General features: G+C 38.6%; 32 protein-coding genes. 10 read left to right on the top strand and 22 right to left on the bottom strand.

All coding sequences use genetic code 11. From position 1 onward, the window contains the following. From AACV33_RS06860 to AACV33_RS06875, 4 genes are all read left to right on the top strand, one after another. Window positions 1-177, top strand: a complete 177-nt coding sequence (locus AACV33_RS06860) for a M23 family metallopeptidase (RefSeq protein WP_339379719.1) — start codon at window positions 1-3, stop codon at window positions 175-177. 393 nt (window positions 178-570) lie between these two features. Next, the gene (locus AACV33_RS06865) at window positions 571-1,857 is read left to right on the top strand and encodes a type VI secretion system ImpA family N-terminal domain-containing protein (protein WP_182699999.1); all 1,287 of its coding nucleotides are present in this window, start codon (window positions 571-573) and stop codon (window positions 1,855-1,857) included. 53 nt (window positions 1,858-1,910) lie between these two features. Continuing rightward, window positions 1,911-5,300 carry a type VI secretion system membrane subunit TssM gene (gene tssM / locus AACV33_RS06870; protein WP_182700000.1) on the top strand — a complete coding sequence of 1,130 codons (3,390 nt, stop codon included), beginning with the start codon at window positions 1,911-1,913 and terminating at the stop codon, window positions 5,298-5,300. Between the two features lie 39 nt (window positions 5,301-5,339). Next, the gene (locus AACV33_RS06875; RefSeq protein WP_017020852.1) at window positions 5,340-5,789 is read left to right on the top strand and encodes an Lrp/AsnC family transcriptional regulator; all 450 of its coding nucleotides are present in this window, start codon (window positions 5,340-5,342) and stop codon (window positions 5,787-5,789) included. Window positions 5,790-5,869: 80 nt separating this feature from the next. On the opposite strand, the gene tssG is transcribed toward AACV33_RS06875, so the two are convergent. The 13 genes from tssG to AACV33_RS06940 form a co-directional block, all read right to left on the bottom strand. Then, the gene (gene tssG / locus AACV33_RS06880; protein WP_017020853.1) at window positions 5,870-6,868 is read right to left on the bottom strand and encodes a type VI secretion system baseplate subunit TssG; all 999 of its coding nucleotides are present in this window, start codon (window positions 6,866-6,868) and stop codon (window positions 5,870-5,872) included. Beyond that, window positions 6,865-8,613 (bottom strand): type VI secretion system baseplate subunit TssF, encoded by a 1,749-nt coding sequence (gene tssF / locus AACV33_RS06885; protein ID WP_017020854.1) that lies wholly within the window; start codon window positions 8,611-8,613, stop codon window positions 6,865-6,867. Before tssF ends, tssG begins: the two co-directional genes overlap by 4 nt. A 12-nt stretch (window positions 8,614-8,625) precedes the next feature. After that, on the bottom strand, window positions 8,626-9,036 hold the full coding sequence (tssE, locus tag AACV33_RS06890) for a type VI secretion system baseplate subunit TssE (RefSeq protein ID WP_017020855.1): 411 nt from the start codon (window positions 9,034-9,036) through the stop codon (window positions 8,626-8,628). Between the two features lie 59 nt (window positions 9,037-9,095). After that, on the bottom strand, window positions 9,096-10,577 hold the full coding sequence (tssC, locus tag AACV33_RS06895) for a type VI secretion system contractile sheath large subunit (protein ID WP_017020856.1): 1,482 nt from the start codon (window positions 10,575-10,577) through the stop codon (window positions 9,096-9,098). A gap of 8 nt (window positions 10,578-10,585) precedes the next feature. Then, window positions 10,586-11,092: a type VI secretion system contractile sheath small subunit gene (tssB, locus tag AACV33_RS06900; protein ID WP_017020857.1), complete on the bottom strand. Its 507-nt coding sequence runs from the start codon at window positions 11,090-11,092 to the stop codon at window positions 10,586-10,588. A 24-nt stretch (window positions 11,093-11,116) separates the two neighbouring features. Then, window positions 11,117-12,670, bottom strand: coding sequence for a type VI secretion system protein TssA (gene tssA / locus AACV33_RS06905; protein WP_182700022.1), 1,554 nt, complete (start codon window positions 12,668-12,670; stop codon window positions 11,117-11,119). Continuing rightward, window positions 12,670-14,640 carry a protein kinase domain-containing protein gene (locus AACV33_RS06910; RefSeq protein ID WP_182700001.1) on the bottom strand — a complete coding sequence of 657 codons (1,971 nt, stop codon included), beginning with the start codon at window positions 14,638-14,640 and terminating at the stop codon, window positions 12,670-12,672. Before AACV33_RS06910 ends, tssA begins: the two co-directional genes overlap by 1 nt. Window positions 14,641-14,794: 154 nt before the next feature. Then, on the bottom strand, window positions 14,795-15,736 hold the full coding sequence (locus AACV33_RS06915) for a hypothetical protein (protein ID WP_182700002.1): 942 nt from the start codon (window positions 15,734-15,736) through the stop codon (window positions 14,795-14,797). Further along, a complete protein-coding gene (locus AACV33_RS06920) occupies window positions 15,733-16,713 on the bottom strand; it encodes a DUF2169 family type VI secretion system accessory protein (protein WP_182700003.1) in 981 nt (326 codons plus the stop codon). The genes AACV33_RS06915 and AACV33_RS06920 overlap by 4 nt, the downstream gene beginning before the upstream one ends. Continuing rightward, window positions 16,694-18,013: a hypothetical protein gene (locus AACV33_RS06925; protein WP_182700004.1), complete on the bottom strand. Its 1,320-nt coding sequence runs from the start codon at window positions 18,011-18,013 to the stop codon at window positions 16,694-16,696. Before AACV33_RS06925 ends, AACV33_RS06920 begins: the two co-directional genes overlap by 20 nt. An 8-nt stretch (window positions 18,014-18,021) precedes the next feature. Beyond that, a complete protein-coding gene (locus AACV33_RS06930) occupies window positions 18,022-18,516 on the bottom strand; it encodes a hypothetical protein (protein WP_017020863.1) in 495 nt (164 codons plus the stop codon). Continuing rightward, entirely contained in the window at window positions 18,503-20,581 is a 2,079-nt protein-coding gene (locus tag AACV33_RS06935; protein ID WP_182700005.1) for a type VI secretion system Vgr family protein, read from the bottom strand. Before AACV33_RS06935 ends, AACV33_RS06930 begins: the two co-directional genes overlap by 14 nt. A 71-nt stretch (window positions 20,582-20,652) precedes the next feature. Next, entirely contained in the window at window positions 20,653-21,171 is a 519-nt protein-coding gene (locus AACV33_RS06940; protein ID WP_017020865.1) for an Hcp family type VI secretion system effector, read from the bottom strand. Window positions 21,172-21,636: 465 nt separating this feature from the next. Here AACV33_RS06940 and tssH point away from each other — a divergent pair, with 465 nt between their 5' ends. The 3 genes from tssH to AACV33_RS06955 are packed head-to-tail and all read left to right on the top strand — an operon-like array spanning window position 21,637 to window position 26,404. Continuing rightward, window positions 21,637-24,309 carry a type VI secretion system ATPase TssH gene (gene tssH / locus AACV33_RS06945; protein ID WP_017020866.1) on the top strand — a complete coding sequence of 891 codons (2,673 nt, stop codon included), beginning with the start codon at window positions 21,637-21,639 and terminating at the stop codon, window positions 24,307-24,309. Next, the gene (locus AACV33_RS06950) at window positions 24,296-25,903 is read left to right on the top strand and encodes a sigma-54-dependent Fis family transcriptional regulator (RefSeq protein WP_017020867.1); all 1,608 of its coding nucleotides are present in this window, start codon (window positions 24,296-24,298) and stop codon (window positions 25,901-25,903) included. The genes tssH and AACV33_RS06950 overlap by 14 nt, the downstream gene beginning before the upstream one ends. Next, the gene (locus AACV33_RS06955) at window positions 25,904-26,404 is read left to right on the top strand and encodes a hypothetical protein (protein ID WP_182700006.1); all 501 of its coding nucleotides are present in this window, start codon (window positions 25,904-25,906) and stop codon (window positions 26,402-26,404) included. A 68-nt stretch (window positions 26,405-26,472) separates the two neighbouring features. Here AACV33_RS06955 and AACV33_RS06960 read toward each other — a convergent pair whose 3' ends face one another. From AACV33_RS06960 to AACV33_RS06975, 4 genes are all read right to left on the bottom strand, one after another. Beyond that, a complete protein-coding gene (locus AACV33_RS06960; protein WP_182700007.1) occupies window positions 26,473-31,293 on the bottom strand; it encodes an OmpA family protein in 4,821 nt (1,606 codons plus the stop codon). Further along, the gene (locus AACV33_RS06965) at window positions 31,293-32,384 is read right to left on the bottom strand and encodes a TolB family protein (protein WP_105064020.1); all 1,092 of its coding nucleotides are present in this window, start codon (window positions 32,382-32,384) and stop codon (window positions 31,293-31,295) included. The genes AACV33_RS06960 and AACV33_RS06965 overlap by 1 nt, the downstream gene beginning before the upstream one ends. Window positions 32,385-32,388: 4 nt before the next feature. Then, entirely contained in the window at window positions 32,389-34,086 is a 1,698-nt protein-coding gene (locus AACV33_RS06970) for a hypothetical protein (RefSeq protein ID WP_220488622.1), read from the bottom strand. Between the two features lie 344 nt (window positions 34,087-34,430). Next, window positions 34,431-36,917, bottom strand: a complete 2,487-nt coding sequence (locus AACV33_RS06975) for a LysM peptidoglycan-binding domain-containing protein (RefSeq protein WP_182700008.1) — start codon at window positions 36,915-36,917, stop codon at window positions 34,431-34,433. A gap of 612 nt (window positions 36,918-37,529) precedes the next feature. Here AACV33_RS06975 and AACV33_RS06980 point away from each other — a divergent pair. From AACV33_RS06980 to AACV33_RS06990, 3 genes are read left to right on the top strand one after another with little or no spacing between them, the layout of a single operon-like run. After that, entirely contained in the window at window positions 37,530-38,099 is a 570-nt protein-coding gene (locus tag AACV33_RS06980; protein WP_182700009.1) for a hypothetical protein, read from the top strand. After that, window positions 38,086-40,317: a hypothetical protein gene (locus tag AACV33_RS06985; RefSeq protein WP_182700010.1), complete on the top strand. Its 2,232-nt coding sequence runs from the start codon at window positions 38,086-38,088 to the stop codon at window positions 40,315-40,317. Before AACV33_RS06980 ends, AACV33_RS06985 begins: the two co-directional genes overlap by 14 nt. Next, the gene (locus AACV33_RS06990; protein WP_182700011.1) at window positions 40,310-43,369 is read left to right on the top strand and encodes a site-specific integrase; all 3,060 of its coding nucleotides are present in this window, start codon (window positions 40,310-40,312) and stop codon (window positions 43,367-43,369) included. Before AACV33_RS06985 ends, AACV33_RS06990 begins: the two co-directional genes overlap by 8 nt. Here the strand turns inward: AACV33_RS06990 and AACV33_RS06995 are convergent. From AACV33_RS06995 to AACV33_RS07015, 5 genes are all read right to left on the bottom strand, one after another. Continuing rightward, complete coding sequence (locus AACV33_RS06995; RefSeq protein ID WP_182700012.1) at window positions 43,347-44,114, bottom strand: hypothetical protein; 768 nt, start codon at window positions 44,112-44,114, stop codon at window positions 43,347-43,349. The genes AACV33_RS06990 and AACV33_RS06995 overlap by 23 nt on opposite strands. 508 nt (window positions 44,115-44,622) lie before the next feature. Further along, a complete protein-coding gene (locus tag AACV33_RS07000) occupies window positions 44,623-50,949 on the bottom strand; it encodes a DEAD/DEAH box helicase (protein WP_255458551.1) in 6,327 nt (2,108 codons plus the stop codon). A 124-nt stretch (window positions 50,950-51,073) separates the two neighbouring features. Further along, window positions 51,074-54,577, bottom strand: a complete 3,504-nt coding sequence (locus AACV33_RS07005) for an STY4851/ECs_5259 family protein (RefSeq protein WP_182700013.1) — start codon at window positions 54,575-54,577, stop codon at window positions 51,074-51,076. Between the two features lie 202 nt (window positions 54,578-54,779). Continuing rightward, complete coding sequence (locus tag AACV33_RS07010; RefSeq protein ID WP_182700014.1) at window positions 54,780-56,096, bottom strand: McrC family protein; 1,317 nt, start codon at window positions 56,094-56,096, stop codon at window positions 54,780-54,782. 2 nt (window positions 56,097-56,098) lie between these two features. Continuing rightward, window positions 56,099-57,667 carry an McrB family protein gene (locus AACV33_RS07015; protein WP_182700015.1) on the bottom strand — a complete coding sequence of 523 codons (1,569 nt, stop codon included), beginning with the start codon at window positions 57,665-57,667 and terminating at the stop codon, window positions 56,099-56,101. Window positions 57,668-57,671 lie beyond the last annotated feature (4 nt).

Here is a 57,671-nt window from a genome sequence, read left to right on the forward strand (position 1 = left end):
ATTAAAACAAGATACCTCCACCTTAATAACAGAATAATCAATAAAGGTGATGTAGTATATAAAGGTCAAGAAATTGGATTTACAGGAAACACAGGTCGCACCACCGGCCCTCACTTACATTTTGAATATTTAAAAAATGATATTCCTATCAATTTCGAACATATTATTAAAAACTGAATTTGACATAAACATGATAAAAGAGAATATAATCATATAGAAACCAAATACCACTACAAAAAATGAGTCTTCAGTATCAAATTCAATAAAGACATACCCAGAATGAATGAATAGCAATCACACATTCAACCTAAGCATGAAAATAAAACAAAAAATCTCAAATAAGAAACGAAAGTATAATTAACCTAAATATTAATAAGGATTACCATTTTTTTGACAAGGACATTTTGTGAACCTAGATCACATTTAGACAATATGCATACGAAAACATGCTTTTTTTATATTCATTTTATATTTTAGTAGTACAATCCGTCGCATTATATAAGAAGCTCATAAAAACATAATAATACATGAACACATGTAGATGATCATATTCGCTAGGTTGGAAAACTCATGAATCTTCCCGATTTTGCACGGCGCCCTATTAGCCAAAATTTGCCTTGTGGGGTTAACCCGAATGTACTTGACGATTTTTCTGAAATTAAACGTCAAGTAAATAAACTAAGTACAGTTACGTCTAAAATTTCATGGAAAAAAGTCCATTCGTTATCGAAAAACATTTTATTGAATGAAAGCAAAGACATTCGCTGTGCTTGTTACTATACCGTTTCTGCAACTCATATTGATGGGTTAAAGGGTCTTGTTGGTGGTTTGAACGCGTTGCTCGACGTCTGCGTCATTTACTGGCATTCCGCTTATCCAGAAGAAAATAAGTCAACCGCAAGAATAGGATCTATTGAATGGTTAACTGAGCATGCGGTACGTAAACAAAAAACACTTAAGATTACCCCTAGCGATTTACCTCTAATTGAAGCAGGACATGAACTAACCTTAAAGATTGAAGAAGAATTACGTTCTCATTACGGCATTAAAACGCCTTCTTTAGGTGGGATCCGCCGTATTTTCTCTCAATGGATAGAAGAAATTCAAATTCAAGAAGAAAAAGCACATCAAGTCAAAAATAAACAAAAACCAAAACCCGTTGAACCACAAGGGATCAGCGTCAATGTATCAATGCCACCACGAAATAAGCCACCAATAAAAATCGATACGGCTGTCGCGCCTGAAGGCAATTCAAAAGCCTTGATTACTATTCTCATTATACTTGGGTTTTTTCTTTGCTTATTATTTGCTCATTTTTTCTATAGCGATAATCAAAAACGTACGTTACGTGAACAAATTGAGACCGCAGACATTCACGATATTGTCCAAATTTTGCCCGCGTTAGAACATAAAGACGAATCAATAAAGCAATCCATTAAATCAGAAGTCATTCAGCGAACTCAATGGTTAATCTCCGACTGGGAATTAGACCCTATTAAAGTAAACCAATTAAACACATTGAATTTAGCCGTACAGCAGTTGCAAGAAATTTACCCTGATTCTGCCGCTGCGACCAATATGAAAGAGAAACTCACCTTACAAACAGAAGAATTTGATCGCGAATACAAACGTATTAATCGTCAATTTTTAAAATCAAGAACGGTGTTTGCCAATGCTAAATCCCAAGAGAAAGACAGTGCAATTATAAAAGCGTACGACTACAGCAACTCACTCTTCCCCTTACTGGGTCGAATTGAGTATGCAGAAAAACAAACAACATCGGCAGAGATCGATAGAACACAGCGTTTACTCAATATTTATCAACATAAGATAAATACACTAAAAGAAAAATTTTAGGTTTGTAACTCACTGTATTACATAACGTCAGGCATAACATAAAAGTAAAAACTATGAAAAACACTTTGGTCCGAAATCCGCTATTACTTTCTACACTCATCACCATTTTTATACTGGTTGTATTGTGTGGTGCTTATTTACTTTGGTTCCCAGAAGCCGATATTGTACTGCTGTGGGGAACCGTTGCTGTCATTGGTGTTTTGTATCTTCTCTTTAACCTCACATTATATATCAAAAAACGAAAAGGAAAGAAAAGCCAAGATATTGAAACAGAAGAAGAAACGCTGTCAATGGTACTAAAACCGTTGCTTCATAAAGCCAAACAAAAACCAATCTACTTAATCATTGGTAACAAAGGATCAGGAAAAAACCAATTTCTTCAAGTTTCTAATGCCATAAAGCCAATGGATAAAGTGAAGAGTGTAAAAAATGACTTTTTTGAATGGTCTGAATCAGACTCTGCCGTTTATATAAAGCCTAACCATCGACTCGTTTTTCAAGAAATTTCAAGTGCAGACAGCCTATTGTGGCAAGCATTAATTAATGAAGTCATCAATCATAAGCCAAGAAAGCCCTTCGCTGGTTGCTTATTACTCATCGATTTTGAGTTTTTAGTCGTTCATGATGACGAGCAAACTGATTATACGTTAAACATTCTTTTGCAACGCTTAGAATCAATCAAAGAAAGCACAGGAGCTACCCTACCTCTGTATTTCGTTATGACTAAATTAGACAAATTAGAAGGGTTTAAAGAATACATTCATTTCAGTCCGTTAAAGTCGAGTATTGAGTTTCTTTCTATTCCTTTAAAAGACGCAAAAGGGGCAATCTTAGATTATTTCCGTGACAGCTATAAAAATATCGTAAAAGTCATGGAAGCAAGTGCCCTTGATTCATCATCATACACAAACAATGTTGATGAAAAACAGACCATACTGGCTTTTCCTAAACAATTTGAGTTATGTCAGGTCGAAATAAGCCGTATTGTTGAACGACTTAATGATTTAAACCAAGGCACCTATGCGATTGATATTAGAGAAGTCTTCTTTAGCTCTAGCCTTCAAGGTGGCCGAAAATATAATTTATTGGCTAAGAGTTGTAGCAATTATTTCAACTTACCGATCATTGCTTCTGAACACGGACAATTAACCGAAACCCCTTACTTCACCCGCTTTTTGGTTGATTCAAAAGTGTTACCTGAAGCCGATTTCTCCAACGAGAACCAAAACTACTTACGTCGTATTCAACAACGCAGTCGTTTGGCATTTTTAGTGTCTGTCGTTGTGCTCACAAGCGGAAGCTACTTTTTATTCCAAGCCTTAGAAAGTAATCTACAAGTCATTAATCAGCTCATTGATGTGAAAGGAAAAGATCATGAGCAATATGCATCAGAGGTTTTCCACTCAAAACTGACCAATGCTCAGGAAGAGATTGAACCTACTTATAGCGCTTGGCTTAATGGTAATAAAGCCTTGGATGACGAGCTATTGACGATGAAAGTCAGCCGCTTAGAGCCAACCACAAAAATTGCATACCATGCATTAATCGAGCAAATCACCAAACAACTTATGCCAGTAATTGCTGAGGCTTATCAAATACAACTGACAAAAAATCAAAATGATATTTCAATGTCTTTGCCTTTATTGAAAAGTTATTTGATGCTGAAAGATCCAAGTAAGAGAGACATCCCTTATTTAAAACAGCACACATTTGATGTGTTAACTCGACTCGATTCTAACTCCGAGACCGTGAAAAAAACCATGTCTTATTTGGATGCGTATTTCCGTACAAAGTTTGCTCCTATCGACATTAATATGGATTTAGTTCGTGCAACTCGCCGTAACCTATTGGCGAAATCAAACGTTGATTTGGTCTACCTTCAAATCGTAGAGCAAGCGAAAAGTGCCGAGATCGATACGCTCAATCTACAAAGAGCCGTTGGGTTTGATTTTAATAATATCTTTAAAAATCCGATTAATAATGAAAGTTTAAACATCAACAAACTCTATACCTCAACAGGATTTAGCTCGTTTTATCGTCCACACGTTGATTTGTTGTCTAAACGAGTGATCTCAGATAACTGGGTACTTGGGCTATCAAATAACATTATTCCAAGTGATGCAGAGCAAGAGGAATTCAAAGATGATGTTCGTAAAAAATACACCGATGATTACATCAATTATTGGCGTAATGCATTAAGTGAACTCAAAATAAAATCGTATGACAACATTTATGATTTAACCAATGCGATTGATCTGATCTCTGGCCCATCATCGCCAATGACAACCATCTTGAAACAACTGTACGCCAACACCCATTATTCACCAACAGGTGACATAAGTGCATTATTGGATTCAAAAAATAATTTAAAAGATGCTTTAGAAACGGCCACAGATGCCGTAACAGAGATAGTAGAACCTGATTACATTTTAATGGCTCGTGTAGAACAAGCGTTTTCTCTTTTGAATCAGTTACAGATTAATGAAACGAAAAACTCCCCTACGCCTTGGGAAGATATCGTGACATCACTCAATTCATTGAGAACCTATATTAAAGATATTTCAGATTCACCAAACGTACATCAAGCCGCACTGGATGCCGCACGAGCAAGAATGGTGAGAGCAGAGGCTGATCCATTAATTCGACTAAAACAAATCGCTCAGAAGTCACCAGAACCTGTACGCAGCTGGTTGTTAGACATAGTAAATCAAACTTGGTCAGTGATGATCACTGAAGCCACTAAAGGCATTCAAACGAAATGGTACAGTGAGGTTTACAGTGTGTTCCGTCAAACTGGGCTAAACAAATACCCATTTGATACCAATGCAAAAGAAGACATTTCATTGGAAGATTTTGAGCAACTATTTGCAACCGGTGGCATATTGAATGTCTTTATAAAAGACAACCTAGCGCCGTTTTATGACACGAATCTATGGACATCAAAGCGCGAAGATGGACAAGTCATGTACTTATCTCCTGAATTATTAGTTCAATTACGAAATTACAATGTAATACGCAACACCATGATCAACAAAAGCACCAATAAAGTACAAATACCATTTAGCACTAAAGTTGTGGATCTCGACTCAAGTGCAATTAGAGCAAACATCAATGTGGGCAGCCATATGATGAGCTATTACCATGGTCCAAGTAAGGTTCAAGAGCTGCAATGGCCACCACAAAGCGGAGACTTTGAGGTCAAAATAACATTACAAGACGTAACCGATGAGGGCAAGCAGCATACTCTCTCGGAGAATGGTCAATGGGCAATCTACCGATTATTAGGAGACTCTATACTCTCCGATGTCACTAATAGTAGTTTCGTTAGCCATATAAAAGTCAGCGGTCGTGATATCAGTATGAAGTTCACACCATTGACTCAGAACAACCCATTTACTTTCTCTGAGCTATCGAACTTTAAGCTCCCAGAAGTAATTAACTAAGAAAATAACAATAAAATAGAAATTAAGGCAGGGATTAACATGTCAAACATGAATCTACAGGGCTTAGATAAATTAGATCGTAGAATAATCTCCAATCTTTTATCCAATGGTAGAGAATCTATTGCGAATTTATCGCGTAATGTAGGGCTGTCTCGTACTGCTGTTGCAGAGCGAATTAATCGCTTGGAAAAAACGGGGATCATCAAAGGGTATACCGCACAAATCCGCATGAATAACGGGAACAATACCGCTTCTTGTTATTTGTTGATTTCGTGCGCTATGGGGCAAAAAGACGCCGTATCAGAGGCGTTAAAAGAGATACCTGAAGTCAAAATGACCAGCATTGTTGGTGGGACTTATGACATCATTTCTCTTATTGAAGCGCCCGATTTACATCGTATTCATTTCCTCTCAAATGAAATTGAATCGATATCGGGCATCAAAGAAGTGAAGAGTACTATCGTTTTGCATCAACCAGTTTGCCGATAAGTATTTCTGATTCACTTTTAATAATGATAGAAGACGAATAATAAGCGCCAACTTGTTGTTCGTTTTCTATGCATTTTAGACTAGTTACTGCCTACAATTTTAATCACTGTATCCTCCTTATCAATATTTCCTAGCCAACATGTTTGACCTAATTCGTTACCAATTCCGTCACCTAGTTCATTCTTAGGGATGGTGTCATTTTTTACGGTTAACTTAAGATCCCATGCCATAGGATCAGACAGAATAAACTTCATTAATCCTATTAACGTCTTATGTAACCGTCCTCCAGGTAAAAAGTTGGTATACGTATCAAAATCAATATCATCAATACATAGATTAAACTTACCTGTCAGGTCTGCCATGCTCTTACCTAGGTGTAAATCATTCCCTAATTGGCAGTTCTTTTGATTCAATTTATTACGTTGAGAATCGGCAATCGTCACTCGACGATATACCCACTCTTCGATGTATACATTAGGCAGCGAAAAGTAATGGGAAACGATGCCAGAAACAAGCTTTGGTGAACGCGTACGCGTCGATAACTGGTTAACATAAGAAAGTAATTTCGCCCTATCAAGATCCGCGTTATTGTTCTCTTGAATAACACTTGATAACCCGACTAAATGCAATAATCGTCCTGAGAAAGGATCCGTCGCATCACTTTGATATTGAATATGGTAACGATACTTTTTCCACACTCGATAAAGCATACTGATGTAACGATGATGAAAGAAATCGAAGAAATCTTTTACCGGATTATCGTCACTGTCTCGTCCTGCTAACTTCTCTGTATAGGATGCAGGTAACGGAGAACTCGAGCCATGCAAACCAAGAAAAGTTACTTCAATTTTCGTATACACCTGATCATTACGATCAATCTGTGCGATGTACTCAATGTCACTTTTAGGAAAGCTTAGCTTTGGTGAGACCCCGAATTGTATGTACTCATTCTTTACGTATTGATTTTCACCAATCGCTTTAAATTCAATACCAGGCAAGTTCTGATAATGCTTTTCAAGTAAAGATACCGCTTGGAAAAAACTGTATTCACAAGGTTTATTAACAATATACTCAATCATAGTATCGTCTGTTGCCCTGTTAAACTCGGCCACTCATAGTTTTCACCCGTATCTTCATCAAACACTTCAAGTTCAGTAAACGAATTAATACTCGAATACAATCGGATAAATTCATTCAAAATACTGGCAAGTAGGTACATATCCCCTTCATTGACGAAGTAAGTAGAATCCATGTCGACCTTAAACTTTACGCCACGAATAGCAACACCACGGAAGACTCTGTCAGTAGGAGTCATACTCGCTGATTTAATGCCATCAAGACGATGTATAGACGCTCTGTGCGCTTGTCTATCAACACGAGAATGGAAGTCATAAGTCGACAGTAATACTTTTAACACATCAATGTTGGCTAACGATAAGTAGTTAAGTGACATATTCGCAATCAACTGCCATTGCAGCTCGCCATTCACTTGTGGGCTAACCGATTGAGTTGGTTTAGTGATATTCGTAAATGTCGCGTACGTTGGCGATTTGTGCGTGGTATAGATGATGTCACCCACGGACAATCGCTCGGCCAAATCCGCATTACTGCATATCAGCTTCATTAATACCGTTTCAGAACTTAAATCAGACACTTGATTATTGTGCGAATGAAACGAGATATAACGCTCTAAACCACGACCGTTGATTCTTTCACTGACTTTAGTTTTATAAAAATCTCTTTTATCTCTTTGATTAATTTGATGTTCAAAGGATTCAAATTCAATTAATTTCTTTCTACGACGTTCTGCTTTACTCCAGCTCTCAACCTCTTCAACCGAATACACTTCATAATGCTCTTGGTTTGAACTTTGAGGGCGAACTTTATAATCATTACGCTGGTGATCAAGACGGATAGGATCCCCATCTTGATCGAACAAATTCACAACTGGCGTGCAATGAAGTTTTAAATGCTTATCTTTTAACATCACTTCCGAAGGCAAAGCTCGTGAGAAAACGAACGACATTTTAACGGTGCTGCGTTGTGGTATGCCGTTTAACCATTCCAATCCTTTCACATCAAAGAACATGAATTTTTCAGGTAACGAAAAGTATTCTTGCAATAAACGATAGCCAGAAAATGAATTCTTGCTGTATGGCAAAATGGCTTCATCATCATCAAACCCCACAGGAACGACTTGGTCAGCACGAATACGGTGCTTATACCCTCCTCCAACGTCCAGTTCGACATAATCTAAATAGCGGAATAACCAAAGATACAGACTGCGTGTAATGTGCTGCTCGCCATTCAAATGAAAGCGTAATGTATCTAATTTTATACGAGACAACTCTAGGCCATTATTCGCAGCCAAAGTGACGTGTACCGAAGAGTTAGTGCGACTGTTATTTTGTTCAATCTGTTGAATGCTCAGCGGATACAAGGCAACGTCATAACAGGTTCTAAATAAACATTGAGTGCCTTCTACTTGCTCACTCGCCATTTCTGCACCACGCTCAACCACGGTTTTCTCTGTCACACTCCCCGAGTGAGGCGTTAACTCACTGATGCACATTGAAGGCACTGAGCGCATGTAATGAGGCCATAATAATGAAATTAATGACTGTGTTAATTCCGGCAGTTCATCGTCTATTTTTTCACGAACACGACCCGTTAAAAAGGCAAAGCCTTCAAGCAAACGCTCAACATCAGGATCAAATGTTCCTTCAGACAAGAAGTTAGTCAGCTTAGGGTGATATTTTGCAAATTCACTGCCTGCTTCTTTTAAATAGGCTAGCTCATCTTGAAAATATTTACTGTTACTCACTCTTTTCTCCTACTAAACGTTAAACTGTCCATCGACGCCCATGAATATATTAATAGACATTGGAACCTTACCGCCGTTATGCATCACTTCACCACCAATACCAAAACCTAACTGCAATGGGTTGTGATTATCTTGACGATAATGAACCTCAACGTTCTTTAGTCTTGGTTCAAACTTCTCAATTGATGTACGAATGTTCTGTTGAATGTTACGAACTAAATTGGTGTTATTGGATAACACATCATTAAAATCAGGCAGTCCGTATTCATTATCTATCATGGCGTTCCCTGCATGTGTATTCAGTAAATCTGCAAGGTGAAGGTGAATTGATTCAATAAGATGTTTGTGCGATACCACTTTTTCGTAGCAGTTTTTAGGCTCACCTAATTCAATTCGTTCTAAAAGCCGGTAACCTTTTTCCATAATGACTTCTTAAAAAATAAGCGACCAGTTCAACCTAGTCGCTTATATGGGGAGACAAATTAGTTTTGGTCTAATTTACCAACCAGTGACAAGTCAAAACTTGCACCCATGTACTTAAAGTGTGGACGTACCGACATTGATACTTTGTACCAACCTGGATCGCCTTCTACTTCAGATACTTCCAATTTTGCAGCACGTAATGGACGACGGCCACGTACTTCTGCTGGTGGGTTCTCTTGATCAGAAACGTATTGACGGATCCATTTGTTTAGTTCGATCTCTAAATCAGAACGCTCTTTCCATGAACCGATTTGTTCACGTTGCAGCACTTTGATGTAGTGAGCCAAACGGTTGATAATGAACATGTATGGTAATTGAATACCTAACTTGTAGTTCATTTCCGCTTGCTTGCCTTCAGGCGTATTCGGGAATACTTTTGCTTTTTGTACTGAGTTTGCAGAGAAGAACGCTGCATTGTCAGATCCTTTACGCATAGTAAGAGCAATAAAGCCTTCTTCAGCTAGCTCATATTCACGACGGTCTGAAATCAAGATCTCTGTTGGGATCTTAGTTTCGATTTGACCCATAGATTCATAATTATAAACCGGAAGATCAGAAACCGTACCACCACTTTGTGGACCGATAATATTCGGACACCAGCGATATTTTGCAAATGATTCACTGATTTTAGACGCCATCGCGTACGCAGAGTTACCCCAAAGGTAGTTATCATGACCATCTTTAACATGTTCATTATAATCAAACGCTTTGATTGGGTTATCTTCTACAGAATACGGAGTACGTAACATCATACGTGAAGTACAAAGACCCACATAACGAGCATCTTCATGCTCACGGAAACCGCGCCATTTAGTATACTGAGGACCTTCAAATACAGACTTCAGATCTTTCAGGTTTGGCAGATCTTCATAGCTATCTAAACCAAAGAACTGAGCCGATGCTGATGTAATGAATGGTGCGTGAGACATTGCCCCTACATTTGCCATGTATTCCATCAGTTTCACATCAGGTGATGATGCAGACATTTGGAAATCACAAATAACAGCGCCGACTGGTTTACCACCAAATTGACCGTATTCACGCGTATAGATTTGCTTGTAAAGACCAGACTTAACGACTTCTGGTGCATCTTCAAAGTCGTCCAATACTTCGTCTTTTTTCGCTGAAATCAATTCAATTTGAATGTTTTCACGGAAATCAGTGTGATCAACCAAGTATTTCAAACCGCGCCATGTTGATTCAATCGCTTGAACCTCTTCGTTATGAAGAATAGCATCAACTTGCTTAGACAATTTTTGGTCGATTTCAGAAATCATTAAATCAACTAATGACTGCTCAACTTTACTGCCCGTATTGTTGCTGCTTAGCAATTCACCAATAAATGCTTCTACGCCACGTTTTGCAACGTCAAAGCCTTCATCACTTGGTTTTAAACGCGTTTCATTTAGAATGCTGTCTAGTAATGAGCCAGACTCAACCAGTGTTGCTTCTTGTTCCGGAGCTTGTGCTTCTGTTGTCATAATACCCTCTACTCAGCCTTTGCTTCTTTATCAGCGCTCAGATTTAACTCTTCAAGTAATTTTTGACGAGCGTCTTCATCTTGAAGCACTGCCGCAATTTTCTTACGAAATGCTGGTACGTTTCCTAATGGGCCTTTCAGCGCAACAAGTGCTTCACGCAATTCAAGTAAGCCACTTAGTTCAGGAACACTTTTAGCGATAGCTTCTGGTGAAAAATCTTTCATGCTATTGAACGTTAGATCAACACCAAGTTGAGCGCCTTCTTCGCCGCTCAATTTATTGTCTACATTCACTTTTACGTTTGGAGAGTAGCCTTCCAATACATCATTGAAGTTATCTTTATCAATGTTGATTGGAGTACGATCTTCAATTGGAGTCTCATCAGCACGCGCTGTAAAGTCACCAACAACCATCATACTTAGTGGTAATTCAACGTCTTCTTGTACATCACCTGTCGCAGGTACATAACGTATATTAATTCGCTCTTTAGGAGCAACCGAGCCATCGCGGGACATAATTCTTCCTTATTTTCGTTTTGTTTACTTATTATTAATAGATAACCATTGTTGGTACTTTTCAGGAATCAAATCCTTGGATGGATACATTTCCGTCATTGTTTTTTCAACCAACATATCAAGCTGATTACATAAATGAGGCTCCCAACTCATTAAATTTATTTCTTCTCTTACGACCCATATTTTTTCAATATAAGGTAAGCACAAAGGAAGCAAGCCTACGAGGTGGTACGCTTTTATTAATTTCAATTGCAACATCAGTTGCCCACGCCCAGAAGTATCGGCCGCTAAACCTTGGGAAATGGTGGAGACATAATCACCTAGAGTTGCTAATGTGATTTCACCTTCAGACAAGGTTGTATCATCTGAAAATTCGAGTGGCATAGGCATCAACGCCGCGGGGGTAATCGCTGTGCGTGATGCTAGCCATTTTAGGGTTGCTTCGTCAGCAAAAGGCACTGAGTTCGCAAACGTTAACGCTTCAACACCGTTCAATTCTTGAATAAACAACGCTGTCTCTTGTTTTACGGCTTCCGCCGCGGATTCGTGATTCAGGTTCATCAACATCTGATACATAAGATGGTGACCGCTCAACCAAAAAGGCGCGTCCGTCAGGGTTTTTTCAAGACGTTTTATCACTTCAGGATCCGTCTCGTGCTTTGCTTTTTCTTTGTATTCAGAAAGCTGATCTTGTGATACCGCCAAACTTATCGGTGTTTTTTTATCGTTATCATACGGAGGCAATTCATCAACATCACACCAGGTAGAATAACGATGCAGGCGATAAGCCAAAGAAGCGCCTATATTAGAATGCAGCATAAATTCGGCGATTTTTTTCAACGTTTTCTTCGAGGCACTTGGGCTTGAGAAATCCGTATCAATATCCACTTCTTTTCTAACAGATTCCGCTTTTCTTTGTACTGGTGCTATGGTTTGTGCTGTCACTACCGAAGGCGTAGCTTCTATCGATTCTTGAGCTAGATCGGCTTGCTCGTTTTCTTGATGAGTAACGCTGGCCGTTTCATTCATACCCACTTGTGGCAAACGATCCATAATGGCATTAACCGCCGAACGAACCGCAAAAAACGCTACGTCAGAATCAGAAAATGACTCTTGATATTTCTCATCGATCTCTGCAATTAAAGTCAAACATGAGGACGCTTGATCCCACGATAATTGCTGTGAATCCAACTTTGGCAATACGCTCTCTAGCTGAGAAATAAACCACTCAACGGCGCCATCTCTTGCTCGCTTGCGACGTGGGTACAATGAATCACTAAACAAGGTTAAGCTTTGAGAAAATAACGAGAGTCCCGTTTCAAAACCATTAAAGCCTTCTCGTTCAATCCATGCTCGAGTTAAGTAACAAATCGCTTTTAAATCTTTACTGTGAGACGTTAATACCTCAGTACCATTCGTCTCTACCGCTTTCCAATCTACCGTTTCACCAAACAGCGATCCGAATTTTTTAATCTCAAATTCCATGAGCTCATAACAGAACTCATATTTAGCATCTTCACCCGCAGGCGACATTTCATTAATCGGTTTAAGTAATACGTCAATATCAACCGTCTTCATCATGAGATCGTTACCTGTTTTTGATAGGTATTTAATGCTTTCTCTATTGCCAATGCGCCATCTGCAGGAACATCTTGTTGAAAACTTTGTTCAAGAGATTCTCTCGCCAGTTTCTTTAGTAGAACAGACACTTCTTTAAAGCGAGAAGGCGCGTTTTGATGCAAATCTGATAATGCGGTATTGAGCTTGTCACTCTCAAAAATCAACTCTCCGGTTACGGTTCCAAATAAAACATACTCACTGCGTTGAATGATCAATTCTGTTTTTTTCGATGTCAGTTCAACCGTGTCACCAAAAAGGGTAATGGCGTGTTCTATTTCATCAATTGCTTTTGAATAAAAATGGTTTTGAGCGTGTGTATTGACCGAATCGATCACTTTACCTAAGACTTCTTTAGGCAATACATACGCATAGAAATAAGATTCAGCCTGAGTTTTCATCCACTCAGTACGCAGATACTTCTCTGCGTCTTTTGAATCGCCAGACATAATAATATTCGCTAACGCTTGATCTTCTGGACCAATCGGATATGAGAATTTCTGACGCTCTAACATTAAATTATTAAGACCTTTCATCAACTTAGTAATTCGTCGGTTAACGGAAGACGACATGACGGCATTTCGATTTAGGTGCTCATTAAGTGCAACCATGTCTTTACGTATCGTTGTTAGTTCTTTTCTTTGACGTTCTTCACTGTCACGTCGTTTCATCAAGTTGTCTTTTTCTTCGTTATACCAACGTTCAATTTGATTATTTTTAACGTTAACCGCTTCTCTATAAGGGGCTAATGCCAATAAATCTACTTCACTGTTGTCGAGTGCTGTCGTGATTTCCCATGGCGGTTTAGTTAAGAATGCCGCCGTTTGTGCGGGTTTAATTTTAGACACTCCAATCACAGGAACAGGAGATGGAACAAAGTAACTGGAGAGTATGGCACCGGTAATTACGATCACGCTCGCGATCAGCGCGACTTCTAAATACTTAAACATACCCAGACGTAAGGGATCAAAACTGTTCTCTTTTCGTAAGACCAGATCGGCATTACGCAATCGTGTAAATATTGGCGCATGGTTATTGGTACGCATTGCGTCAATATCAATTTTTGCCAGCGCTTGAGCAAACGCGATCGGTGTTAATTTATGGCCACGCGGTTTTTTGATAATTAAGCGCAATAATACCCAAACCGATTTAGGGATTTGATTTGGTCTTTTACGTTGCTGTAACGTTGCCTTCCAATCCGAATGCTCTGAATAGCCTAAGAATAAACAACACGTTAACAACGCCATTGAATACACATCGTCTTGCGGATCGGACTTTCCGGTTTCTAGAAATAATGGCGAGGCATAAGATAAGCTGGCTTCAGAATACTCTTTACCCTCACCTGAATATTGAGCAGCACCGAAATCAATAAGCTTAATACCATCGTCTTCACACACGATAATATTGGACGGTTTAATGTCTAAATGGCACACACCTTTCGTGTGCATATATTCTAATGCACCCGCTAATTGATATATTAACCAAGCAACGTGATCATGACGAAACCCTTTATTGCTGTGTCTGGTTAGTTTTTCTGATAATGATTCGCCTTTAATCCATTTATACATAAAATAAGGACGATCAAACTCATTTCCAAGTTTAATAAATTCAGCAATACTAGGATGTTGTGATATTTCGAGGTGTGTTGCTTCTGCTATAAACATCGAACGTGCGTAATCAGGCGCATTGTCATTCAATACTTTACAACAAATTTGCTTGTCGGCATCTCCCTTTTTCGCTAGGTGATACAACGTAGTTTTGGTATTTTTAGATTCTATTGTCTCTACTACATCGAATTGCGAAAATAATACGTGCTCTAGCCTTGGCTTATTTTTTTCAGCCAATGCTTGCTCATATTTTTTCTTTTTTTCGATTGCTTTTACAACCAACTGATTAATAAATTCGTTAGCTGATCCCTGCTGTTTAGACACTTATATACTCTTTATACCAAACCGAATTAATGAGGCCTGATTTTAATGAGTTACTGTGTGGTTTTTCAATGCTGTAAAACAAAACGAACACTATCTCTAGCCATTTAGTTAAAGTGACTAGAAATATAGAAAAAACGCAACCAAGGTAATTACCTTACTTTGTCGCCTTGAATATTAATAATGAACGAGTGTTGGATTTATCAAATAAAAATACGCTGGCAAGCGCCTCAGTATCGTGCAGGTAATTCATTGTCGCTATTGTCGAAATACCTGATGCACCTCCCATTGTTCCCCAATACTCATTCGTTAACGTGACATTTTGCGCATTCGGTAACGCTTCACTTCTGGCACCAATAGCAAAACCATAATCTTCAACATGAGAGCGTTGATTTGTCATATCACTGTACACAATGCCTAGATCAGAATGCGATTTACACGCTTGCCTTATCAACCGAGAGCACCCTCGGCGATCGCTCGATGCCCAATCAAACCCCATAAAAATCAGTTGCGATTGTGGGGTTATTTTTAATGTTTCTAATACATTCCGTTTCGTTAATATCATGCCTGCCGCCCCTTCACTCGGGATCACTCCCCACGGGTTTTTGGCATACATCACTTGTTGATTTTCAATCAAGTTGTCAATGTCATCCAGTAAGCTATCCACGGCAATGCACAATACCGCGTCTGGCTCATCTAAGCTTTGTAAGCATTCCGCCATAAACGCATTACCTTGGTGTTTACTGACCGTAATATTAGACAAATATGCGCTGTATTCACTCTCACTTAACCAATCACGAATCTCGTGGCGAGAAAGCGACGAAGGAATAGAAAGGAGTAATGGCAAGGGTTTTAAGGAAATGTGCAACCTGTCTAATAAAGGAACCAGTACTTCAATAAGTAATTGCTTTGTTTTTTCCAGTGGATCCGCTGCATTTATGTATTCAAGTTCAGCAATCGTGTATTTTTTACCATTACTTTCATAAGATGAAAAGCGGTCAATGTCGGCTTTCGCCACCGCCACCGCAAGCTCCACGTTCATTCCTGTCGGAGTGGCAATTTCACTGTCTAACACAAACTGTCCATAAAACTGACTCATGATGACATAACCTCTATGCGTGACGACGTCAGTAAATGTTCACGATCTTGACAATGAAAAGACGCGGTATAAAGCATTTCGATGCGTTTTTTATTAGCATCAATCCAGATGGTATATAACGGCATTACCGCCCTTTCTTCTTTTTCTTGAAACGTGGTTATCGCTTGATATTTTTCTGTCGGAATGCGAAATGACAATGCATCGTTATGACAAAAACCACTGACCATTAAGCGCTCTCCGCCAGTAAGGTAGCCTTTACACTGCTGATCTTTCGGGGCGGATTGATAAAAACGATCATCAAAATCAATGGGCCATAAAGGACGACGTTCTTCCTGCCACTTATCATCAAAGGTTCCTGCCCATCGGCTTCGTTCAGAGAAAAAAGGGGGCAGAGGCCCAAAACCCGCCACTTGCACTTTATTGCTATTGGCTTGCCAATTTTGTCCTGCATAAAACACGGAAGGTACTTTTGTTTTCAACAATTCATCACTTGATTCTGCAATGCCTGATCCTAATCGATTTCGCTCATCCCCGCCAATCGCATTGGTGTAATCGATCTCGCGTTCAATAAAGGGCTGCGCTGCTGATACCGCAATACTGCCACTGTGATCAATCCACTGACGCTCACCAATGACAATTAACGATTTATCGATATGTTCGTCAACCAATAGACGGCAAGAGTGACTAGAGACGGGTTTCTTAGCGTATGTTTTGGCTTTACCATAAATTAATATATCGGTGTTTTTTTTGTATATTGGAAAATCATGATCTGAAATCATCGCTGAAAACCCAGCGTCGCCAGCGTAAATGGGATCATCATTGATCACCACGGGGGTCTCTTCTTGTACCCAGCGACCTTCACTCCAAAGCCATGCTTTTTTCATGCTCAATACCCAGACTTCATGGCCTTGACGATCTCGCTGAAAACGTCCTTTTAGCGTATATGAATCTGATTCCTCAATATCCCAAAGCTGCATGTTTTCCTCTCAAATTAAAACGTTCACGAACGAGATCAATATGGCTGATGTTATGCAATAAACGTGATTGCTGCTGAATGCTCAATTGGGGATGCCAATGAAAATGAACCCGACTTAATACACACAGTTCTCGCCATAACCAAAGACGAAAGGTTGCGTTAATTTCTGCACTTTGTAATGCCTTGATTGAAGAATCAAAAGACAACGATTCACCAAAGCGGATCACTGACGACCGTTGATGTTCTTTATCATTAACCCATTGGCTTAATACCGACAAAGCGTAATCCCAATCTATGTCGATTCCTATCTGTGAAGGTATTAAAGGCAAGTCCTTTCCATAAACCCCCCATAGTGCTTCACACCAAACGGTTCTTTCTGCGTCATCAAGATCGCTCATATAAGACACGACATCAGGGGTTAAGCTGCTGTCTCCACTCAACATGAAATGAATAGGCGCATGACGGTGTTTCACATCAAACCCATTGAATTCTTTTAGGTTCAGTAGCTTTGCATACGTAGCAACGTCATCAGATGGCAGTGAATCAGGAGAATACTGCTGACGAAACCACGTTGCCCGATCTTCTTTTAGCACTAGTTGTTCAAATAAAATCGCATCATACGAGTGGGATTCATCTAACCATTCAATACTGCTGCCGACATTCAATAAGGCTAACTGAGAGTGTAAATACGACTCAGATAAAAATGACATCGCGATCCAATGCTTCATTAAAGACACACTGACGCGCTGTCGTAATATTAGACAACGAACATACAATTCACTGTTTTTTGATTTTCCTTCCACCAATCTGGCCATGATTTTATCAAGACCACCCGCATTCGAACGAAGCAGTAAGCCCATCGTCAATGAGTTATCAATATCATCAACAATTGAAAGCCCTATCATGATGATTTTTTTATCTTCTAGTGCAAAGACTTCGTTGAGGCATAACCACGCTAATACGTCTGGAAATTCATCATGAATACTATATAGAAACGCAGGATGGACGCGATATAAGGCGACAAAGACATCTAAAAAGGCCGCTAACTGTCTTTCCAATAGCACGAGATAATTGATCTCAAGTGATGGGTAGCCTTGTTGATGAAAACGGTATTGCTGCTTGATGTAAAACGACATCGTTTCGGCTGCTAAAGTCGCTTTATTCTGTAGAAATTGACGCTTAGCCGCTGAGAAATCATTCAATGCCTCTTGAGACTGTTGAATAATGGCGTGCGCCTCCGCTTTGTCTGCATCGGATAGAAACGTTTTTACATCTTCAACTAAATAACGGTATTGATTCATAAATCACTCTAATTAATGGCGATCGTTGATCCCTGAATTTTCTGTGCTTTTTCGGCTTGAGAGGTAATGTATTTCGCATTTGTGGTCACTCGACCATCTCTGCCACTGTATTTTGTTTGTGTCTCACCGCTTTTTAATATCAGCTCGTCTTCAGTTTCAATAACTAGCGACTTCGCTCTTAATACTAACGGCTTATCATCATCCAACAGGGAGAAAAAGATATCAGTTAACATGGGAAGCGTGATGTCTCCGTTCAGAAACTCAATCCGGCAGGTTAATTCACTTTCAATCGCCAATTCCAATTCAGATTTTCTAAATTGTCGACCAATTTTTGCAAGAACAGACGAGCCTTGCGCTAAACCATCAAATTCAACATAAAGGCGATCACCCAAACTTGGGTGCAAAGAAACCACTTTACCAAAACGAGGAACGCAAGCTGAAATATCAGCTTGCGGAGTGTCTTGAAGCAATGTGGTTACAGCAACTGAATTAGTTAATTGCAACCTTACCCCCTTTCACTGTTACGGCACTTGAGCCTTCAATGGTAATCGCAGTGCCTGACAACTTAATCGTGCCATCGCTGCTCATCACCAAGGATGAACTGCCCGTTTGTAATACAATCTTACTGCCACTGATGATCTGTGTTGACCCATCTGATTTGTAAGACGTATTGCCTTGAACAGAAACCGTTAAGTTGCCACCGACAGTTTGGTTATCATCCGCAGAAACATCGCTAGTACGTGACGCCCCTACTGATAAGTTACTGTTCTCTGTGACACTTAAATCGTCATTTTTGCCAACCGTCGTTGTGCGGTTATCACCAATATCTAACGTTGAGTTATTGACTACCGATTGTTGTTCATTCGCGTTGTATTTTACCGTGACATCTTGTTCAACCGTCTCAGTAAACGTACTGTTTACTTGTGTGGTTTTGTGCCCTTCAATCGTTTCTTTATGATCGCCTTTAACCTCGTTGGTTTGATGGCGATCTACCGTTAAGAATTCATCTTGTCCGATGGTTCTAAAGCGGTTATTCAGCACTTTTGTCGACATGTCTTTTTGTGCGTGAATGTACACTTCTTCTTGGTTTGCTTCATCTTCAAAACTTAACTCATTGTAGCCAGTGCCTTTATGAGTTTGCGTTCTAAAGGTGGTTCGTGTTTTATTCTCTGGTAAAGAGTACGGAGGAAAATGCAATCCATTGTAAACCGCACCCGTCACTAACGGACGATCCGGATCCCCTTCTAAAAACGCCACCACAACTTCGTGACCAATACGTGGCAAGTAAACCGCTCCCCACGTTGGCGCGGCCATCGATTGGCTCACACGGATCCAACAGCCTGAGTTTTCATCGCTGCTGCCATAACGATCCCAATGAAATTGCACCTTAATACGACCCAATTTGTCCGTATAAATCTCTTCACCATTAGGCCCAACCACCACGGCCGTTTGAGGACCATCGACAATAGGCGCAGGTAATTTAGGCGCTTTAAATTCAACGTCACGAGGCAAGCAACTAAATTGGTTTTGGTAAGTTGTTGGCATTCCACTGGCTTCATCTTCATGCACCTGCGGATCATAACCACTGTGCGTTACCGATAAAATGGTGTAATCACGATTTAACGCTGATCTTGGGTGCTTATTCAGGATGAAACTGTATCCAGGCGTTAAGCGCATTACACTGCTCACCGCCTCAATTTGATGATTATCCACCACGCTTTCAGCCATTAATTCATCAGAACGAATTTGACCTTGGCTTGGTTCAACATAACGACCAGGAAAATCAAAATAAGCCAGATCGTTATCAATCGATCCTGTTGTTCCCATTTTTTGAGGAATACGAGGCTGTTCATAATTGTAATCGGTGTAGGTTACTTGCCCGGTACGAACGCGATTAACCGACTCTAACTCAAAGATATGCTCTCTATCGGCATTTCCCCCACCCTCGGCTTGATAAATAATAGGGCCAACGTAAGAAGAGTTTAAAGGCGTATTAATCAGCTCAGCAATCGCATCATTTTTATCAACAATAACCATCGTGTGGTTAGTACTAGTATGCTCGAAGTAATACCATAATCCGTGTTCAGCCAATAAGCGCTGAACAAATTGGCAATCACTTTCTCTGTATTGAAGTACGTATTCTTTGGTTGAATAAACCCCAGAGGTATCAAAACGGTAATCCGTAACTGCCGCCTCATCAAGCACTTCAGTAACAATATTAACGACCGATTTATCTTGGAAAATACGACAATCTTGACGTTGCGTTAAGAACCATAATTGCGGAACCAACACGATCTGATAACGAGAGAAGCGACGTCCTTCACCAAGGTAACGAACTTCATTAACCACCCCATGAAATTGACGAGCAACACCCACCCCTTGTCCAAACACGTTAAGTAAGGCCGGTTTTCGGATTAACTCATCAAACGTAATATCTGCATCAAGTGAAAGTAATGATAGGTTGATGTGAAAAGGTTTAGACAACTCCTCAACTACATTAAAGCTTTCGACACGAAATTCATGCTCTGTTCCAAGGATTTCAAACTTAAATTCTATCTCACTAACCATATCTTTTACCTGATACTAATATGAAAAAGAGGGCCAACAATGTGGCCCTATAATCGTTAACGCAAAAGCAATTAAGCTTCGCGTGGAGCACGCCAGTCATCATTACCAGCAGTACCACATGTTTCGTGAGTTACTTCAATTGCACGGTAAGTGAACTTAAGAACTTCTTCAGTAACACGATCAGAAGTAGCAGCATCTTGGCAATGAGCCATACGAGTTTGCATATCAACCAATAGTGCATCAATTAGTTTGATTGTGTAGTAATGCTCTTGCTTACCAGAAGTAGAAGTGCGGTAGAAGTTGATGTTACATTCAGGCAGTTTCTCGCCAGATACTAAAGAGTTAAATAGTAGTGGAGAACAACGGTCTTGTTGTTTAGTTACAATAACTGGACGGTGAACACGTTGACCAGTAGGTTGACCACTTTGTGGATCACGTGGAACCGTTAATACATGATCAAGTTCTTGAACTAGGAACTCATCAATATGAGCTTCCTGCCATGTATTACCAACTGAATCTGCTGAGTATGCATCTTTAGTAATATCACCTTGAGTTTGGCCTTTAATTGACATATAAGCTGGAGTTGGCATTCTATTATCCTTTAATTATTTATAGTTAAGATTATTTGTTTTTACCAAATCGTTTATCACTACGATTGTAATTTACATATTGCAACTGCCATGCCAACTTTAATTTAATTAAAAATCAATAACTTAATAAAACCAAGTTATTTCAACTCAATTTTTAAAAACAATTTATTGTTTAATTCCACAATAAATTGGATGACGAGAAATAGTGTATCTTCATATACCAAGAATGATAGTTAATATAAAACCAAAATAAGAAAAAAGTCATAATGACATGCACTTTAGTTAATCTGACTACAATAAAAATCAAAACAACTAAAACTGTTAATTAATAACGATAATAATAAAGTCAAATACCTATATTTCATCTAAAACACAGTGCTATAAATAGCATTCTAAAAAAAAGATATTTTTATATTTAGTATACTCAGCACAATTTTTCACATTGGCTAAAGATAGATACTACTCATGATAAATATAAATCTCTCCTCTTTAATACAACGCCTACACCCTATTACTAAAGTTGCTTTAGAAGACGCTGCCGCGCTTGCTGTTTCTGAGCGCGCATCAGAAATCCAAATCGAACACTTTCTACTTAGCTTGTTAGAGCGCCCAAACAGCGACTTTGATCAACTGCTTTCTCATTTTGATTGTTCAGAAAATCTTTTACGACAAAGTATCAAATCAAGTCTAGAGAACAACCATCAAAATCATGGGGGTAAGCCCGTCTTTTCTGCAATGCTGATTGAATGGCTACAAGAGGCATGGCTTGTCTCTTCGCTTGATCTATCAGAAACCCAAATTCGCTCAGGCGCATTATTACTGACTCTTGTTAGCAACCCACTGCGATACGGTCAACACGGTTACTCTTCTTTATTAGAAAGCATTAACCCTGAAACCTTAAAACGAAACTTTGTTGAATTAACATCGCGTTCTATTGAATCTCAAGTGGCCACATCAGAACAAACCCATGCGCGTGAAGATGGCTCGGCACTAAGCAAATTTACGACCGACTTTACGGGTAAAGCACGCAAGGGTGAGATTGACCCTGTGTTTTGTCGTGATCAAGAAATCCGTCAAATTATTGATATTTTAGCCCGTCGCCGAAAGAACAATCCAATAGCCGTGGGTGAGCCCGGTGTAGGTAAAACAGCCGTAGTCGAAGGTCTTGCCCTTAAAATAGTACAAGGTGAAGTACCAGACTGTTTAAAAGGTGTTGAGCTTTACGGTTTAGACATGGGCTTGCTACAGGCAGGAGCGAGTGTAAAAGGTGAGTTTGAAAAACGCTTAAACGCCGTCCTTGATGAAGTTAAAAACTCGCCAACGCCAATTATTCTTTTTATTGATGAAGCACACACACTTGTTGGCGGTGGTAACCAAGCCGGTGGCAGTGACGCGGCAAACCTATTAAAGCCTGCGCTTGCTCGTGGTGAAGTAAAAACCATTGCAGCGACAACGTGGTCTGAGTACAAAAAATACTTTGAAAAAGACCCCGCCTTAGCTCGTCGATTCCAACTAGTTAAACTGGATGAGCCATCAACAGAACAAGCAGCACTGATTATTCGTGGCTTACGCACTGTTTATGAAAAATCACACAATGTGTACGTTCGTGACGATGCAATTACCGCAGCGGCAACCTTATCTGATCGTTATATTTCTGGGCGTCAACTGCCAGATAAAGCCATCGATGTGCTTGATACGGCCTGTGCCCGAGTCAATATCAGCTTAAACGCCATTCCTGCACCAATAGAAACACTGCAACAAGAAATTGCTGCATTAGAACGTGAATTAGAAGCCCTTGAACGTGATAAATTACAACAAACAGGTGATAAGCACGCTTTGGCCCTCATTCCAGAATTACAAGAAAGAATGGATCAAGCCCTAGAAGAACAGTCTGTTTTACAGCATCAATGGAAAAAAGAACAAGCGTTAATCCATGAAATGATTGAGTTACGCACCCACCTTCATGACCTAACATTAGGGTCAGGGACTCAATCAGAAAACGACGAAGAGACAGAAGAAGATGATAACGCGCCTAGCTGTCGTTCTTTTACTGAAGAAGAAACTCGTCAAGCGATTCACACATGTAACGAGCAATTAGACAATGTTCGAGGCTCGCATCCTCTTGTTCATTTTGAAGTTGGCCCAGATGAAATAAGCCAAGTGATTTCAGATTGGACAGGCATTCCGATGGGGAAAATGCTGCAAGATGAAGCGCAAACGACGCTTAACCTGCAATCTGCATTAACAGAAAGCATCAAGGGTCAACCTTTTGCTATTCAAGCGCTGACCGAAGGTCTACAAACAGCGAAAGCCGGATTAGTAAACCCAGATGCACCAACCGGTGTTTTCTTGTTGGTTGGTCCAAGTGGTGTCGGTAAAACAGAAACAGCTCGTGCCATTGCTGATCAAATGTTCGGTGGCGAACGTTTCATGACAACAATCAACATGTCTGAGTTCCAAGAAAAACACACGGTATCTCGCTTAATTGGTTCTCCTCCAGGTTATGTTGGCTACGGTGAAGGCGGCATGTTAACGGAAGCAGTACGTCAGCGTCCTTACTCTGTTGTTCTGTTAGATGAAGTAGAAAAAGCCGATCCAGAAGTGCTGAATTTGTTCTACCAAGTCTTTGATAAAGGGACATTAAATGATGGTGAAGGTCGTACTATCGACTTTAAAAACACATTAATCATTATGACCAGTAACTTGGCGACGCATGAGATTGAATCCCTTGTCCAGCAATCTAAAGACATTGATGCCAATATCGTTGCTGAAGCCATTCGTCCAACACTCAATAATCACTTCAAACCTGCGTTATTAGCACGTATGAACGTATTGCCATTCCTTCCTCTAAACGATGAAGCCATGACAGAAATTATTGTTCATAAACTAAATAAAGTGTCTGCACGCTTAAATAAACACCATAAGCTGACACTGAGTTATAACGATGAATTGGTCTCGTTCATTCTTGCTAATTGTCGCTTGGCGGAAACCGGGGCTCGTAATATTGATGCGGTGATCAACCGTCAACTATTGCCTCAACTTTCAACTCAGCTTTTAGCTCATGATAAAGATGAAGCACACACACAAATTGTCATTTCTATTGATGACCAAGGAACCTTAGGTTATGTCTTTAGCTAAGCCAGACAACCTAAATAATGCCCTACTTGCGATCAGCCAATCTCTGGCTGATCGCAGCCAATTAGCGTTAACACTTGACGCTATTTTGGCCGCAGCACGTCAACTTACCTTTGCTGACCATGGCATTATTTATGTATTAGACCAGACAGGACAAGCACTGATCCCCAGTGTTGTGCATCATAACGAACGTATATTGGCCGATCACCCTTGGTTACCACTCACATTAGACTCAACCAATGAGACCGACCCTTTTAACTATGCGATTCGTAATGGTGAAGTGGTACTGATTAACGATCTCTATCAATACAATGGCTATCACTGTGATGAAATTTATCAATCTGAGACCATTTTAACTCGTAAAAGCCAAAACTTATTAGCGTGGCCTTTAATTGATAACGAACAAAAAACAGTCGGTTTATTGGTTTTATTCAATTTAAATGCCATTGATGATGAGGCAAGTTTGACTGGTTTTTGTCAAATGGCAGCGACGAATATTCGCCAAGCCGTTTGGCTTGAAACCTATGGCTATATGATCAAAGAACTATCAAAAGACAATGCCAGCCTTGTTTTAGAGAACAACCAACTTAAGCAAAGAAAACAAAGCCAATACAACGGCCCAATCGCTGACAGTGAAGTCATGATCAATGCCTTAAATCGGTTAAACAAAGTATTAACCTTGCCAGTAGATGTACTCATTCGTGGTGAAACGGGCGTGGGTAAAGAAGTGATCGCTCAATATATTCATGATAATTCTGATCGCTCACAACAAGCATTAATCGTTCAAAACTGTGCTGCGATCCCTGAACAACTATTAGAATCCGAACTTTTTGGGCATAAAAAAGGCGCGTTTACAGGCGCAGATAAAGACAAAGTAGGACTCTTTGAAGCCGCCAACGGCGGAACCCTTTTCTTAGATGAAATTGGGGACATGCCTTTATTGCTACAAGCCAAATTGTTGCGTGTATTGCAAGAACGTAAATTTAGGCCTTTGGGCGGAAATAAAGAAATAACCGTGAATGTTCGCGTCTTAGCCGCCACTCACGCAAACCTAATGGATAAGATCAAAAAGAATGAGTTTAGAGCGGATTTATTCTATCGCTTAAATGTATTTCCAATCACTATCCCACCACTAAGAGAGCGACAAGCGGATGTGATTCCTCTTGCTGAACACTTTATTAAGCACATCAGCGAAAGCATGAATATAGAGCCTCCGGTGCTAAATAAACAAGTTAGAAAACAACTAATTGAGTACTCATACCCGGGTAACGTTAGAGAGTTAAAAAATATTGTTGAACGGTCTGTTTTCTTATCTGACTTTGAAACCATTTCATCGATTGAATTCGGTGATAACGAACAAATTCAAACAGAAGACGCTCCCACTCAAGTACGAGCAACGTCATCCCCAGAAGACGATCTCGATGGCATTAATTCACTTAAAAATATCGTCGGTAACTATGAAAAGAACATTCTGATTGAGTGTTTAAATACGTATAACTGGCAAACAAAACGTGTGGCTGAGTATCTTGCTCTTCCATTAAGTACCCTTAACCACAAAATGAAAAAACACAACATTTCATCCGAGCATACACACTAAATGAAACCATACCTCTTATTTATTCCAACAACATTATTTATTGCTGGCTGCTCTAATAACACACAAACCTTCGATCCACTGGCTCCGTATAAAAACGTACATATTATCGGCAGAAAGAATCAAAGCATTGGTTCATTTAATTATCTAACAAAAGACGCTGAAGGCTACATAGATAAAGAAGTGATCGTTTATTTTGATAAAATACCGTTCACCAAAACCTTTAATTTATGTGCCGATCAAGGGGTATACATTGCGAACTGCCAAAGTAAAATAATGGTATCCCCGACTCAAAATAATGGGGTTATTTTTAGCTACGATTTAAATTTCTATAATGGCAACTACCCTGCCAGAGTCGGCAGCATGAACATTTTATTACCGAGCACAACAGCAAGAAGAATGGATAATTTGACTCAATATACCTCTGCAGAGTTTAGTGAAGATCAATTCTTAACAACAGATAAATTAGAGGAAGCTACGTTTATTTCAATGAAGCCTTCTTAATATAAGTAATTAGCTTATTTTTCTGTAGACAATAAAAAACCGCCTGATGGCGGTTTTTTATTCTGAAATTAGCTTATACCTTGATCTGATGGCGCCGATCGAGTTTCAGCCTTATCTTCTATCCAATCTTTCAACCATTTTTTCTGCTTTTCTTTGTCTTTGTCTTCATCTAGCTTTTTCCATTTAGCTTGTGCTGATATGTCTAAGCTAGCTGATTTATCCCCCTCTTGAGTCCAAGGTAAATCACTGCCATAAAAACGCTCACTGTCTGGTAGTTCGATCGCTAATGGAGAACCTGAAACATATTTACTCTCTCCCTTATCAATACCTTCTTGGTATAATCCAAAAAGACGTAATTCAGAAGAATAAATTTCACCAGTGTCGTCATCTAGTATCGGTCCAAACGGTCTTAATCCTTTGACCTTTCTTCCTGTTGGAGACATATAATCCAAATCAAATTTCATGATATAGACTTTTCTCGTTCGTGTTCCTACATGCAGCATTGACTGTGGTTCACCTTTAACTCTTTCGAATACTTGAGAGGCAAAGTCGACAAAGGCTTGCTTATCTTCAGTCTGAACATCCAATTCAACATAAGTAGAGTCTATATTTTTATAGGTATTGCCTTTCGAATATTTCTCTATATTTTCAGGCTCATAATTAATATCCATAACATGATAAACAGAACTAAAGTAACTTGGTCCTTTTGCATTATCTTTAAACAGAGAAGTAGAGTGTTGCTCTTCAATACTTAACTTTAGTTGCATTGTGATCTTATCAAGATTGAAACCAATACTCTTGTAATCTTCACGGTTATCTTTATCTGCTAAGAAGGCCACATAAATCGAGGTTGGTTGCTCTTTACTCCAATCAAACTGTCGAGAATTTATTGGCTTTTGTTTATCAAACCATTCAAATTCATTTCCTATGTTTAATGCAGCAAGCGAAGTAATATTTCCTTCTATATAGGGCTTTTTACCTGTTCCTTTACTGGCTTCATTAGCCTTAACGAAACTCTCAACAAGTAAATCAGCTTCATTAATTACCGCACTTTGATTACCTAATCCATCAAAGAGATATAACGGTTTAGTTGATGTATCAACTCTTCCATAGGTATTGTTGTCATCAATGCCATAGTGAATATTGCTCATATCGTAAAGCACGCCACCAACGTCCAGTTTTTCTATCGAAACTTTATGCTGATTAAGCTTAAAGAAATACGACAGAGCTTTGTATTTACCATCTTGTTTCCACGTATCAAAATTTTCATACCAATACCCAGAAAACAGAGGTTTAAGACCGGGGACTTCATACTCACCGAACCAATAGGTTGGTTCAAATTCAACAGCGGTTAACGTTTGTTTTTCATCTTTATCCGCAGCGTAGTTATCGCCTAATTGTTGTGTGTAGTATGACGTCAATTCTTTATCTGATGACCCGCACACGGTTAAATCAGACACTTCTTTTGCTGATAACAAGACTTGATATTGAGGACCATCAACATCAAGCCAGCCACGATCACAACCATAACTTAATGTTGCTTTAAAGAATTTCTTCGCATCTTCTGACGCGTCTTTGGTTAATACAACTTGCAACTTAACACGAGTAAATGGTGTGATACGGTTTGTTTTACCTTCTTCTTTCCACTCTGAATAAGGTATCCATGATTTATCATCATCTCGATCGTTAAGCACCAATAAACGACTAAAACCAATATCGTCTGATTTTACATCTTGAGCGGTATTGTTAAACAACTTAGCAAAATCGACAAAACCATTCTCTTTGTCATCCATATACAAACTGGTTTGCACAGGGAACCCGGTATTAAACGTACCTTGAATTTTAGCTCGTTTAACTAAATGTTTCGTTGCTTCATCCAACGTTGCTTTCTTATTCTTATTGGCATATTCCACAAAGAAAGAACGTGCTTGTGATGCGCCAGTTTTATCATCTCTCACTCGGTTCAGCCAATTCTGAGCCATGGTGTTGTAAGACGACTGAGGCGCTTCCCAATTATCATTAAGAATATAAGTTTCTATGTAGTCTTGAACTCGATCGTTTATGAGTTCTTTTTTATAATCACTATTTGAGCTGCTCCCTAGTGATATTCTGGCAAACAATTCAATTAAACCATTTAACGCTAAAGCTCGAAGTAAGAAACGTTTTTGTAATTCTTCTGATGTTTTATTCGCCTTTAGAAACGCTTCTACCTCTTCTTTTTTTGTTAACTGCTGTTCGATTTTCACCTTAAATCCACGATACTGTTGCAATACTTCAATGTGAATTTTACCTAATTGGTTTAGCTCATTAACGTTCTGATATTTGGCTTTAAAATCCTTGTAAGCCCCTTCTGTTAGTATTGAATCTAAAAAGCTTAACCCACTGTCCGCAATACTAGCACCTTCTTTTATCAATAGAACCCCAGCCGCAACAGGAGCGATAGGGGTTAACATTGCTACTCCCATTAAAGAGTTGAATACTGCTGACACTTGCTCTTTTTGATTATTATCTTGCCCGACATCAATTGCCTGTTTTGCTTGACGAACTTTCTCTAAGTCAATCATACCCGTTCGGCTAGGAGGTAAAGCCAATGAGTACGTTGGAGGCAATAGACTGATTTCAACACGTCGATCTTCTGCTAACGCTGAATCGTCCCCAGTTTCACTCATAGCAACTTTGACGTTGGAGGCACTTATTGGTTGAGTGTTGCCATGTGACAAAGTAATAATACGCTCAGATAATGTTTTATCTTCTTTCGCTTTATCTAAAATCACCTGTTCAATTTGCTTCGCGCGATCCTCAGCAATCGTTTTATTCGCCTTATCACTGCCAATTAGCCCTGCGTGCCCATCGATTTGAATTCGATAGTCTGGGTGTATTTTGAGTAGCTCAGCAATTTTCTCACAAACTTTATCAATATCACTGCGTAATGTCGTACCTGTATTTGGTAACTCCGACGAATTAAATTTGAAGTTAATATGAATAATCGCACGAGTACCTTGCGTAATAATACGAGCTATTTGCTCCTTACCGTCATTATTCAAAATCTTAGTGGCATCTGAAAGCTGCTTAGCCCAGTCCGCCTCTGCTTTTACCATCACAATTTTTTGCAAATAATCAGTGGTTGCACCATCAAAGTCTTCTTGTGCTTCATCCGATTTTTTCTCTAGCTTTCCTTGTTTATCTACTAGCTGATAAAAATCATACATACTGCCAATACTGTCTACAATAGGTAAGCCTTTAGCCAATTTTGTATAGGCACTTCCCTCAAACCAACTTGCCGCAAGGTTTCGAGTACTAACGGATGCCCCGTGCTCTTGAAAGTTTTCTTTCATCTCTTTTAGCGCATTCTGCATAAACGTTTTATTAGCAAAACCTTTACGCACCGCTCTTTCTAAAGTTTGCGAGGCAGTTAAATTAAATCGTTGTACTCTTTCGGTGAGCTTAACTGCATCGGTAAACGCATCACGCGCTTCTTTAACCGATTGCAACCCAAATAAGAAACTAGCCCCAGCAGTAAGCGGCTCTGGTAAAACACCCTCAACGGTTAACTTACCCCAAATGTTTTTTGCCACACTAGTTGCAATTTGTTGGCTAGATAAATCACCAAATACACCAATGCCTTTTGTCGCAAAACCTTGGGCGTAAGATTGCGCGGTTTTTTGTACTGCGGATGCTACACCAAGCGTGGCTACACCAGTGCCTTTTAACGCCACTGTATTTCCTTGCTGTGTCATAAAATCAGAATAGCTAGGTAGTGCCGTTGGGTATTGATAAATTAAGCACTCTTCAAGAGAGATTAAATCACCGCATACCATCGCCAACTTACCAAAACCGCTTATCGGTTTAAAAGTGACTTTTTCATGCAGATCATAAGTATAGACGTCTTGTATCCTTCCACTCTCTGGATGCTTATCATTCGCTTTAAATTTTAATTGCCCTTGCTTTACTGAATCAGGAAAAATAGCGTCTATTCCTTCTTCTAATATTTCTTTTTGCTTATCTAAATAGTCTTTTACCCAAAAGCTTGTTCGCAGTAAAAAATAACCATCATCAATTAATGTAGGATCAAAATTAAACACTACGCTCGGTAGTGTAGCTTTAGCTTCATCTGTTTTTTCTTGGTTAGGGTTAGGCTTAGTGATAAAACTCGTAGCCAAAACATCCTCAGCTTCACCTGAATTGTCTTGTTTAGGTTTCACTTGAATAAGAGAAACCTCTGCCCCCACATACAAATCACTGCTGAACACCACCCCAAGCGAGTGAAAAACAGGAGTAATAATGCCTTGAATTTCTGTTACTTCACTCGCTATAATTTTGTTATACCAAGCCTTGTAGTCATTCTGCTCATCTGTCAGCGGTTTTTTATAGGGTTCAGCTAACTGGCTAACTTTGATTTTACTGATAGTAAATTCAATTAATTTAGAATATTTTTCTTCCGTTTTTAATTTATTGGAATAAATATCTTTTAGTGAATCGTTTAACGCTTTAACGCTGGTGTGTGTTTCAGCCAGTTGTCCAATCACATTTAATGGCGGAAACATTAATGAATATGGTTTATCTAAATTTAATTCACTAACCGTTAATGCCTGCTTATGACGTAAAAAGGTTTGTTTTTTTGCTATGGTTTCAGGGGCTGCATTCTCATCAAAATAACCCAGCTGACATAATAAACCGTCTTTATTCGTTCCCCATAATACTGGCTTTTCAGTATCATGAACCAAAACAGGCGTAAAAGGGATTGGGCGAACATTGCGTAAATCATTAGCCTCGGTTAAATCAGATGATTGGTGCCAAGTTCTAAACTCTTTTGTTCGTCCATTATCATGAAGGTCAAAATATGCACCTAAGAGGTAAACACCATGATCATAAGTCTTTAAAGCAGACATTACTTGCCCTCCTTGAACCATAAACCATTATTTGCTAATCCATTATAAAGGATCCCTTCTCCTGACATGGCACCATGTGAGAAAGCACTCCATGACCACACTTTATCCTCGATACGATCAACAATAGTGACATAAGTCATTTTACTAAGGGCACTATAATGAGCATCTTTGCCTAAAATTTGAGCAGGAACAAAACCATCAACCATTTGTTTTACGGTTCCTTTTTCTATATCAAAAAAGAAACCAAAAGAAGGGTTGGATCCCCAAGCGTAACGACCTTCTGGATCAATAGAACTTATATCCAATGAACGCTCATTCATTGACAGTGAACGATCGACACCAATCCAATTGATCTCTTCATTAGTATTCGCATCTTCAATCAAAACGCCAAAATCTAAAACAGTCGTTCGCTTTCCTCCAAAGTTAACTGCTGTGGTTCTTACATCGAAATCAATCTCACTAATTTCACCAGTCTCAGAATCCCAACGAGAATAACGATTACGATATCTCTCATGATACAAATAGCGGCTGTCCTCAGACCAAAGCATATCAAGTGGAGAGGTAGTCTTCTGTACAACTGTCACTTTACCTGTTTTTAAATCATACACACTTTTATGACCACCAGAGCCAGCCCAAGCGACGTAACGATTATTTGGCGAACGAGTTAAATTTCGCACCGCAGTTAAATCTATGGTTGCATCCGTCACCAAGCGTAAATCTGTTCCGTCGGTTTTCATGCTCCAAATTTTAAGTCCGCTCTCATATTCATCTTTTGAGCTTGAGTTCGCCCACGCAAATTGAAAACGCGGTAAATCGTATGAGCTGGCATCATTAAGATCTTCTTTTGGCCACTCTTTGGCTTTTTCAACAAAGTAACGTGGAAAGTCTTGATACATTACTTTTAATTCTTTTTTTCGCCCAAACGCCGCATGTTCACTGCTTTCCATGATGTAATAGTTATGCTCACCCACATAGGTGCGATCTGGGTGTTGCTCTGCTCTTAATTGAGCCGCTTCTGCTGCCACACTTTCAGGGTCATTGCACCCCAGTAAAGTGATGCTAAATAGTGCAAGTAATAGTATTTTTTTCATTGTTCTAGCCTATTAATTCTGAAATTTTAATTTTTGTTTTCAAAACGGATAATTCATATTCTTTCGTCCCTAAATCAGCACTGGCACCACGAATAATATCAACGTCTTCAACTTCTTTTGGCCAACCAGAAAAAGGAAGGTTTAAGAATCCTTCATCATCGGATTTTGCTTGTCTGAAATAAACTTTTTGTGACCATTCTTCCTTTTCATTTCTTAACATAAAGAAATCATCAGGTTGGTCTGTTGTGCTGCAAATTCGGTAACGTAGTGTGATTTGATTTTTTGGTGGCATCACAGTGATTGCAGCAATATTGCTATCATTCTGCTCGTTGATAATATGAGATCCAAATGAGGTATTTTTTGCCATAGGAAGTGCATAAACATACTCACCATCAAACGCTTGTTGCTGGCTATAAACCGACATTTCATCAATGGATACCGCGATATTGGCATAATTAGATTCTAGTGAGCTTATCTCTGTATCAGATAATGCCGCTTGGCTATAACTCACGTAACAATCAGTCTGTACCTCGCCTAAAATTTTATAAGGTAACCAGACATGAGGCATTGGATAACTCATTGCTTCACGCTCATTAGACGCTTGATTTTTTATTGGACTTTCATGCGTTTCAAGTAAAATCTCATCATGCTCAAAATCAACAAATTTTAGCTCGACCTCTTCTGCAACCAAATTAAATACCCTGCCTTGTTCGCAAATATCCAGTTCTCCAGAAAATACCTTTTGCCCTTGCTGATATAATTCAAACTTCTCAAAAGACACATTATCTTCAGGAAAAAAATCAGACGCATTGATATTTGCATGTCGCGTGGCCAATGGCTCTTTTCGTTCATGCTGAATATCAAGATCGCAAAAGTAACCAGTAGAATCAATCGTAATTTCTCGCCATACTTTGCCATTCCAAATAACATAAAAGAAACCGCTTCGGTGTAAAGCGTATTCTTCTCCTTGCTTCTTCATTGGCACCACTGGCACCAACACATTATCCCATTCATCCATCTCTGTTTTTTTCTCAACAGGTTGAATGTTTTCGGCAAGCAGTAATTTTAGTGGTTGTGGCGTGCCATTCATTGGAATGGTGAGGTAAAGGTTTCTTGGCTCTGGCTCTAAATCTTTAAAAATGGCAATACTGCGATGAGCAGCATGAATATCGGCTCTTGGTTTGGTGATTTTTTCTTTTTGTTCATCAGACTTAGCAAGCAACAAAGAAGCCGCATTATTTGGCCACTGCCCTGCAAACTCTACGACTATTTTATTCTCAGGCGTCGGTTCGACTGGCGTATATTGAAGACTGCGAGATAGCACGACATCATCAGTGACTGCTTGGAAATTTGCTTTCACATACTTTGTCGATTGAGTCTCACTCACTCGCGCCATGTGCTTGTTTAACTGCGGGTATTGAACGAGTTGAGTATCTGATAGCGGTTTAGTTCGCTTTGCTGTCGATATCGCTATCCATTCACCCCTTACTAGCTTTTGATTTAAGGCCGTAAGTAATGAATGCACATTTTTTGTCGAGGAAAGCGCTAAAGATTCCCTTAACGGGGATGGTAGGGACTTTACAATATTCTGTGAATTTTTCTCACGAGAAAGCAGCCTAACGACCTCGTCAGGAGTGAGAATATATTCTAGCTCTTGATGTGATAAAGAAAGGCTAGGAATAAGTTTGCAAGTAAAATGCATGTAGGTCTCCACAACCATAAACAAAGATTCAATATTGGTTGTAGTGATAGTTAAGCTGATAAGGCTTAGGTAGAACGATTTGGTTTATGGATTTTACTGTTCTTTATAAATTCATTCAATCGCTTACTGCAATTAAAATTTAATTTAAAATAATGAACACTCTAAGTGTGATATTTAGCACAAAAAAATATCACTTTTTAAAGGGCCAAAACTCACAAGTAATGGCCCTTCGTTAGTTAAATCTAACCCATACTTATAAAAATAATATCTCGCTCAGCATCTAATAAGATTGCATCTCGTTGTGCAGCATTAAAAATGATAAGACCCTATTAATTAGATATAAACTAAAAGCCAATATAAACCTTCATTTTACCAATACTGTTTTTCGTACCAAAATCTAGAGAGGGATCATCTAAAGATAATACACCACCTAAAGAACCCGTTAAATTAACAAGTAAGCTTCTCATTTTCGTATCTTGATTATATTTTGGCAACGAGTTAACTGTCTTGGTTATTTGTCCACTTTCAGAACGTCCCTTCCACCGCTCAACCATCGGATCTATCAATTTATTTAGACCGCCATCTTTAATATACCCCTCAAATAAACCAGCCATAATAGCCTCGCTACTATTCGTTATACCTAAAAGAAGTTCAGCTAACGCTGGATAAGCATGTTTTCTAGCTTCAATGGTGTCCTTGTCATTCTGTACTAAAACATCCTCAATTATTCTTGTTGTCACTTCAGTTAATGCCTCATTTAAGTTAGGTGAGGTATTCATTATCTGTGTCATACCTCCTTCAGCTGAAAGAAGGTGCATCACTTCATGGCGAGCAAGATGTTCCCCACCAGCAATATTTAAAGCAAAAATAGGTTTTCCGGGAATATTCTGTGAAGTAAAGCCTAAGGAATCGGTGGATTTGATGTATCTCTCAGCTGAGTCCTTTGTCTCGTAATTTGGAGAATCAGATAATCGATCATCCTCAAAAAAAGCATCCACAAGCTCTTCTTTATTCACGAATTTTAATATCTCATTGTCTTTCGAATATGAATAAAACTCATCAAATATTCCTGAGAATTGCATTAACTTTTCATTAAAGTCTTCGTTAAAATTAATTTCTCTAACTCTGCTACGATAATCTTCAATGGTTTGAGGTGCTCTAACGTTTTCATCTGATAATGTCACAGCCTCATCTAAAGCAAGTAAGGTCTGATTATTCATAACACCTTCTTTCTCTTTCATTTCATACTCAGTATGCACCTCGTGTGTTGGTACAAACTTACTTTGAAACTCCATCACGGCTTGTTCGGTTTTAGCGCCAAAATCACCGTCAGCACCGTGCTTACCTAAATCAAAATTAAGCGCAAGTAACGCCTTTTGAATTGCCTTAATGTCATTATTTTTCTTTTCGTCTTTATCGCCTTTCTTAATTGCTTCTTTCTTTTCTTGAGCTAGCGCTTCAAGTCCATCAGAACAAGACAATATAGTAGAGTGAAGCAGCACTGAGTTTACTTTAATTACAGGTGTATGTTTATTCAAAGCCGTATCATCTTGAACGAATACATGCGCAACATCTGAGAATTGTTTCTCTATCACACTCCACACATTCAGAAAGGAAAACACCCACTTATTACCGCTCACATCTTCTGGACTGAGAGCGTTTCGATAAACTTCCCCTGATCCTTCTTCGCTTTGCGTTGTTTTCTTAACTCGCAATTCATTACCTAATGCCAATGCTCCGCCTTTATATATCGGATTATCTGCATTTAAATCAAACAATTCTTTCGCGGCCACTCCATACTGTCCTGCAATTTCACTCCACTTTTCAGGTGCGCCGCTCTCTGGATTGATTTTACAGACATGAAGCTGGGTGTTCTCTTGCTCAGTGGGCGCGTCTTTTATAGTGATTACTTTGCCCGGCTCAATAATATCGGGGTTCTTAATCTGAGGATTCAAAGCAAGGATAGCCTCATACGTAATACCTTGTTTTTTAGCAATCAAATCAAGTGTCTCTCCAGATTGAACTGCATACGTCACTTTTCCATTATCTTCTTTCTCTCTCACGATAATGTCATCTGAACGAGCATTAACCGCTTCATCTGGATTTACCAGACACGCGTTCTCATCAAGCCATTGAGCGTTAATCTCACTTAATTTCTCTTGTGTCATTTTCTCTTTGGTATATAACAAGTGTTGACGAGAAATAACGGTATTTTCTATTTTCCAAGGCAGTAAAATAAAGGCGTATTCATGATCTGATAACAAATCAGAAGACAACGTTTTTCCTTTTGAATAAGTCACTTTAAAAGACGATTTATCCCCACCCGATAATTGGTATTCATTCGCTAATTCATCATCAATAAAGTGATAAAAAAATCCAACTTTAGGCCACGCTAAGCGATCATAGACTTGAATGGATGGCTTAATAGGTACAAAAAACTCAGCGTGAGTGCCAGTGCCTTTTTTAACTGGAGAAACATCATCAAAAGTGCTGCTGTGACCACTTGAAATAAAAAACTCACGAATAAGGCTCTTAGGCTCATTTACATTGACACTTGCGGTCAATAAGCTGAACCCCTTATCGGTTTGGGATTTTGTCCATAGTGATATACTCGCTTCTTCTTTAGTTTTTCCTAAAGAAAATGCACCAACTTGATAAGAATTGAGCTCTCCAACTGAACAGGCTATTTCAATCGAGTATTCAAACTCTGCTGTATCAATTGGTTTCTCTTTGGCTGACTCATTATGCGGGGTATCCGCTTTAGCTTCTTTAGCAAGATCTTCGTTCCACGGGTAATACGCTCGAACAAAAGTTTTATCATTTTCTTTCATTGCACACACTCAAGGTTATATTAATAACAAAATTAATATTTAACCTTACCAAACCTTAACTTTACCTATAGATTTAACTCCTAGGCAGAATAACGGAATCTACAGCCACTTTTACCAAAATGGTTATCGTGGGATATTCTCCTAAAGTTTAGCCTTGCCAAAAGCATTCACAATTAAATCAAACTAACGACCTACCATCAGCTATATCAATTAGTTGTAAAAGCTTCAGTAAGCAGGAAGAAAAGTACTAAGCTGGTCTGAGTCCAAAAAACCAAATTGAAGCTCCAAACGACAGATACGACAAAAAACGCTATTAAGCGCATCATTTTTAATAAGTTGGAATTTTAAAACAGGAACAATCTCTTGAGGAGGATAAAAAGAGATTGGAGCGTACAGCGGGAATCGAACCCGCAAATCATCAGCTTGGAAGGCTTACAGCCAAGTGAATAGAAATTGTACTATGCATCACAATTCCTTATATATCAACATCTAATGTGCTAATTATATATTGAGCTTAACACCATTTAATGACATATTAAACTTAAGTGATTAAATATTGGGCACCAACAAATAGCTACTTTTGGTACCTTATGTATTACAAAAGGATCTTAGATGGCTCGAGTATTGTCTCAAAGAAAGAAGAAAAACTTATCCGTTAACATTCACCCAAACGCACTGCACGCTTTCGAATTTTATCAACAGCAATCATTCTTATTCGACCCAAACATCTTATCTCCAGCCGCTCTTTCCTTGATGAATAAGCATCAAATATTTCAGGGGACTCACCCTTCTGAAAAGCAATATTTTATATTTTCTGGCTTTACTACACTCAATTTCTCACTCAATACATTTAATATTAAAGATGCAACAGTCTTAACTTATCGCAATTTATCTGACTCTGAAATCAAAGAAATTGCATGGCTATCAGTATGTAGAACTTTCCTTTCATCACTCCAAAATAAACGACTTGAGATCTTCAGAATTGCACTAAATCAATCTGTACCAAAAGACGTTATTCACTCTTTATTCAACTCTAGTCCACTAACTCAATCATTACTTTCAGAGCATACCCATCTGTCTATTTCAGGCTTAAAAAAACAAAACAAAGAAATAGAAGACATTTCAAACATTCAAATTGTCGATATTTTTGAAAGTTTAAAAGGCGTATATGATGAACGATAATCAATGGTTAAATAGTTATGCTGATAAAAATCAACAGTACTTTTTTGAAGAATTATTTTATGGAAATAAGGAACAAAAAGCGGCCTTAGCAAAAGAAGTAATTCGACTCTGTGATCTTTTTCCATCTCAGTTTCGAGATGATTTTGACGAAATCCAACAATTATCTTCTATCGCTACACGTTATTTAAATGAAAAATCAGTGGCCCTTTCAGCTGTTCATAATAGTTTAAAAGAAAAAAAACTGATCACAAAATGTAAGATTGCTGCTTTTGTAGCATCAGAATTAACACTGACTTCTTATAACAAAACTAAATTTGACCATTACAAAGCAGTCACTTTAATTGTGATCATGAGGCTGAGTCTAAGAGGTGAACACAAATCAAAAGTTGATAGTATTTGTAATGAGATCAGACAATATTCTCTCGGTTATAGAGAGCGTCTATCAAGTTATTTACCATCACTAAAGCAGTCATCTTTTTTGGAATTAATTGAGTACTTTGAAGAAATAACTGATGATGATTCCATCGAAAATACACCAATTAGCAGATGCCTGAATAAATACAAAGTACCTTACCGAGACAGTTATTATGGTAATGAAGGGATCCACAGAAAGTCTGGAACTAGAGAATTTAAACGCTCAGGTACATTATCTATAAAACCTAAAATAATGTTTGATAATGATACTTCTTTACTTGAGGTAAAAGAGCTTTCGCTACAATCCTCTCAAAAAAATCAAGCATGGGAAAATGAAGAAGAACAAGCGGCAGTGTCACGTACCCTTTCGTTAGTCTCCTCTTCAAAGTTTGCAACCAAAGACAAGTTCATTAATGTACTTCAAGCCCAAGCAATTAATCAACATATCAGAAAACGCTCAATGGATCTCACTTGCGATGTACAATCCCTCACGATTGATCATGTAAAATGTATAATTAATGACAGTTCTCAAGCTATCCAACACTCCAGTGAACACAGTGATGCCGCAAAAGTAATTCTACTCATGTTAATCACTGGAAGTGCTTTTGATAATATCAAAAAGTGGAAAGCAGAAAAGAGCCAAAAAACAGGAAGTATTATTGGAGTCAGACGTGAGTTTATACTTCCTACTCAAAAAATTCGCGAAGAGCTTCAAGATATAATGCCTAAGATAATACAGAATTACGTATTACCACTCCCCCTAAACATTCTTACTGGATTAAAAAACTTTCGCTTTAAACACTTAAGCATGAGTGATATCGCAGAGTTTCTCTCAATAATCAATAAAAGACATGAAATATCAGTATCATTGACAAAAGTATCCTCTTTTTTAGTTAAAACCATGAAAAAAAATGGCATTGATATTAGCTTAATTGAATTAATATCAGGTCATGATCCCCAAAATCAACCAGCTCGGTTTTATACGTCCGTTTCACCACAACGGCTGCACAGTACCTATTTAAGATATCTAAAGTATCTCACCAAGATCAGTGACAATGACTTTTTAAGTGACACTGCAGAAGTTATGAGCAGTAATGCTTCGCTTGGCTCACCTTTTTATTTTCCTAATGCGTTATTGACTCAATTACTACTCCAATTAAAGCAGCTTAGTACTACTTATCAAACTAAGGATAAGTTCTATTTTTCAGAGCAGACCCATAATTTAAAAGTACTTTATCTTCAATTAATTCTAGGGCTCAGCTCTGGATATCGTCCAGTAGAAGGATGGTTTGGTACATTAAATGACATACATACTTCGACTGGTGAATACCGAATAGCAGAAAAAGAACGGGCAGTGGGTTATCGTGGTAGAGTTGTACGATTACCACTAGTGGCTATAGAGGCAATCGAAACCTATAAAAAATACTGTAATCACGCACTCATGTACTTCTCTAACACTTCACCCTCATTATTTGCTCGCTATGAGCAGGTACTTAATGGGGAGCTTCCTTTCTGCTTTTATCGCTATCATGATAGCTATGAAGAAACATTACCTTCAACCTACATGCGTCATATCGACCCAATTTTCCCACTACCTGCCAATTGGACTCGTCACTACATTCGATCATTTTTATTTGATAATAACATTCCAGACGAATTAATAGCGGCATGGCTTGGACATTCACACGGGAACCAGCTTCCTTTTGAACAATACAGTCAATTGAAGCGTAAGGATTTAATTATCATTCGAGATCTACTTCATTCTCATATAAAAATGCTAATTCAGGGAGAAACTCATGAATAATACTCCTATCGGTGAAGAGAAAAGGCATAAAACACGCTGCAAACATATTGCAAGAGTAACATTGAAAGCTGAACAACTTTTTAAAGATGCTTTTTCTAACGCCGAAAAGATCACTAATAGTGAACAATTTTCAGAAAGATGGGATAAATTTGAGGAGCGTTTATTTAATACATTTGGTCAACAGAAAGACTTTCGCCTATCTTTTAAGCATGGTGAAAATCTACTTAAAAAATACAAAGAAAAATACGGTTGGAGCTACTCTCCAACAACAACAATTATAACCAATACCCCAGCAAAGCAATACCGTGATACTCAATGGTTAAATCAAGCCTGGGCACTCTATGATGCCTATCAAGGATGGCGAAATTCACACTTAAACAATAGCATTGATGATATAAATTCAAGATACCAAACATTACTTTTATCTCTTATTTTTGAATCAGGACAGGGAAATATTGATGTTGTAATGTCCTTTCACAAACAGGTAACAGAAAAAGGTATAGATAATTTAAAACGCTTTAATTGCTATAGTTATCTAACCCTAACTCTCGATAATGAACAATTAAACACCAATGCAACAATTAATAATGAACGAATAACACAGTTTCACTGCTTCTTATCGATTCAAACCCTTGCTCAATTAAGACTATGGGATAAAATCGACACCAAAGCGTGGAAAGCCCCTGTTGGGGTTGATGCTGTATTTAACCTGCTTACAAAAAATATTATTAAACACAAACACACTCCTACAACTCTAAAGCGCTGGTGTGGTTGTGCCATGTTTTGGTATGAACATAAGGTTAACAATCACCTATCAGAAGCTTTATTTGAATTCAGAGTAGGAAGAACGGTATCTTACTCCCTACCTAGTGACAATCTAATCGCTATACTTAGCCCCAAGATTTCACCGGTAGAGTCTGCTTCATTCTATCATTTCAAATCTGATATCAATGTAAAACTACCTAACAAATCACTACGCACTTCTCATTCAACAATTACCTTAATAAGCTCTCAATTCTATGATGAACTCAAAGCAATATTCCAAAAAAGTAATTCAAAACATAAAATAAGCCCGTCAAAAATGTCTGAATTCCTGATTAATTTTTTAGATATGTACCAACTTGAATCATGGCAAATAATTTTCGTTGAGTGGCTAATTTACAAACTTCAAGGCTGTAAGGTATCAACAACAAAATACTACTTCCAGATACTCATTAAAGATTGGAACTTCCTCAACACTATTCATAATCTAACATTACAAACGAACAGTGAAGCAATTGAAGCATTATACCAGCAACAAATAGATAGACATAAGACTGAAAAATCGAAAGTTTTTTTCACCAATCGACTACAGGACCTGCATGGATTTTGTTCTTCGAATTTAAACCTTCCCCCTTTAGGGGATGAATTCTTCCACGTAAATCACAATCAAAAGCACACTCGTTCTGGATTAATAAGTGACCCATTATTTACTCAGCTACTTACTCACATTAATACTCTAACTGATATTAATGCGTTCGATAAATTAGCATTACAATCTATTTGTATTATTAGTTACCGATGTGGATTAAGAATTAATGAAATCTACAAGCTTCAAATTCGCAATATTCATTCCTGTTCTGTTGGTTGGATAGAAGTTCGACCAAATCAGTTGGGTGATAACAAATCAGCAAGTAGTTTAAGAAAGGTACCTTTATTTCCGTTATTACTCAAACATGAGGAATCTATCGTTTCTGAATATCTCAGATATAAACGAGAAATAGCTAAAAGTACTTCAACACCATTATTTAACATTGGTGATGATATCCATAAACCGTTTGATAAGTTTTCTGTATCTAGTTATGTAGGAGCATTTCTTAAGGTTACCTCCGGGTTATCACACTTGGTTTTTCATCACCTAAGACATAGCTGTCTTACAAGGCTTCAGCTTATGTTAGAGCTAAAAGATGCAAATAAAGTATTTCCCTATTTTTATTCCTATGCTGAGGAACAACATGATCGGATCCACTCACTTATATTCAAGAAAACCTTAACTCAAGGGTACTGGGAGATTGCACAATTTGCTGGCCACGAAAGTCCGGAAATGACATTCAAGCATTACTTTCACTTCAGTGATTTATTAGCGGCTCACTCAGCAAACTATTACCAGCAATCACTAACACTAGAAAATGCAATGAAATATGGGTTTCTTTCTCGTCGCCAATTTCAATACATTAACCGTAAAGTAAACAATGTTACTGTTGCTCACGCTTATAAACGATTAATTCGTTCGTTACACATTCAATCTATAGTCGATATAAAAGAGCCTATAAATCAACCTACGGTTAACTTAATTAATACTAATAAGGAACGCTATAGCATTGAGCTATGTCACTGTATTTTAGAGTCTATTTCTCAAGGTATTGATATACAAACCTTATCTTATAAATATCGACTAAAACAAGAAACCATTGATAAATGGTTAAAAAATACCAACTATCTAAAATCCCTAGAAACCAATACCTCTATTACTAATCCTAGATTGAAGAAGTATCATCGACACTTTCATCACTCACGTGCAAATGCACTAACTCCAGGGCGACTTAAAACAAAAGAAGAAAAAGAATATATTAAGAAATTTAATATTAAATTAAGAGATTACTACCCAAAGCATACTAAAGAAATCCAAGGGCAGATCCTTTACGCACTCACTCATCGGAGCATAAATCAATCTGGGATATTATTTTCAAGTCCAAAAGCATTAACAACCTTTATTTCTGAGTTGTCATTTGCCATTCCTAAGTCTCATTGGAGAGCTATTACGTTATACATGAAATCAAGTACTATTAAGGCTGAATGGAAAGAATCATTAAAAGGACTGAAAACAATAAGCGGAAAAGAAGGAGTCATAACAGGAAGAAGTGGTCATGGATCTGTTCGATTAGAGCTCATCAGCCCAACAGAGCAAAAAATGATACAAAATACTCACATGACAAAATACTCATCTCACCTTCTTGTTTATATTCTCTATTTTACTTTCGTGATGGTTGCTAATATAGATGGGATAAATTAAAAACAGCTTCCTGCTGTAACACCATACTTTGCAACCTATGAAGAAAATCTTTTGGGCGCTGGCATTGCTTGTAAAAATCACGAGCGTCAGATCTAGATATATCTAAATGTGGACTTATCTGTTTAACCATCGTCAATGAATGATCAATTTGCTTATTTGCATCTATTTCGGGTAATTCTATAATGTTCATTACATCATTAAATATTTTCACCCTCGTAAATTTGACTTTAGTAGCAAATAAAGCACGAGCATTAGGCACATTCTGAAAAAATAGTTGTAATGCAGTCCATAATTCAGAGTTCACTTTCATAGGCATCACTTGTTCAATATCATCAGATAAAAGAATTATCTGGCGCTTTGACAAAGATAATATTTGATAAGCATCATATAGCCCAATCGTCGGTATTTTTTTACTATCACCGATATGAGAGATTTCAGTTCGAAGTGCAGCTTCTCTTGATTTAGATTGATTAGATAAAAACAACTCTATCACCTTCTTATCATTTTTAAAGAGCATCCAGATCTGTTTACTAAAAGCATCTACAAATTCAGTAATCGTGACACAAGGAAGGAAAATAGGTAAAACCGATTTATTAATGCAGACCTGAGAAAAATCTTGCTTAAGAAATGATTCCGTCACATTAAGCTCTGTCTTTTTCAAAAACATAACCTTTTTCTCTGATAACATCAGATCTTGATAGATTAAATCAGCTAAATCTCGTCTTGAATAATACCAATCAATCATATTCCTTTCCTTTCTGAAATTTCAATAAATGCAAATTATCTTCCAACCAGTTTAACTACTCCTTAAATTTAACCCAATAATAATTGGTTATAACAATATTATTATATAGCACTGTTTATATTCATCACCCCTGATTAGGGACTAAAAGCATAGTAAACGCATGACACTTTAATATAAACAGTAGAGTACGATTATGTAGTTTGTATTAGCCATACTTTTCATCACTTATTAATGAATTTTAATGAAAAGCCACAATAAATCTTTAAAACAGCAACTTAAATAACAACAACCAAAAACAGTCATTAGAAAAACGCTCTCATATCCATTTATCTCTCCCTCCACAGCCATGATTCATTTTTGTATTTACCGGAGTTTGATTATTTGCACATGATGGGGGACCTCTCAACCGATTTACTGATGAGAGGCCCTCTTGATTTAAGTAGTTAAAGGATAATGTTTTCTAAACTTATTAACGTACCAGATACCCATAACTTATACACCTAGCAAATTATTCACCTAACTTAACAGCAATAAAAGTTTCTTTTCCTGAGTCTTTTATTGAAAAATTCCATTCCTCAATTGTAGACACTTCACCGGAGGCATTCCTAAAATCAAAACTCTGGTTATAATCTCTACTTCGGCACCAATAGCCCATGCCATGATCAAATAAAAGTTTAAACTCTCTACCATCCTTTAAATCGATTCGCATAATTCGGCTATGTGACAATTCCGACTTGTCAACGATGTCTCCATAGACCTCTATACCAAGAGCCTTCGATGAATCATAGATAAAGTCTAATACATCACTCGCTTCTAAGAAGTTATCTCCAACAGATTTAGACACTCTTTGTCCGGTAACATACTTTCTAGGAGCAACAGTGTTTATTTCTGATGAAAAACATCCATATCGTTTATTAAACGCTGCTAGTATATAGTTAATTAACACAACGCTAATTGGGCTCACCACGTATTGATCACTATAATGAATAGAGTTGATATTGTTTCTTAGCGTTTCATCTAAAGATTGGATATTGCTTGCTAATAAATCAACGAAACTCTCTCCGAATGAAGTGATATGGCCCTTCAATGTCGAAACATCATTTAATATAAAGGAACTTTCATTTAGAGTAGATAATTGAGCAAGTGCTTCTAAATTAAATTTAGTCGAGCTTATCTCTAAGTCTTTTGTAGCGGTTACTAAGCAATTTTCTTCACCGCTACCCCAGTGCTTATTTGCTGCCAATTGGCCCAGCTCATCGGTCGCGTACCAATGTAACTTTGAGCCAATTTTTAACGACATAACCGGCAGACCACCCGAAGTCAATTCTATTGGTGAACTCAATTCTTGGAAGTTAATAATACCAACGGGCATAGATCGGGCTATTTCCCATGCAAGGTCAGAATTTACTAATTCAGCTAACTCTTTAGAAAGGTAAACGTTAACTGGAATCCCTTTCGTAGCAAGAGTGGTTATTTGTTCTCGAATATTCCACTCACCAAAATGCCATTCTGGTGTACATAAAAATACATTTATCTGATTACAAGAATGCCCGACTCTAGACAAAACTTGATGTGCACTACTGAGCTCAACTGCCGAAGAGTCACCAAAGAAACATCTATCTACTGATAGAGCCAAACCTTCAAGAATCTTGCTTTCTTCAAGCTTTTGAATCAAATAATTTCGATTTAGTATTTTTACATTATGTTGAGTATCATAATCCAATAAACAAGCATGGCATGCTGTTTCACAAGTATTCGGACACTGTTTTAAGTACTCGGTAAGCCCTTTTAGAAGTTGCGAAAGAACTTCCGGCATAGAGCTAGAAAAGCCAGCGCCCTGAGTAGCAGAGTCAAAGATATATAAACTCACCACCTCTTCAAACGACTCTGTTCTTTTCTTTTTTATAGCTACGCCTAACTCTTGAGTCGTAATACCCTTTTCATCTGAGTACATTTGTCTAAGAGCAACACCTAATGTATACAGCAAGGTCTCATCCGATATCCAATTACCAGAAATGGGGTTCTTAAGTTGTAACTCAAACATCGCAGTGCTTTGAGGATATCCCATGATGAACGGCATAGAAATTTCTTTCTCTGTCTTACTTATTTCACTGAGTTTCACCCCCCAACCCTGAGTTACTCCCTCACAATGCAATTCTCCTTTAACCTTAAAGCCTTGAAGGCGTTTATGAGTATTCAATATTTGAGGTTCTCTAGATAATCTTACGTTACCCACTGGCGTCTTTTCAACAGCTAAAGGTTCTGCTCTACCACAACACCAACACAAAGCGTATCCTCCCCCTTCGCCATCGTTATAATGAAAAATAGAACCGTATTCAGATACTCGGTAACGTCCAACACCAGAGTTAGAAAGTGGTTGCCACTGTGAATCATTTAAAGCGACTTTAGGCTCTCTATATCCAGAGTAGTTTGGTGACACATAGTTATTGTGCAAAGGCTTATTGAAATCAACAACAAAGCCCGATGGAACGATAAACTCACTCCAGGTTAGTCTGTCACTGTCACAGTCAGTACAGCGAATATTTGCTCGTTCAGAACTCACAGACTCAAAGCCTATATTTCCGCAGTGCTCACATTCCCATTGATACTCAATAAGCTGCTCTTGTTTGATGTCATTTCCAGAAAATGGCATTTTCCAATTTAATTGAAGACCTTGCGACTGATAAACAGCCCCATCACGAACGATTTCTGCCCCTGGAGCATATTCTCTAAGTGCGACCTCAAGGCCTCGACTTGGATACGAAGTTCGATGTTGAGATTTACCATCATCCCTTGAGTTATTTTCACTACGGTTGTCAGTAATTAGCTGAACCACTCCTGTAGGAAAACCATAACCCGGCAAATAACCAGCATTGGCCAATTCGGCCAATAAATAGTCTCGCTCCAAACGCTTCAATTGTCTTGCTAATTTCTTTGATGCAGGAGAATTACTATCACTTGTAGCCTCAATTTGTGTGTTAAGAGATTCGTATCTACGCATCCACTTGACATGCGAAGATGTGATCGCATTTAATGCATTATCCATAAGGATGCTATTGAGATGACTAACAAATATCGAATCGAATTTAAGGCTTTCTAAACCAGCAAGCACACTCTCATCATTACGCGCTGGGCCAGCTAACCAATTTCTAAACGCGTTGAATGGATTAAGGCCACCATCACCCAAGAAAAATGCACCGACCTGCATCTTCAAAAGGTTGTTGGAACGACCCTTCTCAATCTTCAAAAAGCTCGCTAACAAGAATGCATTTATATGACGCTGTACAATAGTACCACTGTCCAACGAGACCTTAGGTACTCGGATTGGCGTCGCGAATGGCCATTTAGGCTCACTAAACACTCGTTCTCCATGCGGTGTGGCTTTGCAGAAGGTAAGAGCCAATGCTGTCGACTCTCTACGTCTACCTGCTCGACCGGCACGTTGCAAATAGTTCGAAGTACTAGGTGGAACATTGTTCATTGCCACCATACTAAGAGAGCCAATATCTACTCCCATTTCCATAGTGGTAGAACAACTAAGAACGTTTAAGTAATCTTTTTTAAATGCTTTTTCGAGACGCTTTAGTTTGTCCGAGCTTTGTTGAGCAGAGTGCTCAGCTGCACGAACTAAAGGCACTCCTGCAATTACTCTGTCATTAATATCAGACCAACGACCGTTATCACGATGTGTGTTCAAAACATCTTCGTCAGCTAACCAGCTTCTTATATTATCTGTTGAGCTATTGACTGTTTTTACATCTGGATGAACAATCTCGTATGGCTCGTCACATTTGACATCATCCGATGTCGACGACCCTGTAGTGTACGGAGAAAGCCCCTTAAACGTAGTATCTAACCAACGATTAGTAACTGGGCACAACCAAGCCTTTCCGATCGGATTAAATTCAATTTTCTCATCAAACTTTAAGTTATAACCTGATATCTCATTACCAGTGCTCATTTCTTGTCGCTCAGACAAAGTTAATAATTGAGTACGTTTTGTTAGTAAGCCCCAAATAAAAGACAACACTGAGTTAAAAAGTTCTTTTTCATCCTTTGCAATACGGCCTGAGCCTAATTCGAGTAAGCGAACTAAACGATGCTGTAGGCCGTTATTAACTACAGGAAATCTAAATAAAGCTCTTTTCTCAAACTCATCCTTATATTCGTAGCTCGACTCTTTGAGTAATCTTGGGTTAATCTTTGCTCCCATCCAGTTGATAACACTCCTGTCTATATCAACGAGCGTATTTTCTCGGATATAGAAGTCCATACAGATCTTCAAGTAGTTTTTAAGATCTTCAAGATCAAACCCTAAGCTTCGCCACTCTGAAGAGTTCACATCCTCTTCAGTTAAGTTAGCGATTGTTGGATAATGAAGGCTAATGAGCCCCATAGATTCAAGGTTATTAGCATTCTTACCACGCCTAGCAAACTCTCGTTTTAAGAACAGATCAGCAAGATTATCTGCATCACTCAACAGCTCTGAACGTTTACGATACTCCCCAGGAATACGCTCATCATACTTCTCAAGAGCCTTACCCTCTAACAAATCTAGTTCAGCACCAGACAGTAGTTGTATCTCTGGTAAAACGCTCAAACGTTCTTTTAGCTCAGTCCAATTTACTTTTTTTGATGGTACTTTTTTCAACTGTGCAATGTAATTTAGTTCCATCGGAGCAATAACCGCCTCCGGAACACCGCTGTCTCTCATTACTTGAATAGCTGTTTTCTGATCTTGTAAACCTTTAGGCAAGTCCAATTTACCCAACTCGAGAACAGCGTTCTTGTAAACCTGGCTTCTGGTCCAATTTCGTTCCGAATCTAACTGCATCTTTGCTGAAAATCGAGCCGTCCCCTGACGGCTATCAGTAAACGTTATCAAACGCTTTCCTTTGAGGTCATCACAGTTATCACCAGGAATGTGTCGTAGCATCGCTGGTACCAATGACCCCATTAAAAAAGGAGAACCTAGCAAAGCTCGTTTGAATTGAGTATTCGGAACATTCTCTACCCCGTGACAGTGAGCGCAGCGTAGTCCATCATCACGGTCATTTTGGTTATAGAAAATATCAAGATGCCCTGACTCAAAACCCTCAGATATACGATTAGTTTTCGGGTCAATGCTAACGTGAGTGCAGCCTAGTTTATCATGCGCATTTCCTAGAGCATCCTCTCTTGCAAAGATCTGAACATTAGCTTCAAACTCAGTATCTATTATCTCATCAGAAAACTGTTCATATTCATCAATTTCGTCGACGTAATCGTCTAGCAGGTCTGTTTCTCTAGGCTCTAATAGCTTAATACCACCCTTTGCTGTTGTCTTTGCTGCAGCAAGGCTTGGCGTTCCACAATCTTTACAATGAGTAAGCTCAAAGACAGGAGCCCCGCACTCTCCTTCACAATGAGTTCGCTCGTTTGTATAAACCATACCGAACTTCCAACCATCTTGAAGCTCTGTATCAACTTTATTACAACAACTTGGAGCAGAGCAAGCCCATAAGCCTCTTTGAGAGCGATGGAAAATATGTGCTCGTACTGGTAAGAACGCCTGTTGACTATCATCTCCTTTAAGATAGGCGGTTACTGCCAAATCAATAACATCTAGCACTTTTGTTAACTCACCCTGAGAAATGCTTTCTGATTTACTCGGCTCAAGAATACGAGCCATTTCTTCAAGTGTATGTGGTTCTCGAGTCAAGCTCTCCCTCATTTCACGAAGCACTTGAAAGTCACTCATATAGTCAAAAAGATCACCAGAACTCATGCCTCTAGCTTTTTTAAAGCTAAAAGAGGACTCTACTCCAGTTGAGTTGATTTCTGGTATAGAACGATGACCATTAACTACAGCGACTTGATCGGGTAGTACACCTGCAACCTTAGCCAAAAATCGTTGAAGATCTCTGTTCGTTTCTTCTTGTTTGTTTTTATCACCAATAGTTGCAGAAGTTGCCACAAAACGAACATCTTCAGGCTTAACATTGTAGGCATGCATAACCCTACGCAGTAGTAGTGCTATCTCTGCAGCTTGAGAACCAACGTATGTATGTGCTTCATCCAGAACTATCCACTTTAATTTTCCTTGCGACTTAGCAAGAATATCTTCGTCCTGTTGGCGAATAAGCATGTACTCTAACATTGTGGCATTAGTCACAAGTATCGGTGGCGGCGAAGACCAAATATCCTTTCTGTTCGTAACCTGCTCAGGCGTAGCGTTCTTACTAAAGCTTGCGTTGGAAATATTCTTAGACGGAGCTTGAGTTGGTGTTTCTCCATTATATAGAGCAAACCTGACTTTACCTTCAAAACCACGAGTCCATGCACTCAAGCGCTCTTTTTGTGAATTGATCAAAGCATTGAGCGGATAGAGAAATATCGCCTGTGTTCCCTCAAGAGGTTCTGCACTTAGGTTTGATTGCTTCGCTAAATCATTCAACAATGGAATTAGAAAACACTCTGTTTTACCCGAGCCTGTTCCTGATGTGACAACAACTGATTTTACTTTATTGGAAGACAAGTAATCCCAAGCTTCTAGCTGATGTTTATATGGCGGTCTATCAAGTGGCCAAGTATAGTCTTCTTGTATATCGTCAGCCCAACGGTCTTCACTTATTCCTTTAAGTCGATATTTCTCTTTTTCTTCAGAAGAGTCTGGAAAAGGCATTGGTGGTTGCGATAGATTTTTAACGAAAGCACGCTCTAACTTACCTTTAGTTACTAATCCTTTAAGGTCATTATCATTGCCTTCCGAAGACCAACTAAAAGTTGCTTCAAAGACTGGTTGTGCAAAAAAGTCATTTCCCTTGCCATATTTAACTTGAAACTCACTTTGCAAAAACTTTCTCAAAGAGGTTGATTTCAATTGAAGTCGATTAATCACAGCCTGTGAAGTAACTGAGGAAAGATCTTTATAGAGAAACTTAAAATTAATTGCTTTTGTAGACATTGTTATCAACCTATTACGCTCGTAATTTAACTGCAGACTTTAATGCAATTGCCATCGATTCTTGTACCCATACTCGATCAAACTGAGATAGACGGTTTAGAGCAAAGTTAATCAATCTCAACTCTTCTTCATCGATATCAGCCGCTGGGTAGGAGCCTGTATTAAGAAGTGCAATTTTGATCGGTAGCTCTAAAGGTATAGACAATCGAATTGCTTTGGATTTCTCTACAGAGTAATGCTGGGTAAAACCTTTAAGTTCAGCATCCAAAAGCTCTCTCGATAGTCTTGAATCAAGGAGTTCTTTTAATCGAATGTCATTATGTTTATTTTGAATTTGAGTCAGAAGTCTACCTTCTTGACGACTAAAATATTCAGTTTTTTGTTTGTGGAAATCAGCAATATAAGATGGTACTTCTTCTGAGTAAATTGGCATATCCATCCAGCTTGACTTAATGTTGTAAAGGATAAACAGTGCTGCTTCAACAACAGCTGAAAAATATTCACCTTTGTCTGATAGATTTTGTAGCCGACTCTTCAACATCGTATTCTGAATCTGTTCAAACTGATCCGAAGGCAATTGATCTTTCATCATCATCAATGAGTCCATCGTGCTCTTGGCCGTCAATTCAATAGCATCAACCCACTGCTTTAACGATACATTCAACCATTCGAATGGCATATCGAGATATATTGACCAAACCGATTCAAATTCTTCCAGACTCTCTTGTTTTAGTAACAATGAGGCAAACACATCTGGATTTGCAGCTAGACGCTTAAAAATGTGGAACGTAGTTGGATTCGCAATAGAAAGCTGCTCAACAAACGACTGCACTATTTGCCAGTCGCCATGTTGTAGGTCAACCATCAACTCTCTCAAAGCTTCATCCATATCTATATAATTGAAACTTCTGCTCTCAGGACTAAAAACTAGATCTCGGATAGATAACTGTAAACGAGAATAATTATATTCTTTAACTTCAGTTTCTTTCTGAGCAACTAACACAGCTCTTGGTTGGATCTTTCGATCATCTTTTGAGTACACGAACCATGGGCCAGGTTCACTTATCTCTGGCAACGAAAAAAGCAACTCCCCTCGTTCTCCTAAGGATTTTAATAGTGGCGTATGTTCACGTGAAAGATCCCATATAGGCGCAGTATAGAGTTGTATTGAGTCTGGATTACTATGATCATGTGCACCATAAATGCGAAGTATCGAACGATCTTCTTTCAACGAAGCTACCGGATACTTGAACTGTTCAATTGCCGGTACACGCGACTCCAAAGGCTCTCTTCCTGAGTAGAATTTAAATGAAACACGATCACGAGTATCATCAGATTGTGTAAATAACGCCTGTGCCATACGCGCTAGTTCACCACTTCCAACTGTAATTTTTGATTCAGGAATTTGAATTACATCAGTAATGCTTGCTTTAATACTTTTGTGTTGCATTAGTGCAGCTGACACACTGATAGAGCTGGACTCTTGGCTTAGTTTAACCTTTAAACTGCTTGCGTAAAGGTCGTCTAAAGTAATCTTATTGCCTCTGGCATTTAACGTATTACCTTTATTACCGAGCAAGCATACGCCTGATTGCATCGAATCAAACTCAAACGTCAAGATATTCTTAACTGAGTTATTCCAACCTAACACTGGGTGAAAAGTTTCGGGCATGCTAGCAGGGATCTGAACTTCAGCAAGGAACATATCCTCTATCACTTCAACATCTCTTAACCAGTTTTTTTCGCTCTCCACGAAGCCCAGGTCAGTATTTTTGAAACCAACTGCTTTTAGCTCAATTTCACCTCTACCATAATGAATCACATTAAAATCAGATGAAGGGGGCAAAATTGCGCATTTCATTTGCCACATTACTTGACCAGCGTTAAACCAAATAACCGACCCAAGGCCATAAGAAAACACATCAGAACTAAGTGGCACGAGTGAATCAGAATCAACACTCTTCCAGAATAATTCTACACTCGGAATAGATTGAGACTTATTCACACCGAATCTCATCATTCCAGTAGGTTTACCTTCGAATACATATTGATGCGAGATAGCCTCGTGATTACGCTCTCCCTCTAACCAACAGGTAACATCTTGGGCTTCCTCAGCGCCTGTCTCAACTTCAATGAAACCATAATCTAATTGGACTTTTGCCTTACCAACAACACGAAAAACATCTCGGTCTAAACTCGCAATGCTTCCAACCTTTTCAACCTTTGATCGCGAAGTTGCCGGCTCAATTGAACCAGCGTGAACAATTAATGCAGAGGCTTGTTTTACTTGAACATTACCTTGACCAAGATACTGAGACTTCTCACCTTCAGCAGAAAAAACCCAAGGTAGAGATTTATTGAGTTCTTCACCTCGGTAATAAGTATCATTATTAAATTTTCGGCCATCACTCCAAAGCTCGTAGTTAATACTACTCGCAGCATCAGCATTATAAAAGTGAGCAAACTTGGTTATAACCTGCCATCTTTTGTTGGTATATCCTTTCAAGTTAAAGGATGCGGTTCTTACCCGTTCGCCCGTATTCGTTTGTGTGTATAAGTCAAAGAACTTAGGTAAACTTTCCAAAGAAAGTACGCGAGATAAATCTTGAGGGTGGATTGTATGGTTAACATAAGTCTCGGCGACCAAATCCCAGTGCCCCATATCTTCTCTGAGGTAACGTTTAATTCGAACTGGATTCTGCTCACGGCGAATGATTGCTGAGGTCTTACGAACCAAACGGCCAATTAATTCATAAGCCTCTTCATCACAAAGCAAAAATGGAAGTTCATCTCTCCATTGAGGATATCGTACATTCAGTGCGATTACGGGTTCAGACTCCCCGTGCAGATGGTAGCAATCTCGATACTCCATTAACTTGGTAATCAAAACGGTAGCTAACCTAGCAAAAGGAGGTTGCTTTAGCGTTTCTGGCAGTAGTTCAAGTTGCTGATGAGCAATATCGTTGATTTCAGAAGTGTGATGAAATAAAGCAAATTGGGAAATAACCTTGTCCAAATATTCAGGTACTGGTCCACTACTCAAACCAACAAGGCCAGATCTAGGGAATCCACCTTGGCAGTATAAGGTTGCAAAATATTGATTTGCAGAAGAAGTTGAGTAGAGATCAATCCCCCAATATTTGAGACCTGCTTTTACGGAATCATAGATATAAGTGTTGAGTCGATTGTTATGTGATATGTCGATACTACGAAGGACAACAGGCCATCGCTCCTTGCCACCCGTAAAGTTTCTTTGAATCCATGTAGCTAAATAAAGCGTGAAGATTTGGTCAAACTTTTTACCATAACCAGCACAAGAGTGTTGATTGAACACAACAGAAGGATCTTTGGCTCTGAAAAGTGTTCTTAACAACTTGTTCATTTGCAGGAGTTCTTTGTCCGTAACCTTCAATGCCCACAAAGGCATTCCTTTTTTAGGTTTGGACCTTTTCGATTCAAACTCGTTAAACCACTGTTGCATCGTTACCACTGGACTTTGAACACTATCTAAAATCATATCAATCACTTAATGCTAGTTAATTGGTTTGTTAGCTATCATGTACGGAAAAGAAAAGCACACTTAACAATTTCCACATATTATACTTAATACCCATAAAGTATCACATCATAGCTAATCAAATTTACCACATTGCGCCATTTGCACATTTGAGATAAATAGAAAAGCAAGTTTCTTTAAAGAGACTATTACACACCCAAGTCTACTCATGAGTTTTATAAGCTTGTAATTTTAATGCCTCTGGCCATTTGATGCTCGAATTGCCAGTTAATGAAATAACAAACGGGACAATCCATAGCCTCAGCTTTTCGCTAAACTCAAAACTGTGCTCAACAGCAGTGTTAAAATACTCATGAGCAGGATAAATCAAAAATAAATCCCCTGTTCCATCTAAATAGTTATGCCCATAGGCGAACATTTGGTAAAGATCTGATTGTGAAATGCCATAGTGATATGCATTTAAGTCGATTAACTTCCACTTAGTATCTAACACAATGCTTGATTGATCTGAGTTTGTGATCATTAAATCAGGACGAAGTTGGAACTGGTTTTTGCCATTATGCGTGGTTAAATATTTAGACGTTACTTGAGTTCTTAGCGTTGTGCCCTCAGGAAGATTTTCGCCTAATACCGAAGCCACATAGTTTTCAAACACCATTTCCATTGGGAATAGAAGTGACTGAGCCTCTGCTGTGCCTTTCATGCTTAATGGTGAAAGCCCTTCCAAAATTAGCTTGGCCCAAGCAAGTGGCGAGTGATAATAGCTCATCCCCCTATCGATCTTAATTCGTGCAAAATCATCTTTCGGGTTTGTACTTGGTGGGATGCAGTCAAAGGCAAAATCTAGCTCTCGTAATAAACGCTGATTTTTATGACGGGAAGTAAAACCAGAGACCTTTTTAAGCGCAGCACGAAGTAAACGGTTTGCAGGTCTGTCTTGCAAAAACTCATCATATTCAACATAGAATTTATGCTTATTTATCACATTGTGACGGACTTGTTTTGATACTAATAACTTTCCTTTTTGAAAGGCTAAGTTATCTTCTCTTTTCACATAATCACTGCGTAAACCGCGCTTAACCAATTGATTAACGCTTTGTAAGAACTCTTCAATAAATATTTCAAGCAATGGCATTTGTAATGTTTCTACGCTTGCCGTATTGGTTGATATATGACGAAAATCCCCAAGATGCTTGAGCATCATAAGTAGCGTTTTACGAGCATCAGTAATCGCCTGTTTCTTATCTCTGGCTCTTTTTCCAATTTTTGGCAACACTTCAATATGCTCACCATGTGGCGTAAAAATCACGCCAACATAGTTTTTCACTTGCAGTACCTTGCAGCCATAACGTGTTTTAAGCTGCAAAAATTGGTTTACGTCAGTATCTTGCTGAGTTAAACAAAGTGATTCTAAGTAGCGAAAGTTCTCTTTTGAGATAAGCGTAAAGCCGCTCTCATCAGCGGCAGCACTCTCAGCAGTTAAATAACCAAACTCAAATACAACAGGATGCGAAGCCATGATTATTCGCCTTGCTTATCACTTGATGGATAAATTGCTTTATATGCCTGTGCATTTTTCCAAACATCATCTGACTTACTTTTCAAAATATATTGTTTTTGGGTTTCACCGTATTGGTTTAAGCTATAATCTTTACCAAACAATGCACTTAGTTTGCTGTTATTAAGCGGCTTTTCACTCACAAATTGCAGTGTTTCTTCTTTTTGGTTATCTGCCAATACCAAACGAATTTTATCCCAATCTTCAAAGAAGTATTCTTCTAGCAGCGGGATGATTTTATTTTGGAATACCGAGACTAAAGCTGAAAATGCTTTATCTTGTTCGCCCGCATCAACCAATGCTTTTACTGGCATGAAGAACGCATGGCCTAAGGTGTGCTCACGGTCATAGAGGATTTCAATACGTTCATTTAACGTAATTAAAAGATCTGACAAGTTGATTTCAACGTCATCATGTCTTACAACACAATCTTTGAATAACGAAGGCTTAGGCATCATTTCCACAAAGTCGAAACGGCGGCGCAGTGCGGTATCCATCATCGCTAACGAACGATCAGCGGTATTCATGGTGCCAATCAAATACAAGTTATTCGGAACTGAGAACTTCTCACCTGAATGTGGAAGAACGATCTCAATGGATTCCGTCTGGCCTACACCCGAGCGTTTAGAGTCCTCAACTAAAGTGATTAGTTCACCAAATATCTTAGAAATATTACCGCGATTAATTTCATCAATCACAAGTACAAAGTTTTTAAAACGATCCGGCTGAGCAACGGGATCTTGAGACAATTTATACTTCGTAATCAGATGATTGAGTATCGCTTTTACATATGAAGGATTGTAAAACGCTTTAGCATCTGCCCCACTATAAAGCTTGCGAACACTGTCGATAGAAACTGGGTATCCGTTACCTAAGTCTTCGTGCGCTGTTTCGTGTGGAAAAGCTCTAAATGTTGTATTCCCATGATACTGAACATCAAACTTTTTTCCGCGCTGAGTATTTAATGACAGCGATGCGCCTTCTTCGAGTTCAGCCTTGAGGCTTTCAATCGCGATCTCAAGGGGATCATTACTTTGCTCCACACCACGACTTGCTTGTTCGCAAATGTCTTTTAAAATACCGGATTTAACTTCGTATGAAATCTGCCCATCAATAGATGTCGCGCTCAGCCCCTCAACAAACTCTTCGTAACCATAGCTTTGGTGAAAGGTAACGAATCTAATACGCTTAGAATCAGACAACTCTTTGAACTTGGTCTGTAACTTTTCACGTTGTTCTGGATTAGTACCATGCACAGAATCAATACCCAAACGATGATAAAACTTTGGCTCAGCCGCTTTCACCGCAGCTTCGATTGTATGGTAAGTCTTACCAGTACCTGGAGGACCATAAAGGATTTGATTGAGGGGATTAGCTACATAATTAATCATCGGCTGGTTCACTTCATAGTTGGCTTCATTATTTCTTACTTGATCGTTTTCTACAGTGTTATCATTTTTGTTTGTAGCTTTCCACTCGTACAAGCTCCATAAAAGAATATTACGAGTTTGGTCATCGACACTCATATCCATAAAT

The sequence above is a fragment of the Aliivibrio sp. SR45-2 genome (genome assembly GCF_963890165.1).
Lineage (GTDB): Bacteria > Pseudomonadota > Gammaproteobacteria > Enterobacterales > Vibrionaceae > Aliivibrio > Aliivibrio salmonicida.

Bases quoted from the DNA above. Each gene is read 5' to 3' on its own strand.
- AACV33_RS06865 (WP_182699999.1), top strand. From the start codon at position 571: ATGAATCTTCCCGATTTTGCACGGCGCCCTATTAGCCAAAATTTGCCT.
- tssM (WP_182700000.1), top strand. From the start codon at position 1,911: ATGAAAAACACTTTGGTCCGAAATCCGCTATTACTTTCTACACTCATC.
- AACV33_RS06875 (WP_017020852.1), top strand. From the start codon at position 5,340: ATGTCAAACATGAATCTACAGGGCTTAGATAAATTAGATCGTAGAATA.
- tssG (WP_017020853.1), bottom strand. From the start codon at position 6,868: ATGATTGAGTATATTGTTAATAAACCTTGTGAATACAGTTTTTTCCAA.
- tssE (WP_017020855.1), bottom strand. From the start codon at position 9,036: ATGGAAAAAGGTTACCGGCTTTTAGAACGAATTGAATTAGGTGAGCCT.
- tssC (WP_017020856.1), bottom strand. From the start codon at position 10,577: ATGACAACAGAAGCACAAGCTCCGGAACAAGAAGCAACACTGGTTGAG.
- tssB (WP_017020857.1), bottom strand. From the start codon at position 11,092: ATGTCCCGCGATGGCTCGGTTGCTCCTAAAGAGCGAATTAATATACGT.
- tssA (WP_182700022.1), bottom strand. From the start codon at position 12,670: ATGAAGACGGTTGATATTGACGTATTACTTAAACCGATTAATGAAATG.
- AACV33_RS06915 (WP_182700002.1), bottom strand. From the start codon at position 15,736: ATGAGTCAGTTTTATGGACAGTTTGTGTTAGACAGTGAAATTGCCACT.
- AACV33_RS06920 (WP_182700003.1), bottom strand. From the start codon at position 16,713: ATGCAGCTTTGGGATATTGAGGAATCAGATTCATATACGCTAAAAGGA.
- AACV33_RS06925 (WP_182700004.1), bottom strand. From the start codon at position 18,013: ATGAATCAATACCGTTATTTAGTTGAAGATGTAAAAACGTTTCTATCC.
- AACV33_RS06935 (WP_182700005.1), bottom strand. From the start codon at position 20,581: ATGGTTAGTGAGATAGAATTTAAGTTTGAAATCCTTGGAACAGAGCAT.
- AACV33_RS06940 (WP_017020865.1), bottom strand. From the start codon at position 21,171: ATGCCAACTCCAGCTTATATGTCAATTAAAGGCCAAACTCAAGGTGAT.
- tssH (WP_017020866.1), top strand. From the start codon at position 21,637: ATGATAAATATAAATCTCTCCTCTTTAATACAACGCCTACACCCTATT.
- AACV33_RS06950 (WP_017020867.1), top strand. From the start codon at position 24,296: ATGTCTTTAGCTAAGCCAGACAACCTAAATAATGCCCTACTTGCGATC.
- AACV33_RS06955 (WP_182700006.1), top strand. From the start codon at position 25,904: ATGAAACCATACCTCTTATTTATTCCAACAACATTATTTATTGCTGGC.
- AACV33_RS06960 (WP_182700007.1), bottom strand. From the start codon at position 31,293: ATGTCTGCTTTAAAGACTTATGATCATGGTGTTTACCTCTTAGGTGCA.
- AACV33_RS06965 (WP_105064020.1), bottom strand. From the start codon at position 32,384: ATGAAAAAAATACTATTACTTGCACTATTTAGCATCACTTTACTGGGG.
- AACV33_RS06970 (WP_220488622.1), bottom strand. From the start codon at position 34,086: ATGCATTTTACTTGCAAACTTATTCCTAGCCTTTCTTTATCACATCAA.
- AACV33_RS06975 (WP_182700008.1), bottom strand. From the start codon at position 36,917: ATGAAAGAAAATGATAAAACTTTTGTTCGAGCGTATTACCCGTGGAAC.
- AACV33_RS06980 (WP_182700009.1), top strand. From the start codon at position 37,530: ATGGCTCGAGTATTGTCTCAAAGAAAGAAGAAAAACTTATCCGTTAAC.
- AACV33_RS06985 (WP_182700010.1), top strand. From the start codon at position 38,086: ATGATGAACGATAATCAATGGTTAAATAGTTATGCTGATAAAAATCAA.
- AACV33_RS06990 (WP_182700011.1), top strand. From the start codon at position 40,310: ATGAATAATACTCCTATCGGTGAAGAGAAAAGGCATAAAACACGCTGC.
- AACV33_RS06995 (WP_182700012.1), bottom strand. From the start codon at position 44,114: ATGATTGATTGGTATTATTCAAGACGAGATTTAGCTGATTTAATCTAT.
- AACV33_RS07005 (WP_182700013.1), bottom strand. From the start codon at position 54,577: ATGATTTTAGATAGTGTTCAAAGTCCAGTGGTAACGATGCAACAGTGG.
- AACV33_RS07010 (WP_182700014.1), bottom strand. From the start codon at position 56,096: ATGGCTTCGCATCCTGTTGTATTTGAGTTTGGTTATTTAACTGCTGAG.
- AACV33_RS07015 (WP_182700015.1), bottom strand. From the start codon at position 57,667: ATGGATATGAGTGTCGATGACCAAACTCGTAATATTCTTTTATGGAGC.